The 55,536-nt window shown below is 68.3% G+C and carries 56 protein-coding genes and 1 pseudogene (1 of these 57 only partly in view); 14 read left to right on the top strand and 43 right to left on the bottom strand.

The window, feature by feature from the left end:
• Positions 1-68 carry the 3' portion of a glyoxylate/hydroxypyruvate reductase A gene (locus AUL35_RS17500; protein WP_062017078.1) on the top strand. It extends 877 nt beyond the left edge of the window, so only the last 68 of its 945 coding nucleotides appear in the window; its start codon lies off the left edge, out of view; its stop codon occupies positions 66-68.
• 45 nt (positions 69-113) lie between these two features.
• Here the strand turns inward: AUL35_RS17500 and AUL35_RS17495 are convergent, their stop codons facing one another.
• The 3 genes from AUL35_RS17495 to AUL35_RS17485 are packed head-to-tail and all read right to left on the bottom strand — an operon-like array spanning position 114 to position 2,709.
• Positions 114-971 carry a C40 family peptidase gene (locus AUL35_RS17495; RefSeq protein ID WP_062017075.1) on the bottom strand — a complete coding sequence of 286 codons (858 nt, stop codon included), beginning with the start codon at positions 969-971 and terminating at the stop codon, positions 114-116.
• The gene (locus tag AUL35_RS17490) at positions 968-1,315 is read right to left on the bottom strand and encodes a MarR family transcriptional regulator (RefSeq protein ID WP_062017072.1); all 348 of its coding nucleotides are present in this window, start codon (positions 1,313-1,315) and stop codon (positions 968-970) included. The genes AUL35_RS17495 and AUL35_RS17490 overlap by 4 nt, the downstream gene beginning before the upstream one ends.
• 8 nt (positions 1,316-1,323) lie before the next feature.
• The gene (locus AUL35_RS17485) at positions 1,324-2,709 is read right to left on the bottom strand and encodes a M17 family metallopeptidase (RefSeq protein ID WP_062017069.1); all 1,386 of its coding nucleotides are present in this window, start codon (positions 2,707-2,709) and stop codon (positions 1,324-1,326) included.
• Positions 2,710-2,817: 108 nt separating this feature from the next.
• Between AUL35_RS17485 and AUL35_RS17480 the strand changes: the two genes are divergently transcribed.
• Positions 2,818-3,699, top strand: a complete 882-nt coding sequence (locus tag AUL35_RS17480; RefSeq protein ID WP_244493812.1) for a tetratricopeptide repeat protein — start codon at positions 2,818-2,820, stop codon at positions 3,697-3,699.
• Positions 3,700-3,721: 22 nt separating this feature from the next.
• Here the strand turns inward: AUL35_RS17480 and AUL35_RS17475 are convergent, their stop codons facing one another.
• From AUL35_RS17475 to AUL35_RS17435, 9 genes are all read right to left on the bottom strand, one after another.
• Positions 3,722-4,711 (bottom strand): type II secretion system F family protein, encoded by a 990-nt coding sequence (locus tag AUL35_RS17475; RefSeq protein ID WP_062017066.1) that lies wholly within the window; start codon positions 4,709-4,711, stop codon positions 3,722-3,724.
• A gap of 21 nt (positions 4,712-4,732) precedes the next feature.
• Positions 4,733-5,731 (bottom strand): type II secretion system F family protein, encoded by a 999-nt coding sequence (locus AUL35_RS17470; protein ID WP_062017063.1) that lies wholly within the window; start codon positions 5,729-5,731, stop codon positions 4,733-4,735.
• Positions 5,728-7,188, bottom strand: coding sequence for a CpaF family protein (locus AUL35_RS17465; RefSeq protein ID WP_062017060.1), 1,461 nt, complete (start codon positions 7,186-7,188; stop codon positions 5,728-5,730). Before AUL35_RS17465 ends, AUL35_RS17470 begins: the two co-directional genes overlap by 4 nt.
• Before the next feature lie 34 nt (positions 7,189-7,222).
• Positions 7,223-8,500: a CpaE family protein gene (locus tag AUL35_RS17460; RefSeq protein ID WP_062017057.1), complete on the bottom strand. Its 1,278-nt coding sequence runs from the start codon at positions 8,498-8,500 to the stop codon at positions 7,223-7,225.
• An 11-nt stretch (positions 8,501-8,511) separates the two neighbouring features.
• The gene (locus AUL35_RS17455; protein WP_082666410.1) at positions 8,512-9,198 is read right to left on the bottom strand and encodes a CpaD family pilus assembly protein; all 687 of its coding nucleotides are present in this window, start codon (positions 9,196-9,198) and stop codon (positions 8,512-8,514) included.
• The gene (locus AUL35_RS17450) at positions 9,195-10,778 is read right to left on the bottom strand and encodes a type II and III secretion system protein family protein (protein ID WP_062017053.1); all 1,584 of its coding nucleotides are present in this window, start codon (positions 10,776-10,778) and stop codon (positions 9,195-9,197) included. Before AUL35_RS17450 ends, AUL35_RS17455 begins: the two co-directional genes overlap by 4 nt.
• 3 nt (positions 10,779-10,781) lie before the next feature.
• Positions 10,782-11,603, bottom strand: coding sequence for a Flp pilus assembly protein CpaB (gene cpaB / locus AUL35_RS17445; RefSeq protein WP_062017050.1), 822 nt, complete (start codon positions 11,601-11,603; stop codon positions 10,782-10,784).
• 112 nt (positions 11,604-11,715) lie between these two features.
• Positions 11,716-12,222: a prepilin peptidase gene (locus tag AUL35_RS17440; protein WP_062017048.1), complete on the bottom strand. Its 507-nt coding sequence runs from the start codon at positions 12,220-12,222 to the stop codon at positions 11,716-11,718.
• A 30-nt stretch (positions 12,223-12,252) separates the two neighbouring features.
• Positions 12,253-12,435, bottom strand: coding sequence for a Flp family type IVb pilin (locus AUL35_RS17435; protein ID WP_062017045.1), 183 nt, complete (start codon positions 12,433-12,435; stop codon positions 12,253-12,255).
• Between the two features lie 254 nt (positions 12,436-12,689).
• On the opposite strand from AUL35_RS17435, the gene AUL35_RS17430 reads away from it, so the two are divergent.
• From AUL35_RS17430 to AUL35_RS17410, 5 genes are all read left to right on the top strand, one after another.
• Positions 12,690-13,148, top strand: a complete 459-nt coding sequence (locus tag AUL35_RS17430) for a pilus assembly protein N-terminal domain-containing protein (protein ID WP_062017041.1) — start codon at positions 12,690-12,692, stop codon at positions 13,146-13,148.
• A gap of 77 nt (positions 13,149-13,225) precedes the next feature.
• Positions 13,226-14,419: a phosphopentomutase gene (locus AUL35_RS17425; protein ID WP_062017038.1), complete on the top strand. Its 1,194-nt coding sequence runs from the start codon at positions 13,226-13,228 to the stop codon at positions 14,417-14,419.
• Positions 14,416-15,405, top strand: coding sequence for an adenosine deaminase (add, locus tag AUL35_RS17420; RefSeq protein WP_062017035.1), 990 nt, complete (start codon positions 14,416-14,418; stop codon positions 15,403-15,405). The genes AUL35_RS17425 and add overlap by 4 nt, the downstream gene beginning before the upstream one ends.
• A 40-nt stretch (positions 15,406-15,445) precedes the next feature.
• Positions 15,446-16,075 carry a uracil phosphoribosyltransferase gene (gene upp / locus AUL35_RS17415; protein ID WP_062017032.1) on the top strand — a complete coding sequence of 210 codons (630 nt, stop codon included), beginning with the start codon at positions 15,446-15,448 and terminating at the stop codon, positions 16,073-16,075.
• A 107-nt stretch (positions 16,076-16,182) separates the two neighbouring features.
• Entirely contained in the window at positions 16,183-16,713 is a 531-nt protein-coding gene (locus AUL35_RS17410; protein ID WP_062017029.1) for a TIGR02281 family clan AA aspartic protease, read from the top strand.
• A 20-nt stretch (positions 16,714-16,733) separates the two neighbouring features.
• On the opposite strand, the gene deoA is transcribed toward AUL35_RS17410, so the two are convergent.
• The 8 genes from deoA to AUL35_RS17370 all read right to left on the bottom strand — a co-directional run bounded on the left by deoA (position 16,734) and on the right by AUL35_RS17370 (position 24,237).
• Positions 16,734-18,050 carry a thymidine phosphorylase gene (gene deoA, locus AUL35_RS17405; RefSeq protein WP_244493811.1) on the bottom strand — a complete coding sequence of 439 codons (1,317 nt, stop codon included), beginning with the start codon at positions 18,048-18,050 and terminating at the stop codon, positions 16,734-16,736.
• Between the two features lie 2 nt (positions 18,051-18,052).
• Positions 18,053-18,808 (bottom strand): deoxyribose-phosphate aldolase, encoded by a 756-nt coding sequence (gene deoC, locus AUL35_RS17400; RefSeq protein ID WP_062017026.1) that lies wholly within the window; start codon positions 18,806-18,808, stop codon positions 18,053-18,055.
• The gene (locus AUL35_RS17395; protein ID WP_062017023.1) at positions 18,805-19,593 is read right to left on the bottom strand and encodes a purine-nucleoside phosphorylase; all 789 of its coding nucleotides are present in this window, start codon (positions 19,591-19,593) and stop codon (positions 18,805-18,807) included. The genes deoC and AUL35_RS17395 overlap by 4 nt, the downstream gene beginning before the upstream one ends.
• Positions 19,590-19,985, bottom strand: a complete 396-nt coding sequence (locus AUL35_RS17390) for a cytidine deaminase (protein ID WP_062017020.1) — start codon at positions 19,983-19,985, stop codon at positions 19,590-19,592. The genes AUL35_RS17395 and AUL35_RS17390 overlap by 4 nt, the downstream gene beginning before the upstream one ends.
• Positions 19,986-20,115: 130 nt before the next feature.
• Positions 20,116-21,084, bottom strand: a complete 969-nt coding sequence (locus AUL35_RS17385; RefSeq protein WP_062017017.1) for an ABC transporter permease — start codon at positions 21,082-21,084, stop codon at positions 20,116-20,118.
• Positions 21,084-22,223, bottom strand: a complete 1,140-nt coding sequence (locus AUL35_RS17380) for an ABC transporter permease (RefSeq protein ID WP_062017014.1) — start codon at positions 22,221-22,223, stop codon at positions 21,084-21,086. The genes AUL35_RS17385 and AUL35_RS17380 overlap by 1 nt, the downstream gene beginning before the upstream one ends.
• Positions 22,220-22,660 (bottom strand): VOC family protein, encoded by a 441-nt coding sequence (locus tag AUL35_RS17375; protein WP_062017011.1) that lies wholly within the window; start codon positions 22,658-22,660, stop codon positions 22,220-22,222. Before AUL35_RS17375 ends, AUL35_RS17380 begins: the two co-directional genes overlap by 4 nt.
• Positions 22,657-24,237, bottom strand: coding sequence for an ABC transporter ATP-binding protein (locus AUL35_RS17370; protein ID WP_062017008.1), 1,581 nt, complete (start codon positions 24,235-24,237; stop codon positions 22,657-22,659). Before AUL35_RS17370 ends, AUL35_RS17375 begins: the two co-directional genes overlap by 4 nt.
• A 119-nt stretch (positions 24,238-24,356) precedes the next feature.
• Here AUL35_RS17370 and AUL35_RS17365 point away from each other — a divergent pair, with 119 nt between their 5' ends.
• Together AUL35_RS17365 and AUL35_RS17360 are read left to right on the top strand one after the other, a co-directional pair.
• Entirely contained in the window at positions 24,357-24,797 is a 441-nt protein-coding gene (locus tag AUL35_RS17365; protein WP_062017005.1) for a thioesterase family protein, read from the top strand.
• Positions 24,794-25,003: a SlyX family protein gene (locus AUL35_RS17360; protein ID WP_062017002.1), complete on the top strand. Its 210-nt coding sequence runs from the start codon at positions 24,794-24,796 to the stop codon at positions 25,001-25,003. The genes AUL35_RS17365 and AUL35_RS17360 overlap by 4 nt, the downstream gene beginning before the upstream one ends.
• A gap of 4 nt (positions 25,004-25,007) precedes the next feature.
• Here the strand turns inward: AUL35_RS17360 and AUL35_RS17355 are convergent, their stop codons facing one another.
• Entirely contained in the window at positions 25,008-25,946 is a 939-nt protein-coding gene (locus AUL35_RS17355; RefSeq protein WP_062017000.1) for a nucleoside hydrolase, read from the bottom strand.
• Between the two features lie 232 nt (positions 25,947-26,178).
• On the opposite strand from AUL35_RS17355, the gene AUL35_RS17350 reads away from it, so the two are divergent.
• Positions 26,179-26,382: a hypothetical protein gene (locus tag AUL35_RS17350; protein WP_062016998.1), complete on the top strand. Its 204-nt coding sequence runs from the start codon at positions 26,179-26,181 to the stop codon at positions 26,380-26,382.
• A gap of 231 nt (positions 26,383-26,613) precedes the next feature.
• Here AUL35_RS17350 and panB read toward each other — a convergent pair whose 3' ends face one another.
• Both panB and panC read right to left on the bottom strand, forming a co-directional pair.
• A complete protein-coding gene (gene panB, locus AUL35_RS17345; protein WP_062016996.1) occupies positions 26,614-27,435 on the bottom strand; it encodes a 3-methyl-2-oxobutanoate hydroxymethyltransferase in 822 nt (273 codons plus the stop codon).
• The gene (gene panC / locus AUL35_RS17340; protein WP_062016994.1) at positions 27,432-28,307 is read right to left on the bottom strand and encodes a pantoate--beta-alanine ligase; all 876 of its coding nucleotides are present in this window, start codon (positions 28,305-28,307) and stop codon (positions 27,432-27,434) included. The genes panB and panC overlap by 4 nt, the downstream gene beginning before the upstream one ends.
• 611 nt (positions 28,308-28,918) lie before the next feature.
• Here panC and AUL35_RS17335 point away from each other — a divergent pair.
• On the top strand, positions 28,919-29,791 hold the full coding sequence (locus AUL35_RS17335) for an MBL fold metallo-hydrolase (protein WP_062016993.1): 873 nt from the start codon (positions 28,919-28,921) through the stop codon (positions 29,789-29,791).
• A 147-nt stretch (positions 29,792-29,938) separates the two neighbouring features.
• On the opposite strand, the gene AUL35_RS17330 is transcribed toward AUL35_RS17335, so the two are convergent.
• The 20 genes and pseudogenes from AUL35_RS17330 to AUL35_RS22235 form a co-directional block, all read right to left on the bottom strand.
• Positions 29,939-31,306, bottom strand: coding sequence for a hypothetical protein (locus tag AUL35_RS17330; RefSeq protein WP_062016991.1), 1,368 nt, complete (start codon positions 31,304-31,306; stop codon positions 29,939-29,941).
• A gap of 70 nt (positions 31,307-31,376) precedes the next feature.
• Positions 31,377-32,405, bottom strand: coding sequence for a ribose ABC transporter permease (locus AUL35_RS17325; protein WP_244493810.1), 1,029 nt, complete (start codon positions 32,403-32,405; stop codon positions 31,377-31,379).
• Complete coding sequence (locus tag AUL35_RS17320; protein WP_062016989.1) at positions 32,402-33,934, bottom strand: sugar ABC transporter ATP-binding protein; 1,533 nt, start codon at positions 33,932-33,934, stop codon at positions 32,402-32,404. The genes AUL35_RS17325 and AUL35_RS17320 overlap by 4 nt, the downstream gene beginning before the upstream one ends.
• A 78-nt stretch (positions 33,935-34,012) precedes the next feature.
• Positions 34,013-34,945: an ABC transporter substrate-binding protein gene (locus AUL35_RS17315; protein WP_062016987.1), complete on the bottom strand. Its 933-nt coding sequence runs from the start codon at positions 34,943-34,945 to the stop codon at positions 34,013-34,015.
• A 159-nt stretch (positions 34,946-35,104) separates the two neighbouring features.
• Positions 35,105-36,154 (bottom strand): LacI family DNA-binding transcriptional regulator, encoded by a 1,050-nt coding sequence (locus tag AUL35_RS17310; protein WP_062016985.1) that lies wholly within the window; start codon positions 36,152-36,154, stop codon positions 35,105-35,107.
• Between the two features lie 307 nt (positions 36,155-36,461).
• Positions 36,462-37,583: a calcium-binding protein gene (locus AUL35_RS17305; protein ID WP_062016983.1), complete on the bottom strand. Its 1,122-nt coding sequence runs from the start codon at positions 37,581-37,583 to the stop codon at positions 36,462-36,464.
• A 57-nt stretch (positions 37,584-37,640) separates the two neighbouring features.
• Positions 37,641-39,536: a hypothetical protein gene (locus tag AUL35_RS17300; RefSeq protein WP_062016981.1), complete on the bottom strand. Its 1,896-nt coding sequence runs from the start codon at positions 39,534-39,536 to the stop codon at positions 37,641-37,643.
• Complete coding sequence (locus AUL35_RS17295) at positions 39,527-40,594, bottom strand: glycosyl hydrolase family 8 (RefSeq protein WP_062016979.1); 1,068 nt, start codon at positions 40,592-40,594, stop codon at positions 39,527-39,529. The genes AUL35_RS17300 and AUL35_RS17295 overlap by 10 nt, the downstream gene beginning before the upstream one ends.
• 26 nt (positions 40,595-40,620) lie before the next feature.
• Positions 40,621-42,942, bottom strand: coding sequence for a cellulose biosynthesis cyclic di-GMP-binding regulatory protein BcsB (locus AUL35_RS17290; RefSeq protein ID WP_082666408.1), 2,322 nt, complete (start codon positions 42,940-42,942; stop codon positions 40,621-40,623).
• A gap of 28 nt (positions 42,943-42,970) precedes the next feature.
• The gene (bcsA, locus tag AUL35_RS17285) at positions 42,971-45,196 is read right to left on the bottom strand and encodes a UDP-forming cellulose synthase catalytic subunit (RefSeq protein WP_082666407.1); all 2,226 of its coding nucleotides are present in this window, start codon (positions 45,194-45,196) and stop codon (positions 42,971-42,973) included.
• Between the two features lie 361 nt (positions 45,197-45,557).
• Positions 45,558-46,560, bottom strand: a pseudogene (locus AUL35_RS21710) (IS3 family transposase).
• Positions 46,561-46,757: 197 nt separating this feature from the next.
• Positions 46,758-47,111 (bottom strand): response regulator, encoded by a 354-nt coding sequence (locus AUL35_RS17265; protein WP_156418054.1) that lies wholly within the window; start codon positions 47,109-47,111, stop codon positions 46,758-46,760.
• 11 nt (positions 47,112-47,122) lie between these two features.
• Complete coding sequence (locus tag AUL35_RS17260) at positions 47,123-48,571, bottom strand: sensor histidine kinase (RefSeq protein WP_062016972.1); 1,449 nt, start codon at positions 48,569-48,571, stop codon at positions 47,123-47,125.
• A gap of 206 nt (positions 48,572-48,777) precedes the next feature.
• A complete protein-coding gene (locus tag AUL35_RS17255; RefSeq protein ID WP_062016970.1) occupies positions 48,778-49,695 on the bottom strand; it encodes an SMP-30/gluconolactonase/LRE family protein in 918 nt (305 codons plus the stop codon).
• A gap of 163 nt (positions 49,696-49,858) precedes the next feature.
• Positions 49,859-50,053 carry a hypothetical protein gene (locus AUL35_RS17250; RefSeq protein ID WP_062016968.1) on the bottom strand — a complete coding sequence of 65 codons (195 nt, stop codon included), beginning with the start codon at positions 50,051-50,053 and terminating at the stop codon, positions 49,859-49,861.
• Between the two features lie 82 nt (positions 50,054-50,135).
• Positions 50,136-50,993, bottom strand: a complete 858-nt coding sequence (locus AUL35_RS17245) for a formate/nitrite transporter family protein (RefSeq protein WP_062016966.1) — start codon at positions 50,991-50,993, stop codon at positions 50,136-50,138.
• Positions 50,994-51,002: 9 nt separating this feature from the next.
• Positions 51,003-51,671: an HAD family hydrolase gene (locus AUL35_RS17240; protein ID WP_062016964.1), complete on the bottom strand. Its 669-nt coding sequence runs from the start codon at positions 51,669-51,671 to the stop codon at positions 51,003-51,005.
• 66 nt (positions 51,672-51,737) lie between these two features.
• Positions 51,738-51,968, bottom strand: a complete 231-nt coding sequence (locus AUL35_RS17235; RefSeq protein ID WP_062016962.1) for a hypothetical protein — start codon at positions 51,966-51,968, stop codon at positions 51,738-51,740.
• Positions 51,968-52,279 (bottom strand): hypothetical protein, encoded by a 312-nt coding sequence (locus tag AUL35_RS17230; RefSeq protein WP_062016960.1) that lies wholly within the window; start codon positions 52,277-52,279, stop codon positions 51,968-51,970. Before AUL35_RS17230 ends, AUL35_RS17235 begins: the two co-directional genes overlap by 1 nt.
• 156 nt (positions 52,280-52,435) lie before the next feature.
• Entirely contained in the window at positions 52,436-52,621 is a 186-nt protein-coding gene (locus AUL35_RS22235; RefSeq protein ID WP_156418053.1) for a hypothetical protein, read from the bottom strand.
• Positions 52,622-52,653: 32 nt separating this feature from the next.
• Between AUL35_RS22235 and AUL35_RS17225 the strand changes: the two genes are divergently transcribed.
• From AUL35_RS17225 to AUL35_RS17215, 3 genes are all read left to right on the top strand, one after another.
• Complete coding sequence (locus AUL35_RS17225; protein ID WP_062016958.1) at positions 52,654-53,535, top strand: manganese catalase family protein; 882 nt, start codon at positions 52,654-52,656, stop codon at positions 53,533-53,535.
• Positions 53,536-53,605: 70 nt separating this feature from the next.
• Positions 53,606-54,100 carry a DUF4142 domain-containing protein gene (locus AUL35_RS17220; protein WP_062016956.1) on the top strand — a complete coding sequence of 165 codons (495 nt, stop codon included), beginning with the start codon at positions 53,606-53,608 and terminating at the stop codon, positions 54,098-54,100.
• A gap of 436 nt (positions 54,101-54,536) precedes the next feature.
• A complete protein-coding gene (locus AUL35_RS17215) occupies positions 54,537-55,382 on the top strand; it encodes an MBL fold metallo-hydrolase (RefSeq protein WP_062016954.1) in 846 nt (281 codons plus the stop codon).
• Positions 55,383-55,536: the final 154 nt, after the last annotated feature.

Genomic DNA, 55,536 nt, shown 5'->3' with positions numbered 1-55,536 from the left:
AGCAGATCGCGGCCCACCGGCGCGGTGAGCCGCTGCGGCACGTGGTGGACCGGCGCGCGGGATACTGACGCCGGGCGCGGCGGCGCGGCGGGAATCGCCGCGCCCCGAAGCCGTCAGAGGCGCTTGAGGCCGAGGAACGCCGTGCCCTTGGCGCTCGTGCGCGCGACCGCCTCGGCGAGCGGCTCGACCGCCGTCATCATGTGGTGGGCGTTGGCGTGGAGCAGGCGCTCGCCGTCCAGCATGATGCCGACATGGCCGGGCCAGAAGGCGAGGTCGCCGCGCTGGAGGCCCCCTCCATCGGGCAATGCCGTGCCGAGGTCGCGGAACTGGAGGTCGGTGTCGCGCGGCGCCTCGAGGCCGCCCTGCGCCAGCGCCAGCTGCACGAGCCCCGAGCAGTCGATGCCGAGCGCCGACTTGCCGCCCCAGAGATAGGGCACGCCCAGAAAGAGCTCGGCCACTGCCACGAAGTCCGGGGCGACCGCGTCCGCAGGCTCCAGATGCTGCATCACCACCGCGCCGAAGGGCTCGATCAGGGCGTATCGCGCGTTGCGGTCCTCGGCCTCCCCCCTCGCCCGTACCCTCGCCCCCAGCGGCAGGTCGTGCATGGGGGGCTGCTTGATGTCGGGGCCGGGGAAGACCAGCGTGCGGGATGTGCGGACGCGGTGCGTGGCCGCAGGCGGCGCGCCGTCGACGAGCGAAGCGCTCGGCATCCAGCCGACATAGCGATCGCGCTCGAGCTGCACCCAGCTCCAGCCCTCGCCGTCGTCCTCGAAGACGCGCACGGCCTCGCCGAAGAGCGCCTGGGTTTCGAGGGGCTGGTCCGAGCCCGCGCGCCGGCGCAGGTCGGCCACCGGCGTGCGCACGCAAGCCTCGCGCCCTTGTGCGAAGTGGCGGGCCTCGACGCGGCCGCGCAGGCGCGCGTCGGCGAGATCGGGACGAATGGCGTTGAGGCGGGGATCGAGGGCTGTCATCGGTTGAGGGCTCCCGCTTCCGCGACGAGACGATCGGCCATGTGGCTCACGTAGAGGCTTCCCTTCACGGTTCGTCGAACGAGGACGACCCTCGCGTCGGCGGGGTCGCGCCGGCGCTCCAGGAGGTCCATCCGGCCCATCGTGTCGAGCGCCCGCGTGATCACGGGCTTGCGCACGCCGAGCCGCTCGGCGAGCCCCCGCACGGTGTGGGGCGGGGGCTCGAGATAGATGGTGAGGAGGATCGCGGTCTGGCGCAAGGTGAGATCGGGCCCGGCCTCGCGCGACTGCGCGAGCGCGGTGCGATGAAGAAGGCGGAGCGCCTGGGCGGGCCTGATCTCGACCACGGCGGTTTCTACCCTCGGGCGGCGGGATAGCGCGCGGCGAGCATATGGTACAGCGCGCGGATGCCCTGCGCCTCGCCGCCGGCGGGACCGAGCGGCCCGGCCTGCGGACGCCAGCCGTAGATGTCGAAATGCACCCAGCTCTTCGCCCGGCCCGTGAAGCGCTGGAGGAAGAGCGCGGCGGTGACCGAGCCCGCGAAGCCGTCCGCCGTCACGTTGTTGGTATCGGCGATCTTGGACGACAGGGCCTTCGCGTAGGGCTTCCAGAGCGGCAGGCGCCAGAGCGGGTCGTGGACGGCCGTGGCTGCCGCCGCGATCTCGCCGGCCAGCGCCTCGTCGTCGGTGTAGAAGGGCGGCAGGTCGGGGCCGAGCGCCACGCGGGCCGCGCCCGTCAGCGTCGCCATGTCGACGAGGATCTCGGGTTCCTCCTCGCCCGCCAACGAGAGCGCGTCGGCGAGGATCAGGCGGCCTTCCGCATCGGTGTTGCCGATCTCCACGGTGTCGCCCTGGCGCGAGCGCAGGACGTCGCCGGGGCGGAAGCTATTGGCCGAGATCGCGTTCTCGACCGCCGGCACGAGGACGCGCAGCCGCACCGGCAGCTTGGCCGCCATCACCATGGAGGCGAGGCCGAGGACGTTGGCGGCGCCCCCCATGTCCTTCTTCATGAGGAGCATGCCGGACGCCGGCTTGATGTCGAGACCGCCCGTGTCGAAGGCGACGCCCTTGCCGACCAGCGTGACGCGGGGGGCTCCCGCCTCGCCCCAGCGGATATCGACGAGGCGCGGCGCGACCGCGCTCGCGCGGCCGACCGCATGGATCATCGGGAAGCCGGGCAGGAGCGCCTCGCCCACCGTCACCTCGACGCTCGCGCCGTGCCGGCCGGCCAGCTCGCGCGCGGCAGCCTCGATCGCGTCCGGCCCCATGTCGTTGGTGGGGGTGTTGACGAGGTCGCGCACGGCGCAGATCGCCTCGGCCGCCTGCAGGACCCGTTCGCGCGAGGCGAGGCCCGGCACGTGGAGGCGCGGGGCGCGCTCGGGATCGGCCGGCTTGACGTAGCGCTCGAAGCGGTAGCCGCCGAGAAGGAAGCCGAGCGCGGCGAGGTCCGCCTCGAGGCCCGCCTCCTCCAGCCGCCACGCGCCGGCGGGAAGCTGCGCCAGCGCCCCTGTCAGCATCGCGGTCTCAGGGGTAGCGGGACCGGCGCCAAGACCGAGCAGCGCGCCGCCGGGGCGCCCGTCCTCGCCTGGCAGGACGAGAAGCGCGCCCGCGGCGGCCTTGAACCCGTTCGCCTCGGCCCAGGCTCGCGCACTGACCGGCAGGGCCTCCAGCCGGCCCTCGAAGACCGGGTACACGGGCCGCGTGTCGGAAGGGTCGGAAAGCAGCCGCTCGGCAATCGTCATGTCGTCTGTCCTTCAAAGGATCAAGGGCGCGTCAAGGTTGGGTTTCTAGGGTCGCCGCGATGCCGCCCGATGGCGGACCGGCCGAGAGAAGAACGAGCGATGCGAACCTTGCCCGAGACCCGCGCGACGGCCGTCCCCGCCCAGCCCGAGAGGACCAGACGCCGCCATTCGGCCTACCCCCGCTCCCCCGTGCGCGCAAGCGGCGCGGGCGTCCTGGCGGTTCTGGCCGCGGTTCTCCTGACGGGCTGCACGCAGACCTCGCGCATGACCACCGGCTCCGTGACGCCCGCGGGCACCGCGGCGCCTGCGACCGCGCCCTCGCCCGCGACCGCCTCGCTGATCGCCACCGACCCGCAGGCGGCCGAGAAGGTCTACGGCTCCGCCTACGAGAAGAACCCCAACGACCGGGGTACGGGCCTCGCCTACGCCTCGGCGCTGCAGGCGGCGGGCCGCAACGAGCAGTCGCTCGCCGTGATGCAGCAGGTCGCGATCAAGCACCCGACCGACCGCGACGTCCTGGCCGCCTATGGCAAGGCGCTGGCGGCGGCGGGCGACCTTCCCAAGGCGCTCGAAACGGTGCGCCGCGCCCAGACGCCGGACCGGCCGGACTGGCGCCTCCTGTCGGCGGAAGGGGCGATCCTCGACCAGCTGGGCCGCAAGGACGCCGCGCGTGCCCAGTATCGCCGGGCGCTGGTGATCCAGCCCGACGAGCCCTCGGTCCTGTCGAACCTGGGCATGAGCTACCTGCTCGCGAACGAGCTGCCGGCCGCCGAGGAGGCGCTGTCGCGCGCCGTGAAGCAGCCCGGCGCGGACGTGCGCGTGCGCCAGAACCTGGCGCTGGTGGTCGGGCTGCAGGGGCGCTTCGACGAGGCCGAGCGCATCGCCTCGGCGGTGCTGTCGCCCGAGGAGGCGAAGGGCAACGTCGCGTATCTGCGTCAGATGCTGGGCCAGAAGAACACCTGGAGCGAGCTGCGAGCCGAGCGCGGCTGACGTTGGGCGGCGCCCCCTATTCTCAGGGCAGCGCCATGATGTTGATCACGGCGGGGCCGATGATCACGGCGAACAGAACAGGCAGGAAGAACACGATCATCGGGACCGTGAGCTTGGGAGGCAGGGCGGCAGCCTTCTTCTCGGCCGCCGCCATGCGTGTATCGCGGCTTTCCTGGCTCATGGTGCGCAAGGCGACACCCAGCGGCGTACCGTATCGCTCGGCTTGAATCAGCGCCGTGCATACGGAGCGAACGTTCTCGATGCCCGTGCGGCTGGCGAGGTTCTCGTAGGCCTGACGGCGCTCGGGCAGGTAGGAGAGTTCGGCGCAGACCAGGACCAGTTCCTCGGCGAGCGGTACGGACTGAATGCCGATCTCGTCTGCGACGCGCCGGAAGGCGGCCTCGATCGAGTTGCCAGATTCCACGCAGATCAGGAGAAGATCGAGCGCGTCCGGCCAGGCGCGACCGATCGACTGGGCGCGCTTGGAGGCGACGTTGCGGACGTAGATGATCGGCGCATAGAAGCCGGCATAGGCCGAGAAGATGCACACGGCCGCCCGCATCAGCAGCGGCTTCCCGGACAAGACCCCAAGGCCAAAGACGTAGAAGACGGCCAGAAGCAGGAAGACCAGCGGCAGAGCTACGCGGCAGAACAGGAAAAGCGTGAGCGAGCGCTGGCTTCGAAAGCCTGCCACCCGCAACTTGGTCAGCGTCGCCTCGTCCGCCAGGGCCTTTCGCAGGTCGAGCTTCTCTACAACGGTCGCGGCGAAACCCCGGGCGCTCTCCTGGCGCAGACTGCGGCTCTTGCCGTCGCGCTCGCTGGCCATGCGGGCCCGCTCGCGCGCCCGCACCTGATCACGCTCTAGCGCGACGGCGCGCATGCGCGTCTTGAGCTCGCGTCCCGTCAGAAGCGGCAACGCAACGGTGAGAAGCGTCGTGAAAACGGCGATCCCCACGAGAAGGCCGAGAGCCGTCTCACCGGACAGGCCGAGGAAGCGCAGCACGGCATCCATGAAAGTGTCCCCCTGCCCGGATCAGAAGTCGAAGTTGATCATCTGGCGCATCACCATGATGCCGATGCCCATCCAGAAGGCGGCGGCCGCCAGCACGAGATTGCCCTGCACGGTGGAGAACAGGACCATGATGTAGTCGGGCGACGTCAGGTACACGAGAAAAGCCACGATCGGCGGCAGGGCGCCTATGATGCCGCCCGATGCCTTGGCCTCCATCGACATGGCCTGGATCTTGGCCTTCATCTTCTTGCGCTCGCGCAGGACGCGCGAGAGGTTCGACAGCGCCTCGGCGAGGTTGCCGCCGGCCTGGCTCTGGATCGTGATGACGATCGCGAAGAAGTTCGTCTCGGGCAGCGGCATGTTCTGGTAGAGGCGCTCCACCGCCTCGGAGATGCTCAGTCCCATCTGCTGCGCTTCCACAATGTTGCGAAATTCCGAGCAGACGGGCTCGGGCGTGTCGTTGGCGACGATGCGCAGCGTGTCGTTGAGCGGCAGGCCCGAGCGGATGCCGCGCACGATCACGTCCACCGCGTTGGCGAAGTCGTCGGAGAATTTCGCCTGGCGGCGCTTGCGGCGCATGCCGAGGATCCAGCGCGGCAGGCCGAGGCCGGCCGACAGGGCCAGGCCCGCCCCGATCAGGGGGCCGGCTCCCATGACAAGGCCGACCAGAAACGCCACGAGGCCGAGGGCGGCGCTCCCGAGCCAGAAGGCGCGCACCGAGAAGCGGAAGCCGGCCTGCGCGATCTGGCGATCGAGCGTCAGCTTGCGCACGTGCTTGTCGCGCTTGCGGTTCTTGGCGTCGAGCTCGTCCAGCGAGGCCTGGAGCGTGCGGCGGCGCTTGGCGACCTCCTGCAGACGGTCGCGCGCGAGCTGGCGGTTGGCTGCCTCGCCTTCGGTGACCGCGAACTGCGAGAAGCGGCTGCGCTGGTGCTTCTCGGCCTGGAGGCGCGGCTCCAGCACCGCGAAGGCGAGCGCGCCGCAGGACAGGGCGACGAGCCCGACAAAGAGGATCGCGATCATGACGCGGCCGCCCGCGCCGGGTCGGCGGCGTCGAGGGCGCGGGCGAGGCGCTGCTCCTCGCCGAAGTAGCGGGCGCGCTCCCAGAAGGCGGGGCGGCCGATGCCGGTGGAACGGTGGCGCCCGATCAGGCGGCCGCGCGAGTCCTCGCCCAGGATGTCGTAGAGGAAGAGGTCCTGCGTCGTGATGACGTCACCCTCCATGCCGATCACCTCGGTGATGTGGGTGATGCGGCGCGAGCCGTCGCGCAGGCGCGCCGCCTGGACGATCACGTCCACCGAGCCGGTGATGATCTCCTTGACGGTGCGCGAGGGCAGCGTGAAGCCGCCCATGGCGATCATGGATTCCATGCGGTTCAGGCACTCGCGTGGGCTATTGGCGTGGATCGTGCCCATCGATCCGTCGTGGCCCGTGTTCATCGCCTGGAGAAGGTCGAAGACCTCGGGTCCGCGCACCTCGCCGACGATGATGCGCTCGGGGCGCATGCGCAGGCAGTTCTTGACGAGATCACGCATGGTGATCTCGCCCTCGCCCTCGATGTTGGGCGGGCGCGTCTCGAGGCGCACGACATGGGGCTGCTGGAGCTGGAGCTCGGCCGAGTCCTCGCAGGTGATGATGCGCTCGTCGGTGTCGATGTAGCGCGTCAGGCAGTTGAGAAGCGTGGTTTTCCCTGAGCCCGTGCCGCCGGAGATGACGACGTTGCAGCGCACGCGGCCGATGATCTGGAGGATCTCCGCGCCCTCGGGCGAGATGGCCCCGAAGGTCGTGAGCTGGTCGAGGGTGAGCTTGTCCTTCTTGAACTTGCGGATCGTGAGCGCGGCCCCGTCGATGGCGAGGGGGGGCGCGATCACGTTGACGCGCGAGCCGTCGGGCAGGCGCGCGTCGCAGATCGGCGAGGTCTCGTCGACGCGCCGGCCGACCTGGCTCACGATGCGCTGGCAGATGTTGAGGAGCTGCTGGTTGTCGCGGAAGCGGATGCCCGCCTCCTGCACCTTGCCCGCGACCTCGATGAAGGTCTGCCGCGCGCCGTTCACCATGATGTCGGCGATGTCGTCGCGCGCGAGCAGCGGCTCCAGCGGTCCGTAGCCGAGCACGTCGTTGCAGATGTCGGCGAGCAGGTCCTCCTGCTCGGCGATCGTCATCGCGAAGTTCTTGATCGCGATGATGTCGTTGACGATGTCGCGGATCTCCTCGCGCGCCGCCTCGGTCTCGAGGCGGGCGAGCTGCGAGAGATCGATCGTGTCGATCAGCGCGGCGAAGACCTTGCTCTTGGTGGCGTAATAGGTCTCGCCCCGCTCGCGCATGGGCGCGGGCGCGGCGGCCTCGGGCCGCTGGTTGGGCGGGATCGGCGTATGCGCGGCGGCGGGCGGCGGGGGGGCGCGCTCGGGCACCGCGGCGGCCACCACGGCGGCCGGCGGCGCGCTGGCTCGGGGGGTTTCGTTTCCGCGCTTTCCGAACATGGGTCAGCTTCCTTCCAGGAGGGCCGCGATCGGGTCAGCGGCGGCGCATGCGGCTGAGCAGGCCGGCGCGCGAGGGCTTGGCCTGCCGCTTGGCGCGGCTGCGGCCGGTGAGCGCGTAGGCCATCTCCCCGAAGGCGACCGAGGCGGGGTGCTTGGCGTCCGTCTCGGCCAGCATGCGGCCGGCATTGGCGGCACTGCCGAAGGCCAGGGGATCGAAGCCGATGGCGGCGAGCGTCTCGACGCCGAGCGGCTCGGCGAACTCGGCCACCGCGATCTCGGGCCGCTTGGGCATGCCGACCTGGTTCAGGACGAGGCGCGGCGGCGGATCGTTCGGCCGCATGCGCTTCAGCGTGTCGACGAGGTTCTTGGCGTTGCGAAGGTTCGCCAGGTCCGGCGAGGCGACCACCGCCACCTCGTCGGCGCGGCGCAGCACCGAATGCGTCCAGTCCGTCCAGCCATGCGGCACGTCCAGCACCACGACCGGCGTTCCGCGCTGGGCGGCCTCGATCAGGGCCGAGAAGGCGTCCGCGCCGAAATCGTAGGTGCGGTCGAGGGCGGACGGGGCGGCGAGCAGCGACAGGTGGTCGGCGCAGCGTGCCAGAAGGCGATCGAGGAAGACCTCGTCCAGGCGGTCCGCCGAGAACACGGCCTCGGCGATGCCCTGCGGCGGGTCCTTGTCGAAGTTGATGTTGGCGGTGCCGAAGGGCAGGTCGAGGTCGGCCAGCACCACCTCGTTGCCGAACTCCTTCGAGGCCGCCCAGGCCACGTTGTGGGCGATCGTCGAGGAGCCGACGCCGCCCTTGGCGCCGATGAAGGCGATGACGCGGCCGAGCGGCGCCGTGCCCTCGGCCACGAACAGATGCGAGATCACCGCCATGACGTCGGCCAGATGCACCGGCGCCAGGATGTATTCGGAAATGCCCCGGCGCGTCAGTTCACGGTAGAGCGACACGTCGTTGGCGTGGCCGATCACCACGACCTTCGAGCCGGGATCGCAGACGTCGGCCAGGCTTTCGAGTTCCACCAGAAGCTCGGCCGGCTCCAGGCGCGACTCCAGGATCACGAGGTTGGGGGTCGGCGCGCTGGCATAGTGCTCGGCCGCCGCCCGGATGCCGCCGGTCTGGACGCGCAGATGGGCCTTGGCCATGCGCCGGTCGGCGCCCGCCGCCTCGATGGCGCGGGCCACCTCCTCGGTTTCGCAGAAGGCCTGGACGGAGATGCGCGGCAGCGGTCGCAGCGTGTCGAGGCGTTCCGCCATGACGCTGTCGCTCGGCCGGTATCCGCTGTCGAGTGTCTCGGAAGCGTCGGTCATCCTTGGCGTTCCTACCAGCTGTAGTCGGTTTCGGTGTTCGGCGCCTGCGCACCGGTCCGCGCGCCCTCGCGGTACTTGCCGATCACCGTGGTGCGGCGCTCGGCGTCGATCTCCTCCTGGCCGCGCGGCTCCAGGAGATCGCGCGGATCGGCGATCTGGGCCGCGAGGTTGGCTTGGCTGGCGCAGCCGAAATTGTGGTAGTTCCGGTTTTCGTAGGTGTTGCCGAGATCCTCCGGCCACTGGCCGCAGGGCCCCGCGACGCTGGCGGTCACGGCGTTGAAGCTGAAGCGCAGCGGCAGGACGTCGCCCGAGCCGCCGCCGTCGACGCGCGTGACCACGAGGCGGGAGCGGGGGATGCCGTTGCGGTGAAGGGCCGCGACGGCGCTGCGCGCGACAAGGTCGGCCGCCGCCTCGTTGGGGCCGCCCGCGGGCACGTCGACCCGCATCACCGCCGCGCGCGCCGCTCGGAAGCGGCGGGCGAACTCGGCGACGCGCTTTTCGTCGGGCAGCGTCAGGCGCGTGTCGGAGGAGGCGACCAGGATCTCCAGATCGCGCGTATCCTCGGCGACGATGATCGGGTGGCGCGAGCGGTAGTCGTCGGGAACGGCTCCGGTCACGAGGTCGGAGGGCCGCGCGCAGGCGCCCAAGGTCAGGGCGGTGCCGACAAGGACGAGGCGAAGGAGGGTCGGGGACGTCATTTGTAGATGTATCCGACGTTGCCGTGATATTGTTCGGGGGGAGGTGCGGAGACGCCCGTGCCGTAGACGCGGTTGAGACGTCCGAGGAACGTCGTGGCACCGTCGTTGGCGACGCTGAAGTTGTCGTCGGGACGTTGGAGGTGCTGCCGGGCGACGGGGCGCACCAGATAGGGCGTCACGATCACCACGAGTTCGGTCTCGTAGCGCTGGAAGTCGCGCGAGCGGAACAAGGTGCCGAGGATCGGCAATTTGGACAGGCCGGGATAGCCGGACACGACCTGCCTGACCTCATCCCGAACAAGACCGGCGATCACGAGACTGCCGCCGGAGGGAAGTTCAACCGTCGTATCGGCGAGACGCTTGCGGATGCCGATGATGCTGGACGAGTTGGTCTTGGCGTTGCCCGACAGGTTGAAGGGCGACTCGAAGGTGGGCTCGGAGACCGCCGTTCGGATTTTGAGCGAGATGCGCCCGGGCGAGAGAACCACCGGCGTGAAGTCGAGACCAATGCCGTAGTCGATCTCGCGATGATCCAGCGTGACCTGCTCCTGCTCGATCTCGGTGTCGACGATACGGCCGCTGGCGTCGCGGATGTTGGTGCGCTTTTCCGGCGTGACGCTCCGGCCGGACGGTATGGAGAACTCGCCGCCAACCTTGAAGCTGGCGCTTTCACCGGAAATCGCGGTGAGGCTCGGCTCCGCCAGCGTGCGCATGACACCAGCCTGCTCCAGCGCGCGCAGCATGGCGTCGAAGTTGACGCTGCCGATCGCGCCGCTTGCGCTGAGCCCGCTGGTGGCGATCGCGTTGCCGAGCGCGAAGGGATTGTCGATCCCGCCCACGAAGCTGATGCCGTCGGGATCGGTGCTGGTGGCGCTTCCGTTGATGCCGAGCTGCTTGATCACCGAGCGCTGGACCTCGGCCACCGTCACCTTGAGCGTGACCTGGTCCTCGCCCTGAATCTGCAGGAGGTTGACGATCTGGCTCTTCTGGCGACGCTCGTTGTTGTCGGAGCCGATCGAAATGCCCCCCGCGGTGGCGACGGTCTGGGACTGGTCGTACTGGCCCGTGGTCGCCTCGCCGCCCGTGACGTAGATCCGTGCGAGGTCGACGGCGCGCGCGGCGTCCTGCGCGTTCTCCACCGTGCCGGTCAGGACGACGTTGTCGTTCAGCATCTCGGCGCGGATCTCGCTGGTGGGGAGATATTTGCGCAGCGTCGATTCGAGGCCGGAGATGTCACGCTCGATGCGCAGGTCCAGCACCGCGATCTCGCGGCCCGACTGGTCGAAGACGAAGACGTTGGTCTGGCCGATCTGCTTGCCGAAGATGTAGATGCGCCTTGCCGTGCGCGTCACCGCGTCGGCCACCGCCGGGTTGGCCACGATGATGTCGTGGGCATCGCGCGGCAGGTCGATGACCTTCGACTTGTTGAGGCCGAGCGCGATCGCCTGGTTGACGCGGTTCACCGCAACGATCGACGTTTCGGCCCAGACCGGCAGGGGTGCAAGGGTCGGCGCCAGCACCAGCGCCGAGAGGCCGGCGCGCAGGGCGAGCGATTGCGGCTTGAGGAAGGACGCGGCCATCGGTCAGTTCCTGGTGGTGACGTCGGAGGTCTTGCCGTAGCGCACGAGGCGGATGCGGCTGGCCTCGGGGTTCTTGGCCTGCTCCAGAAGGAAGGCGGCATAGCCGGGCGAGCCGGGAACCGAGTCCGAGAGCGAGCGCAGCGACAGGATCAGCTTGTCGGTCATGCGCGCGGCGGCCGTCAGGGCTTCGGCCTGCTTGGGATCGACCTCGAGCGTGGCGGTGGAGCCGACCACGACGCGCTCGCCGTCCTTCTCCTCGACGTTCTGGTCGATGGCGAGGACGCGCAGGTTCTTGAGAACGGTCTCGGTATCGATACCGGCGGGCTGCGATGGCGTTGCATCGCGCGAGCGCGTCATGATCACGTCGACGTGGTCGTTGGGCAGGATGAAGCCGCCGGCGGCCGTCTCGGTGGAGATCGCGACCGCGATGGCGCGCTTGCCCTCGGGCAGGATGGCCGACAGGAAGCCGCGGTCGCTCTTGATGAGCTTGGCCTCGCGGATCGGCTCGCCGGAGAAGAAGCTCTGCCGGGCGATCGAGCCCTTGAGCTCGGCAAGCGCCTCGGGGCGCTGGTCGCGGCGCAGGAGCGTCGAGGAGACGCCATCCTCGGGCCATTTCATCCAGTCGAGGGCGTCGTCGACGCGCGATCCCATCGGGATGTCGCGCGAGGCGACCAGCACGTCCACCAGCTTGATGGGCGGCTCGACCGGCTGGGCATTGATGATCACGGGCTCTTCGGGTCGGGCCGAGAGCTGAAGCGCGATGAAACCGGCCCCAACCGCTGCGACGGCCGCGACACCGAAGATCGCCACACGGGCCACGCTCATGCCATCCCCCGGACACGCACGGCTCCCCCTTGGAGCCCATGGTGCTTTATCGCAGGGGAAGTCTCACCACATGGTTAACGAAGCGCGAACCCCGTGAAGAAGACGTTCACCATCATGGCGCAAGGGCGGCCATGAGTTGGGCCGCGCCCGGCAGGGCCGGGGTCACGAGCAGTCCGGCGATCCCGAGGGCGACGCCGTAGGGCGCGCCGTTGGCGGGATCAAGCAGGCGGTCGATGGAACTGTAGCCCGTTGCGGGCGCCACGAGGCGGCGCGACAGAAGCAGAACGAGCGTCAGGACGCCGCCGAGCACGGAGGCAAGAAGAAGGTAGCGAAGAAGTTCGGGGCCTGGTCCGAGCCAGAGCGCGGCGGCTGCGATCAGCTTGGCGTCCCCCCCACCCATCCAGTTGAGGGCAAAGAAGAGGATGCCGAGAAGAAGGAGGCCGAAGCCGGCCGCCATATGCAGTCCGATGACCGCGACCGGAAAGCCCAGCCCCAGCGCATAGGGCAAGAAGGCAAGCGCGAGGAGGATCACCAAGCTATTGGGGATCGTCATACGCCAGATATCCGTTCCCGCCGCGACGACCATCGCGACGGGAAAGACGAGAAGGGCGAGCATCATATCAAGACCCTTCTGCACGATCGAAAGTTTTTAGTTCGTCTTGGTCTTCGACGTCACCGTGCTTCCGATCGTGGAGAAGGTGCCGCTGAGGCTGCTGCCGAGCGTCGTCGCGCCGGCGATGATCGCGGTACCGACCAGCGCGGCGATCAGGCCGTACTCGATCGCCGTCGCACCCTTGGAGTTCTTCTTGAAGCGGTTGATGAGCTGGAACATCGGACGTCCTTCCTGGATGACCTAAAGTCTGGTGAAGCCTTTCCCGAACATCGTTCCGATGCCTCGGATGGGATCAACATACCGGGATGCCGTTGCGCGCCCCTTAAGAGGCGAAGTTAACGGGCGATGAACACATCCCTTTCGCCGGAATGCTGAATCAGTTCGGAATCCATTCCAGTAACGAGCCATTAGGCATCCGGGCGCTAAGGAATTCGTGAACCCGACCCCGCCTTTGACGAGGATCCGCAAAGCGCATGCGTGCAGCTCTCTTCCTCCTCGCCGCCCTTTTCGCCGCGCCAGCCGCGACCCTCGCCGCGGACGGTCCGGACCTGCGGGTCGCCATCGACCAGGCCCGCATCCTGAAGATCGCGCATCCGGCCGAGACGGTCGTGATCGGCAATCCGGCCATCGCCGACGTCGCGGTGCACGACGCGCAGACGCTGGTGCTCACGGGCCGGTCCTACGGGACCACCAACGTCGTGGTTCTGGGAGCCGACGGCGCGGTCATCATGGACGGTCAGATCACCGTAGGGTCAGCCGAGGCGGGAACGCTGCGGATCTATCGCCAGGCCGCCCGCACGACCTATGCCTGCGCGCCGCAATGCGAGCCGCGCGCCACGATCGGCGACACCCAGACGAGCCTCACGAGCGCGATCGGACAGTTCACCGCCCGCGAGGGCATGGTGGCGGGAAGCGCCGGCACGTCCCCCTGAGGCCGGGCCTGCCACGCGGTTTCCACCGCCCGTCGCGTCGTGGCATGATCGGCTCCCGCCGCCGTTCCGGAGCCCCCATGCCGCGTGCCGTTCTGATCGTCCTCGACTCGCTGGGAATCGGCGGCGCGCCGGATGCGGCGACCTACGGGGACGAGGGCGCCGACACGCTCGGCCATATCGAGGCCGCCGCCGACGCCGGCCGAGCCGACCGCGCGGGCCTGCGCTCGGGCCCCCTTCTCGCCCCCCATCTCGCCCGCCTCGGGCTCTTCCATGCCGCTGGCCGGCCGCGCGGGAACATGCCCGCCGGTCTGTGGGGCCGCGCCACGGAGCGCTCGCGCGGCAAGGACACGCCGTCCGGCCACTGGGAGATCGCGGGCGTGCCGTTGCCCTTCGACTGGGGCTACTTCCCGCGAACCGTGCCCTGCTTCCCGCCCGCGCTCGTCGCGCAGCTCATACGGGACATGCAGCTTCCCGGCGTTCTGGGCGAGCGCCATGCCTCGGGCACCGAGATCATCGCCGAACTCGGCGAGGAGAGCATGGCGACCGGCAAGCCCATCCTCTACACCTCGGCCGACAGCGTGCTGCAGATCGCCGCGCACGAGGAGAGCTTCGGTCTCGAGCGCCTTCTGGACCTGTGCCGCACGGCGCGCCGCCTCGTCGACCCCTTGCGCATCGGCCGCGTCATCGCCCGTCCCTTTGCCGGAACAAGCGCGGCCGACTTCCGGCGCACCGCCAACCGGCGCGACTTTGCCGTGCCGCCGCCCGAACCGACGCTTCTCGACCGCGTCGTGGCGGCGGGCGGCGCCGTCCATGCGATCGGCAAGGTCTCCGACATCTTCGCGGGACAGGGCGTCACGCGCTCGCTCAAGGCCGGCGACAACGGGGCGGTGCTCGATCGGACGCTGGAGGCGCTGCGCGAGGCGGGGGACGGCGACCTCGTCTTCGCCAACTGCGTCGACTTCGACTCGGCGCACGGCCACCGGCGGGACGTCGCGGGCTACGCGGCCGAGATCGAGCGCTTCGACGCGCGCGTGCCCGAGCTCCTCGCCGCCCTTCGGCCGGGCGACCTCCTGTGCCTCACCGCCGATCACGGCTGCGACCCGACCTGGAAAGGCACCGACCACACGCGCGAGGCGGTGCCGGTGCTCCTCCAAGGGCCGGGACTGCCGACGGGTCCCCTGCCCCCGATGGTGACCTTCGCCGATATCGGCGAGAGCATCGCCGCCCATCTCGGCCTCGCGCCCGGACCGCATGGGCGCAGCGTCCTGTGACCGCGCCGCTCGCCGAGCTTCATTGCCACCTCGAAGGCGCGATGCCGGTTGCCATGGCGCGCGAGCTGGCAGCGCGGGAGGGGATCGCGATCGAGGATGCGATCGCGGGCGAGCGCTACCGCTGGAACGGCTTCACGGGCTTCCTCGAAACCTATGACCGGATCGCGGCGCTCTTGCGCCGGCCCGAGGACTACCGGGCCCTGGCCCATGCCGTTCTCGGCTCGATCGCGCGCCAGGGCGCGATCTACGCCGAGCTCACCGTCTCGCCCGACCATGCGCGCCGGAGCGGGCTCGACCCGCTCGCCTATCTCGGCGCGGTGGCCGCCGGGGCGCACGAGGCCGAGCGCCGGCACGGCATCACGGCCCGGCTGACGGTGGTCGGCGTGCGGCATTTCGGCGTGGAGGCCGTCGAGGCGGCGGCGCGCCTGGCCGCAACCGCGGCCGAGCCGCTCGTCACCGGCTTCGGCCTTGCCGGCGACGAGCGCGTGGGACGGGCCGCCGACTTCGCGCACGCCTTCGGCATCGCGCGCGACGCCGGCCTCGGCCTGACCGCCCATGCCGGCGAGTTCGCGGGGGCGGCGGCGGTCGACGAGACGCTGGACGCGCTCGGCGTTTCGCGCATCGGCCACGGGGTGCGCGCGGTGGAAGATCGCCGCGTCGTGGAGCGCCTCGCGCGCGAGGGCGTGACGCTCGAGGTCTGTCCGGGCTCCAACGTCGCGCTCGGCGTCTTTTCGCCCGAGGACCATCCCCTGCGGGCGCTGCGCGAGGCCGGGGTCCGCGTCACGGTCTCGACCGACGACCCGCCCTTCTTCGGCACGGACCTCGCCGCCGAGTATGCCTTTGCCCGAACCCGCGGCCTCGACCCGGTAATGCTGACGCGCCAGGCGATCGAGGCGGCCTTCGTGGACGAGCCGACGCGTCAAAGGCTTCTGGAGAAGCTGGCCCTGGCCGCGCTCCGGCTTGGCGCACCGCCCGCGACCCGCTAAGCCGATCCCGAACACACGGCTTTCATTTCGCGAGGCTCCCATGGACGGCGTCACCGTCATCGATCACCCGCTCGTCCAGCACAAGCTGACCCTGATGCGGAAGAAGGAGACCTCGACGGCGAGCTTCCGCCGCCTCCTGCGCGAGATCTCGACGCTGCTCTGCTACGAGGTGACACGCGAGCTTGACCTCACCACGATGCGCATCGAGACGCCGATGGAGGAGATGGACGCCCCGATCCTGGAGGGCAAGAAGCTCGTCTTCGCCTCGATCCTGCGCGCCGGCAACGGGCTTCTGGAGGGCATGCTCGACCTCGTGCCGGCCGCCCGCGTCGCCCATATCGGGCTCTACCGCGACCATGAGACCCTTCAGCCGGTGGAATACTACTTCAAGGCGCCGGAGGATCTGGGGAACCGCCTGATCATCGTGGTGGACCCGATGCTGGCGACCGCCAACTCCGCCTCGGCGGCCATGACCAAGCTCAAGGAGCGGGGCGCGCGCAACATCCGCTTCCTGTGCCTTCTCGCCGCCCCCGAAGGCATCGAGCGCTTCCGCGCCGCCCACCCGGACATTCCGATCTTCACCGCCTCGATCGACGCGCGGCTGAACGAGAAGGGCTATATCGTGCCCGGCCTCGGCGACGCGGGCGACCGCATGTACGGCACGAAGTAGCAAGCCTTTCTTCACCATGGCGAGCCGCCGGTCGCGGTTCGTCAGCTATTCTGCAAGGATGGCGCGCGCAGGCTCGGACCTCGATCCGATTCCCGCGCGGCCCGGCCATGTTCAAGTCTCTCCTGGTCCTGACGACCGGCGCCTCGCTGCTGGCGCTCGCCTTTCCGTCCGTCTTCGAGCGCTACCAGGTCAGCCTCGCCCGGCCGGAAGCGCTCGACCCCGCTCCCCGCGTGGTGGAGGCCGCCCTTCCAGCGCCGGCTCCCGGGCGCGCCCTGCGCCTGCGGGCCGATCCGGATGGACATTTCCGCAGCGAGGCGACCGCGAACGGCCGACGCCTGGCGGTGCTGGTGGATACCGGGGCGACCTATGTCGCGATGAGCGAGACGACGGCGCGCCGCATCGGCCTTGCGCCCGCGCAGGCCGAGTTCCGCTACGAGGCGCGGACCGCGAACGGCGAGGCCCGGGCCGCCCTCCTGCGCATCGACCGCCTCGCGCTCGGCACGCTCCCGCCCCGCCCGGCCGACGTCATGGTGCTGAAGGGCAACGCGCTCGGCGACACCGTTCTTCTCGGCATGAGCTACCTGAAGTCCCTGCGCCGCTATGGCGTCGCGGACGGCTGGCTGACGCTGGAGCCCTGACGCCCGCGCATTCCCGCGCGCTATCCGATCCGGCCGATCACCGCCGGTCCCGATGCGCCCGCCTCGCCCAGGCGGAAGGCGGCCCGCACATCGGCGATTGCCGCCTCGGCGGACGCGCGGTCTCGCGCATGAACCACGGCGAGCGCGTCGCCCGGCTCCAGCCGGCGCCCGATCGGGGCGAGGCCGGTCAGCCCGACGGCGGGATCCACTGGATCCTCGGCGCGTGTCCGGCCGCCCCCGAGCCGCACCACCGCAAGACCGAGCGCGCGCGCGTCGACCGTTTGCACGGTGCCCGCCTCGCCGGCCGGGACCTCGAGGCGGACCGGCGCCTGCGGCAGATGGTGCTCGAAGCGCTCGACGAAGTCGGCGGGGCCGCCGAGCGCCGCGACCATGCGGCCGAAGCGCTCCGTGGCGCGGCCCTCGTCCAGTGCGCGGGCGGCCATGGCCGCCCCCTCCCCGGCCGTTCCGGCGAGTTGCGCCAGACGCAGCATCTCGCCGCACAGGGCCAGCGTCACCTCGCGCAGGCGCGTGTCCTGCCGCTCTCCGGTGAGGAAGCGGACGGCGTTCGCCACCTCCACCGCGTTGCCGGCGACGGAGGCCAGCGGCTGGTCCATGTCGGTGACGAGCGCGGACGCGGCGACCCCCGCGCCTTGCGCCACCTCGACCAGCGAGCGCGCCAGGGTTTCGGCGTCCTCGCGCCGGCTCATGAAGGCGCCCGAGCCCGTCTTCACGTCGAGCACGAGCGACGGGAGCCCGGCGGCGAGCTTCTTGGACAGGATCGAGGCGGTGATGAGGGGCACCGATTCCACGGTCGCGGTGACGTCGCGCACGGCGTAGATGCGCCCGTCGGCCGGCGCGAGACGCGCGGTCTGCCCGACGATGGCGCAGCCCGCCTCGCGCACGACGTCGCGGAACCTACGTTCGTCGGGGCGCACGTCGTAGCCGGGGATCGCCTCCAGCTTGTCGAGCGTGCCGCCGGTATGGCCAAGGCCGCGCCCGGAGATCATCGGCACATAAAGGCCGCAGGCGGCGGCGATCGGCGCCAGCATGAGCGAGACGTTGTCGCCCACCCCGCCGGTGGAGTGCTTGTCGGCGACGGGCCCGGGCAGGTCGTCCCAGCGCAGCGTGTCGCCGGAATCGCGCATGGCGAGCGTCAGATCGACCGTCTCGCTCGGCGTCATGCCGCGCAGGAACGCCGCCATGGCGAAGGCGGCGATCTGCGCGTCGCTCACCTCGCCGGCGGTCACGCCCTCGATGAAGCGACGGACGGTGCTTCCCTCCAGCACCACGCCGTCGCGCTTCTGCCGGATCGCCTCCTGCGGCAGGAAGCGCGTCACGGTCAGTAGCCCGAAGCCGGGGCGTCCGCGCGGCGCTCGCCGCCGGCCACCGCCACGAGATCGGCCAGGACGCCCGAGGCGCCGATGCGGAAGCGATCGGCGGTGGCCTGCCCCTCGCCCAGGATCTCCTCCGCGAGGCGATAGTAGAGGCGGGCATCCTCGAAGCGCCTGATCCCGCCCGATGCCTTGAAGCCGGCGGTGCCGCCGCGCCGGGCGACGGCGTCGAGTAGAAGGCGCGCGGCCTCCGGCGTCGCGCCCGTGCCGTTCTTGCCGGTGGAGGTCTTGAGGAAGTCCGCCCCGCCTTCCAGCGCGGCATCCGCCGCCGCCCGGATCAGGAGAGGGTCCACGAGGTCGCCGGTCTCGAGGATCGCCTTGACGCGCGCCGGGCCGGCGGCCTCCTTCACGGCACGCACCTGGTCGCGAATGACGTCCGGCCGGTCGCCCGCGCGGCGCCAACTCACCACGAGGTCGATCTCGTCGGCGCCCGCCGCCACCGCCTGCCGCGTCTCGCGCACGGTTTCAGCGACGTCCTCGCCGCCGGCGGGAAAGTTCACGACGCAGGCCAGGCGCATGTCGGCCGGCAGCTTCGCGCGGGCCTGCGCCACGAAGCGCGGCCATATGCAGATCGCCGCCACCGCCGCGACCGGCGTCGCCGCCCGTTCGATCAGCGCGTCGACGTCGCCCGCCGTGCAGGCATCGTCGAGGTTGGTGAGGTCCAGGCGGCGGATGAGAACCTTGGCGAGCTCGGCGTCGGTCATGCGATCTCCGGAAGGGCGTGGGCGAGGATGCGCGCGAGCTTGGCTCCCCCGCGCGGGGCGACCTCCTTGGTCTCCTCGTGGCTGAGCTCGGCGCCCGTGATGCCCGCGCCCCAGTTGGTGATGACGGAGGCGGCGGCGACGCGCATCCCGAGGAAGCGGGCGAGGATGACCTCCGGCACGGTGGACATGCCGACCGCGTCGGCGCCGAGGCGCCGCGCCATGCGGATCTCGGCCGGCGTCTCGAACGAGGGGCCGGAGAACCACATGTAGACGCCCGAATGCACGGGAACGCCGATCCGCTCGGCGCTCTTCGTCAGCTGCTCGTGGAGGATCCCGTCGTAGGCTTGCGTCATGCCGACGAAGCGGCGATCGCTCGGCTCGCCGATCAGCGGGTTCATGCCGGAAAAGGCGATGTGATCCTCGATCAGCATGACCTCGCCCGGCTCGATGGCGGGGTTTACCGAGCCAGCGGCATTGGTGAGGAGAAGCGTGTCGATGCCGACCGCCTGCAGGATCTCCAGCGCGGGCCGCATGGCCGCCGCATCGCCCCGCTCGTAGTAGTGGACGCGGCCCGACAGCACGAGGACCTCCGCGCCGTTCAGACGGCCGGCGACGATCTCGCCGCCATGGCCGCTGACGGCCGAGCGTGGAAAGCCTGGGACCTCGGCATAGGGGATGCGCACTGCGTCCGCGAGGCCCTCGGTGAGCGCGCCGAGGCCCGAGCCGAGAACCAGCGCGACGCGGGGGCGGCGCTCGCCGAGCCTGGAGCGAAGAACCTCGCTCAACGGACGGCCTCCGTGGGGAAGGCCTTGGGAAGAAGGTCCTCCATCAGGATCGTCTCCACCACGCCCTCCGCCGCGTCGCACAGGAAGACGCGCGTGTCGGGCCGGGCGAACTCGGCGATGCGCTGGCGGCAGCCGCCGCAGGGTGAGCAGGCGCGCAGCTTCTCGGCCACCACCGCGACTTCGGCGATCACGCCGCCGCCGTCCATCACCATGTGGGCGATGGCCGTGGTCTCGGCGCACCAGCCTTCCGGAAAGCTCACCACCTCGACGTTGCAGCCGGCATAGATGCGCCCGTCCTCGGTGCGCAACGCCGCGCCCACGGGAAAACGCGAATAGGGCGCATGGCACTTGCGCATGGCCGAGCGGGCCTTGGCGAAGAGATCGTCGGACATGAAGTCACCTCGGGCGAGCGCTGCATCCCGTCCGGCCAACACGGCTTTGCGGGGAGGAATGCAGGTCTTTTGTTTGGGCGCGTTGTCCGACGCGAAAGCCGGATCGGCTTCCGCTGGAAACGCTCGAAGCTCAGCGCTCCTTCACGTAGGGAACGCCGCCGGCGCGCGGGGGCGAAGCCTTGCCGACGAAGCCGGCGAGCAGGATCACGGTCAGGATATAGGGCAGCGCCTGGACGAACTGGGGCGGGATCTGCCCGATCAGCGGCAGGGCCGTGGTCTGGAGGCGGATCGAGAGCGCGTCGAGGAAGCCGAACAGAAGGCAGGCAAACAGCACCGGCACCGGCCGCCAGTTGGCGAAGATCAGCGCCGCCAGCGCGATGTAGCCGCGCCCCGCCGTCATCTCGCGCGAGAAGGCGGCGGACTGGGCGATCGAGAGATAGGCGCCGGCGAGACCCGTCAGGACGCCGCAGATGATCACCGCCCGGTAGCGCAGCCAGGTGACCGAGATGCCGGCCGTGTCCACCGCGCCCGGATTCTCGCCGACCGCACGCAACCGCAGGCCGAAGCGCGTGCGGTAGAGCACCCACCAGGTGAGCGGCACGGCGAGAATGGCGAGATAGAGGAGAAGGTTCTGGCCCGACACGACTTCCGCATAGATCGGCCCGAGGACGGGGATCGAGCGTGCGGCTTCCGCGCCCGGCAGGTCGATCGGCAGGAAGCGGGCGTCGGCCGGAAGGTTGGGCGTGCCGCCGCCCAAGCCGAACCAGGCCGAGCCGAGAATGATGGTGAGGCCCGACGCCACGAAGTTCAGCGCCACGCCCGACACGATCTGGTTGCCGCGATAGGTGATCGAGGCGAGGCCATGGATCAGCGAGAACACGACCGCGACGCCGATGCCGGCGCCAAGCGCCACATAGGCCGAGCCCGAGACGGCCGCGACCGCGGCGGCCGTGAAGGCGGAGGCCAGCATCTTGCCCTCCAGCCCGATGTCGAAGACGCCGGAGCGCTCGGAATACAGGCCCGCGAGGGCTGCGAAGACGAGCGGAGCCGACAGGCGCAGCGTCGAGTCGACGAGGTTCAGGACGGCGAGCCAGTCCATCAGCGGGCCTCCCCCGTCTCGACCACCCCTTGCGCCGGGCGCAGCCGCACGAACTGGAAGGCCGCGCCGATACCGGGCCGCAGCATGTTCTCGAGCGCGCCCGCGAACAGGATCACGAGCCCCTGGATGATGACGATCATGTCGCGCGAGATGGCGGGCATGTCGAAGGCGAGCTCCGCGCCGCCCTGGTAGAGGACGCCGAACAGAAGGGCGGCCGGGAGGATCCCGGCGGGATGGCCGCGCCCCATCAGCGCCACCGCGATGCCGACGAAGCCGGCGCCGGCGGGGAAGTTGAGCTGGAGGCGGTACTGGTCGCCCATCACCGAGTTCAGCGCCATCATGCCGGCGAGCCCGCCCGAGATCAGCATGATCGTGACGGTGAGCCGCGTCTGGCTCATGCCGGCATAGCGCGCCGCGCGCGGCGAATGGCCGAGCGTGCGGATCTCGTAGCCGAGGCGCGTGCGCCAGATCAGGAGCCAGACCCCGAAGGCCGCCGCGAGCGCCACGAAGAAGGAGACGTTGAGGGGCGCGCCGCCGAGATCCATGCCGAGCAAGGAGAAGAGCGCGTCGAGGCGCGGCAGGCGGCCGCCATCGGCAAAGGCCACGGTCTCGGGCTGCATGGAGCCCACGGGCCGCAGGACGTTGACGAGCAGGTACACCATCAGCGCCGAGGCGATGAAGTTGAACATGATCGTGGTGATGACGATGTGCGAGTCGCGCTTGGCCTGGAGGACGCCCGGCAGGAACGCCCAGGCCGCGCCGAAGGCGGCGGACGCGACGATGGCCAGCGGCAGGTTCAGGTACCAGGGCAGGACGGCGCCGAGCGTGAGCCCGACCAGCGCGGCGCCGAGCCCCCCGACATAGGCCTGGCCCTCGCCGCCGATGTTGAACAGCCCGCCATGGAAGGCGACCGCGACGGCGAGCCCCGTGAACAGGAAGTTCGTCGCATAGTAGAGCGTGAAGCCGAAGCCCTCGCCGTAGCCGAAGGCGCCGCGCAGCATGAGGCGCGCGGCTTCCACCGGGCTCTCGCCGACGAGAAGCACCACCAGCCCCGCCACCAGGAAGGCCACCACGACGTTGACGAGCGGGATCACCCCGTGGTCGATCCAGCCGGGAAGCTTGGCATAGGGTCGGCTCATGCGCCAAGCTCCGTAAGGTCGATGCGCCCGCTCGCATCGAGCGGAAAGAAGGGATTGTGGGCCACTTCCCACAGATGTCCGTCCGGGTCGGCAAAATAGCCGGAATAGCCGCCCCAGAAGACCTTTTGCGGCGCTTTCACGGAAGCGGCGCCCGCCTCCAGCGCAGCGGCGAAGAGGCGGTCGACGTCGCCCTCCGAAGGCAGGTTCAGGGCGAGCGACAGGCCTCGGAAGCGCGGCAGCGGCTCGGCCTCCAGCCCCGCGTCCCTCGCCAGGTCAATGAGACCGAAGAGCGACAGGACGATGCCCTCGCCCTGCAGGAAGACGACGCTCTCGTTGCCGGCCTTCGTGCGATGCCAGCCGAGCGCCTCGTAGAAGCGGCCGGAGCGATCGAGGCTCGAAACGCCCAGGGTGACGAGCGTGACCCGCGCGTCCCTCATGCGGCGGCCACGTCCCGTCCCGTCTCGCCCGCCATCAGAAGGCCGAGTTCGCCCTCGCCCGCCTCGCCGCCGCGCTCGCCGACGACCCGGCCCGCGAACATCACGAGGATGCGGTCCGCGAGCGAGCGGATCTCGTCGAGCTCCACCGAGACGAGGAGGATCGCCTTGCCGCTGTCGCGCATCTCCACGATGCGGCGGTGAATGAACTCGATCGCGCCGACGTCGACGCCGCGCGTCGGCTGGCCGATCAGAAGCACGGCGGGGTCGCGCTCCATCTCGCGCGCCAGGACGATCTTCTGCTGGTTGCCGCCCGAGAAGTTCGCGGTCTTGAGGTCCGGCGACGGCGGTCGGATGTCGTAGGCCGCGATCTTGGCCACCGCCTCCTGCCGCATGGCGCCGCGGTCGAGGAAGGGGCCGCGCTGGAAGCGCGGGTCGCGGTGGTAGCCGAGAACGGCATTCTCGGCCTCGGTGAAGGGCAGGACGAGCCCGACATGGTGCCGGTCCTCCGGCACGTGGGCAAGGCCGAGGTCCCGCAAGGCGGCGGGGTCGGGATAGGCCGCGCCGCCCGCGCCCAGCGCCTCGCCGCGCAACCTCACCTCGCCGCGCTCGACGGGACGAAGCCCCGCCAGCGCTTCCAGAAGCTCCGACTGCCCGTTGCCGGCGACCCCGGCGATGCCGACGATCTCGCCCGCCCGCACGTCGAAGGAGACGCCGTCCACCATGGCGACGCCGCGCTCGTCGCGCACGGTGAGATCGCGCACCGAGAGAAGCGGCGCGCCGGGCGCCCCCTCCCCCTTCTCGACGCGCAGCAGGACGCGCCGGCCCACCATGAGCTCGGCCAGCTCGGCGGCGCTCGTTCCCGCGGTCGGGCGCGTCGCCACGATCTCGCCGCGCCGCATCACCGAGACGTTGTCGGTGACGCTCAGGATCTCGCGCAGCTTGTGGGTGATCAGGATCACCGTCACGCCCTCGCCGCGCAGCTGGCGCAGCACCGCGAAGAGCTGGTCCGCCTCGGCCGGGGTAAGGACGCCCGTCGGCTCGTCGAGGATCAGGATGCGCGCGCCGCGATAGAGCGCCTTCAGGATCTCGACGCGCTGCTGGAGGCCGACCGGCAGGTCTTCCACGACGGCGTCGGGGTCGATGGCTAGGCCGTGATCGTCGGCGAGGCGCTTCAGCTCGGCGCGCGCGCGCCGGATACCGGGCCCGAGCAGGCCCGCCCCTTCGGCGCCCAGCATGACGTTCTCGATCACCGTGAAGTTCGGCACCAGCATGAAGTGCTGGTGGACCATGCCGATGCCCAGGCCGATCGCCGCGTTCGAATCGGGAATGCGCACGGGCTTGTTCGCGATGCGGATCTCGCCCTCGTCGGCCTGATAGAAGCCGTAGAGGATCGACATCAGCGTCGACTTGCCCGCACCGTTCTCGCCGACGATCCCGTGGATCGTGCCCTGCGGCACGGCGAGGCGGATGTCGCGGTTGGCCTGGACGGCGCCGAAGCGCTTGGAGATGCCGACGAGCTCGATCGCGAGCGGCCGGGCGTCTGGCGTTGGGGCAGGCGAAGGGTCGGCGAGCGTCATGGCGCGCGACACTATCGGGCGGCGCGGGGAAGCGCCAGAGCCGCCGGGTGGCGCTTGATCGCAGCCCCCGTCGCGGTCATGGGATGGGTCCGCTTCTTCTGTCGCGAAAGCCGAGAGCCATGCCCGACACATCCCGCCCCGCGCCCGGCCGGCGCGAAGACTACCGCGCCTTCGTCGCCGTCCCCACGCGCTGGGCCGACAACGACATGTACGGCCACCTCAACAACGCGGCGACCTACTCCTTCTTCGACACGGCGGTCACGAGCTGGCTGATCGGCGAGGGCCTGACGGCCCATCCCGGAGATTCGATGTTCTTCGTGGCCGAGACGGGCTGCCGCTACCATGCCGAGATCGGCTATCCCGACCGCATCGAGGTCGGCCTTCGCGTCGACCGGCTCGGCACGTCGTCTGTGTCCTACGGCATCGCGCTCTTCCGCGAGGGCGAGGGCACGGCGGCGGCGGAAGGGATCTTCGTCCACGTCCATGTGGACCGCCTGACGCGCCGTCCCGCGCCCCTGCCCGGCCCCGCGCGGCAAGCAATGGAAGGAATCCTCGCATGAGCGCGCCCGAGGAGCGGCTGACGGAGCTCGAGATCCGCCTCGCCCATCAGGAACGGGCGATCGAGGAGTTGTCGGGCGAGCTCGCGCGGCAGGGCCAGGCGCTGGACCGGACCGAGCGGACGCTGCGCCAGCTCGCCGAGCGGTTCCTGGCCTTGGAGGAGGCGGCCGCGCCCGCCCCGGAGGCGACGCGGCCGCCGCATTACTGAGGCGTCAGGGCAGGCGGGCGACGCGCTCGGCGAGAAGGGCGTAGAAGCGGTCGCTGTCGCCCGAGCGCACGAAGAAGCAGTTGCGCGGCCGGTCCGTGACGCCCCAGTAGTCGACGACGGTCATGCCGCGCGTGAGAGCGCTCGCGCATTCAATCTCGCAGTTCGCCTCGCGCCCCTCGAAGATCGAGGGGTCGAGAAGGAAGGCGGTGACGCAGGGGTCGTGCAGCGGCGCGCCGTCCCAGCCGTATTTCTGGAGATCGTAGCCTTCCGAGAAGCGCAGCATGGCCGCGACCGCCGCGCCCGCCCTGTTGCCGATCCGTTCGAAGGCTTGGATCCGCGCCCCGGTGGAGCGCATGCCGTGGGTGACGTCGAGCGGCAGGACCGTGATCGGCGCGCCCGAGCGGAAGACGACGGCGGCCGCTTCCGGATCGACATAGATGTTGAACTCGGCGGCCGGGGTGATGTTGCCAACCTCGAAATAGGCCCCGCCCATGAGGACGATGGCCTCCAGGCGCTCGGCGATGTCGGGCGCCTTGAGAAGGGCCAGCGCGACGTTGGTGAGGGGCCCGAGCGCGGCGATCGTGACGCTCCGCTCGGGGCGCGAGCGCACGGTCTCGATGATGAAGTCTGCCGCATGCCCCTCGCGAAGCGGCATCGTGGGTTCGGGCAGGTCGGGGCCGTTCAGCCCGGTCGAGCCGTGAACGTGCTCGGCGGTGACGAGGCCGCGCGTGAAGGGCCGGTCGGCGCCGGCATGGACCGGCAGGTCGGCGCGGCCGGCCAGCTCCGCGATGCGCCGCGCGTTGCGCTCGGCATGGTGGAGCGGGACGTTGCCGGCGACCGCCGAGATGCCCAATACCTCGATCTCCGCGGGCGAGCCGAGGGCGGTGAGGATCGCGACCGCATCGTCCTGCCCGGGATCGGTGTCGAAGATGACGTGGCGCATCGTGGGGGGTCTCCGGTTCGTGGGACCGGCTCCCTACCACCTCCCGCCCCCGAACGCGAAACGGCGTCGGGGGATGGGGCAACGTTGCCGGTCATGTGCGAGGTCCGGCAAGACCTTCCACCGATCGGGGGCAGCCGGGCGATCGTGTCGCCCCTTCCGGTGACGGGCCGATCGGAACGGAACCATCGGCGCCCCTCGTTCGTCCTCCTGCGACGCACACGGGAGAACGCGCATGCCGACCCCTCTCAACCAACCCGGCCAGGATCTACCCGAGCCCCGTCTTCCCGGCCAAGGCGACGATGCGGTCGGTCGTCCCGGCGTGGGACCCGGCATCGGCAACGACACGCCGACCAAGCCGGTGGAGACCAATCCGGCGGGTGAACCCGACCCGACACGTCCGGGCCCCGCCGTGCCCGGAATGCCCAGCAGCATCTGAAGGCCGGCGAGCGAACCCGGGAACGGAAAGCTCCGTGCGACCCGGGATCGCCGCACGGGAGACGGCGTGGCGCTCGCCGCGCCCGGCTTCCCTCGCGCTTCCGTCCGGTCCCCGGCCCGTTTTTGCAGGCCCCGGGGCGGCCCCGTCTTCCCGGAGTTCTTCTTCCGGGAGGCGGCCTTGCTTTGCGGGAGAATGCCGGTTCGCGAGCGCGGCCCGCCGCGACCCGTTTTGTTAGTCTTCCCTGGGCTGGTAGACATTCGCCTCGCCGGGAAAGCGTCGTTCCCTGACCGCTTCGGCATAGGCCGACACGGCCGCATCCATACCGGTCGCGAGATCGCCGAACGTGCGCACGAAGCGTGGAACGCGATCGTTGAGCCCGAGCATGTCCTCCAGGACGAGAATCTGTCCATCGCATCGGGCCGAAGCGCCGATGCCGATCGTCGGCACCGCGATCTGCTGGGTGATCTCGTCGGCCAGCGGCTCGACCAAGCCTTCCAAGACCACGCTGAAGGCGCCCGCCTCCGCAACGCTTCGGGCGTCCTCGCGCAGGCGGTCCCAGTCGCCGCGCTCGCGCCCCTGCGTTCGAAAGCCGCCGAGCGCCATCACGGCCTGCGGCGTCAGCCCGACATGCGCCATCACTGGCACTCCGCGCGTCGCGAGGAACGCGATCGTGTCCGCCATGTGCCGCCCGCCCTCGAGCTTCACGGCCGAGCAGCCGGTTTCGGCCAGGATCCGCGACGCGTTGCGAAAGGCATTCCCGGGGCTCTCCTCGTAGGAGCCGAAGGGCATGTCCACCACGACGAGGGCCCGCCTTGCTGACCTGACGACGGCCTGCCCGTGCAGGATCATCATCTCCATCGTCGCCCCGAGGGTGGAGGGAAGTCCATGCTCGACCATGGCCACGCTGTCCCCGACAAGGATGATGTCGGCATGGCGGTCGACGAACCGAGCGGTCAAGGCGTTGTAGGCCGTGAGGGCCACGATGGGGCGGCCGCCCTTCCGGGCGCGGATGCCGGGAACCGTGATGCGCTTCTGCCCGACCTCCACGCTCATGCGGCCTCTCCCTCTTCGGTGGCGCCGGGGCGCAGTTCGAGCTGGTCGATCAGGACCACGGACCCGAGTCGGGCGGTCACGAGCAGCACGGCCGGCTTGTCCGTGACGCGCTCGAGGATGCCGAGCGTCGCGCTGTCGCGCAGATCGCAGGACAGGAGCGAGATCGAGGGTTCGCGCTCCGTCGCCGAGCGGATCGCCGACACAAGGGTCGCGGCATCGCGCTCGCCCGTGCTGAAGAGGCTCCGCGCCGCCAGCATTCCCTGGTGAATCACCGGTGCCACCCGTCGCTCCGCGGGCGTGAGGCGTTTGTTGCGGGACGAGGCGGCCAGTCCGTCCGCTTCCCGAACGGTGGGCACGCCGACGATGGAAGCCCGCATCGACAGATCGAACGCCATGCGCCGGACGACCGCCAGCTGCTGGAAGTCCTTCTCCCCGAAATAGGCTCGATCGGGCTCCGCGATGTTGAGCAGCTTGGCCACCACGGTCGCCACGCCCCGAAAGTGCCCCGGGCGTTGTTCCCCGATCAGGATCGTCGAGAGGGCCGGAACCTCGATACCGGTCTGAAGCGGCTCTGGATACATCTCCGCCACGGCGGGATGGAACACGGCGTCGACTCCATGCTCCCGGCATAGCTCAAGATCGCGGTCGAGGTCGCGTGGGTACGCGTCGAAGTCCTCGCCGGGACCGAACTGCGTCGGGTTCACGAAGATGCTGACAACCGTCACGTCGTTGTCGGCGCGGCATCGCTCGACCAGGGCCATGTGGCCATGATGCAAGGCTCCCATGGTCGGCACGAAACCGATCGTCCTGCCGGCCTGCCGGTGGAGCCAGACGAACCTTCGCAGGTCCCGCACCGTCGTGATGGTCTGCATGTTCGAAGCGGCCTTCCAGTGGGTCGAGCGCTTGTGTCAGCATCTCGACGTATTGTCAGCCCACCCATTCGACGGTGTCCGGCCCCGGCGCGACGGGCTCAAGCGGGCAGGACCATCGCGTCCCGGACGGCCGCCTTGTTCGAGATCGGGCCGGCGGCGGGCATCGTCTCGCCCGGCGCGACGACGACGAACAACCGGCAACCTCCGGTCAGGGGGCGGACAGGCCCCTTGGGCGGGCAGCCGATGCCGCCGGCCTGTCGCGCGCCTTTGTTTCAGCAGCCATGCCGGAGCTGACAGCCTTGTCTTTCCAGCTGCAGGACTCATTCCCGACCTGTCGAGCGGCCCGCGCCGCTGTCGTGCTTCGAGATCGCCGGCATCCGGGCCGTTGCCGGCTGGGAAGGTCGGTCTGCCGACGACGATCCGCCGATCCTCCCCTTCCGGCAGTCCACGTCACCTGGCCTCGACAGGCTTTGCCGGTCCGCGCGGCCAGTTCCGATGCGGTCCGGCATTGCGCAGGAGATGTTGCCGGGAAGAAGCGCACCGTTGCCTCCGCCTCTCGTTCCTGCGCATCGTGGCGCTTCCTGATCTTCGGGCTATCGGTCGGACACAGCATGAGCAGCGTCGAACTTGCGACCTATCCGGGCTTGGACGAGCGGGTCTCGGTGCTGCGGCTCGGGGAGACCGTCGATGCGGTCTTCGTCCGGACGGCACGCTTCGATGTCCTCGTCGACACGCTCGACACGCCCGAAACCTGCCGCGCGGCCCTGGATCTTGTCGCGGTCGAAGCCGACCGGCCGCTGATCGTGGTGAACTCCCACATGGACTGGGACCATTTCTGGGGAAACGCGGCCGTGGCCGGAAGGTCGGCCATCATAGCCCATGCCAATGCCGCCGTTCGCTTCAAGGACGCCGGTGTGCGGGAGGTCCTGAGGCGAAAGAGCTCGGAGGATTCCCGGTTCGCAGACGTGGAGCTCTGCGCCCCGACCATGACGTTCACGGACCGCGTGCGCCTCGAAGGCGGCGACCTGACCCTCGAACTCCTCCATACGCCAGGCCACACGCCCGACCACGTGGCGGTGTGGATTCCCGAACTGCGAACCTGTCTTGCCGTGGACGCCGTCGAAAGGCCGATCCCGAAGGTCTGGAGCGACGATCCCGAGGATCTTCGCTCCCTGGTGTCATCCCTGCGTCTGATCGAGAGCCTCGAAGCCAGGCATGTCGTTCTCGCGCACGGCCACACCGATTCGCCCTCGGTCGCGGGCCGGAACCTGCGCTACTTCGAGACGCTGGCGCGACGCGTCGGAGAACTCGGCCGGGCGGTACCGGTCGCTGAGGGGAGCGACCTGCCGAATGGTCTCGAGCTATCCGACATCGTGGACGGAATTTCCGAGCTGTCCGAACCGATGCGGCGCTTCTACGACCGGTTCCACCGGGCGAACCTGCGGGCCACGATCCGAAGCGTCCACGGGGCCGGCAGCCGCTGACGGGAATCGGCCGGCGCGGGCGAAGGCGCCGACGCGAGCCTCGCGGCCGGATCGTTCCCGGACGTTCCCGAGCCCCGGTGACGGCCTGACCGCAACGGGGCGGCGGACGATCCATGCCGCCGCACCCCAGAACGGGTCAGCCGCCGGTCACGAGCCCGGCGCCTGATTCACGATCCGGGGCGGCGTTTCCAGCTGGTCGGCGACCTCCTGCCATAGATCGGCAAAGTGGCCATAGGCCGTCTTGATATCGACGCCCACGGGGAGTTCGGGGCATTCGTTCTCGCCGTTCGATCCCCAGTTCACCCAGCCCGACTGGCGCCGCTGGACGATCTGGAAGGCGCCGGAAGGCGCCGAGGTCCACCAGACCATCGCTCGGCCCGAAGCCGCGTGGAACTCGACCGTCTTCGAGGCCGGTCCAGGAAAGATGGTCTCGTGCGGCACCGCCGAAACGTCGACGGGCGCGTCCGTCAGGAGCCAGGGACGCCGGTCCGGCCGGTCGGCCTCTACATGGGATGCGGCGCGCACACGGGCGAGGCGCTCGCGGATTTCCTCTTCGCCCAGAACGTTCTCCCAGGCGCAGAAGAGCCGCCAGTAGAGATCCCAGTGCGCGGACTCGATGTCGGCGAGCTGGGCGCGGAACTCCTCGAACTTCGGATTCTGGTTCTGCGAGTGGGCCACCGTGTCGGCGACCATCGCCACGAGTTCGCCGGCATAAGGGTCGCCGGAGCGGTAGCGCGTGCCGCCATAGGCCGCGAAGCGGTCGAAGACGAGCTCGCCGACGCCGCCCTCGAACTCGTCTCCCACGGTGATCTTGTTCGTGACCGACCGGCCGTTGATGACGGTCTGGAAGTCGTCGACCACGTAGCGCCGCTGGAAGAAGGGGGTGCCGTGAGTGAAGCGCCAGTCGATGGCGAAGGTCTTGCCCTTCAACTCGTCGAGGAGCCCGTCGGGGATCGTTCCGTGCATGCGGTAGTGGTGCAGCACCGGGCCGCGCTCGATCGTCTCGATGCTGACGATCGTATGCTCCGGCGGGTTGATCAGGCCGTTCTCCGGCGTGAAGAAGGGCCCGTAGAAACCGCCGATCGCATTGTTGCCCGAGGGCAGGAGCTCGAACCCGTCTTCCAGCGACCGGAAGTGCCGCAGGCCCCATTTGGAGGAGCCGAGCCCCCCGGCCGTGCCCGAGCACATCTCGAGGTCGAAGGCGCCCGTGTCGAGACGCACGAAGCAGTCCGCCTCCCTTCCCTCCAGCTCGCGAATGCCGGCCGGTTGTCCGCCCTCTCCTTCCACGGGCCCTTCGAGCGTCAGGACCGCCTCGCCCTCGAAGCTCAAGCAGGCGACGAAGCGCGTACGCCCCGGCTCGGGATCGGCCTGCAGCCGCTGGCAAAGGACCCGCGCGCCCGCGTCCGTCCGGGCCCACCAGAGGGCTTCGCCGAGATCGCCGTCGACCGAAAAGACGATGGGCTCATGGCGGCGCGTCCCCGCAAGGGGATCGAGGATGCGGATGGTCTGGCTCATGGTGGCTCGCGAGAGGAAGGCTGTTGGGAGGGCTCGGGCCTGCCGGGCGGCGTCCGGCGGCCGCTTTTGGTCAGGGCCTGCGAGGTCCGAGACGTCGGCCGAAGCGGAAGGAGCGCTGCTTCAGGCTGTCGATCGCGACTGCCAGGATGATCACCACGCCCTTGATCAGGAGCTGGGTGAAGAAGGGCACGTTCATCAGGATGAGCCCCGTCGAGAGGACGCCCAGGATGACAGCCCCGATCAGCGTGCCGACGATGCGGCCGCGCCCGCCGGCAAGGCTCGTTCCCCCGAGGACCACGGCGGCGATCGCGTCGAGTTCGTAGCCGGTGCCGGCGGTCGGTTGCGCGGAGATGAGGCGGGCCGCGAGGATCACGCCGGCCAGTCCCGCGCAGATGCCGGCCAGAACGTAGACCGACGTCACGACGCGGTTCACCCGCACGCCCGCCAGACGCGCCGCCTCCCGGTTGCCCCCGACCGCGTAGACATGGCGCCCGTAGAGCGTGCGCTCCAAGAGGAACCAGGCCGCGACGAAGACGAGAACCATGACGATCACCGGGATCGGCAGGCCGACGAGATAACCGTTGCCGAGGTCCCGGAAGTTGAGGTCGCTCGCCACGATCGGCTGGCCGGCCGTCATCGTGTAGGACAGCCCCCGCAGGAAGGTCATGGTGCCGAGCGTGACGATGAAGGGCGCGAGGCCGAGATAGGCGGTCAGCGCGCCGTTGATCAGCCCGCAGGTGCCCCCGGCCGCCATGCCGAGCGCGATCGCGGCGGGCGCGGGAAGGCCCGCCATCGCGCACAGCACCGCCACGACACCCGACACCGCGACGATCGAGCCGACCGACAGGTCGATGCCGCCCGTCAGGATGACGAAGGTGAGTCCGGCCGCCAGGATCGCGTTGACCGAGATGGAGCGGGCGATGTTGAGGAGGTTGTCGACCCGCGCGAAGTTCGGCGCGATGAAGGCCATCAGGACGATCAGCCCGACGAGCACGACCAGGATGCCGACCCGGTCCCACCACTTGGCGAAGTCGAATGGTTCGGGGACAAGCGTTTCGGCGGACGGGCCAGCCGCCTTCGGGGTATCGGGGGCGATCACGGCGTTGCTCCTTGGATGTCCGGATGGGTCCGCGCCGCCGCGCCCGTGGCGTGCAGCATGACCTCTTCCTCGCTTGTGTCGGACGAGCGCAGTTCCTTCACGATCCGCCCGCCGCGCATGACAAGGAGGCGGTCGCTGATCCCGATGGCCTCGGGCAGGTCGGACGAGACGACAAGAACGGCCTTCCCCGCACGGGCGAGGCCATCGACGACCTCGTAGATCTCGCGCTTGGCACCGATGTCGACGCCGCGCGTCGGCTCGTCGAGGATGAGGACGGCCGAGTCGCGCAGGAGCCAGCGGGCCAGCGCGGCCTTCTGCTGGTTTCCGCCCGACAGCGCCCGCACGGGCAGGGCCAAGGCGTTGAGGCGCAGGCGCAGGCGCCGCATCTGCTCGAGCACGGCCTCGCGCGCCTTGCCGGCCCGCACGACGCCGCCCGGCGCGAAACGCCTGAGCGTCGAGATGGCGACGTTCGCCTCGACGGAGTGGTCGAGAAAGAGGCCCTGGCTCTTTCGGTCCTCCGGCACGAAGCCGAGACCGTCCCGGATCGCCTCGTGGGGATCGGCCGGACGGCTCAAGCGCCCGCCGAGACGGACCTCGCCACCGCTGCGGCGGTCGGCTCCGAACAGGAGGCGGGCGACCTCCGTGCGCCCCGAGCCGATCAGGCCCGCCATGCAGACGACCTCCCCCGCATGGACGCGGAAGCTCACCGGACCGATGCCGTTCCCCTCCAGCTGCGCCACGTCGAGGACGGGCTCGCCGGGGCGGCGGGGCTCGTGATGGTAGAGGTCGGCGACGGGCCTGCCGACCATCATGCGCACGACGTCGGCCGGCGCCAGTTCGCTCATCGTCCCCGTACCGACGTGGGTCCCGTCGCGGAACACGGTGACGCGGTCGGCGAGCTGCCAGACCTCCTCCATGCGATGCGAGATGTAGACCATTCCCACTCCGGCCGCGCGCATCTGCCCGATCAGGGCGTAGAGCGCCTGCGCTTCGGCACGCGAGAGCGCGGCGGTCGGCTCGTCGAGGACGAGGATGCGGGCGTCTTCGCTGACGGCGCGCGCGATCTCCACCATCTGCTGCATGCCGATGCTCAGCGATCCGAGCGGTCGGCGCGGATCGATCGCCGCGCCGATGCGGGCGAGCTTCTCGCGGGCCTCGCGAAGGGCCCGGCGACGGTCGAGGGTGCCGAAGCGCGTGCGCGGCTCGGCGCCGAGCGACAGGTTCTCGGCGACCGTCATGCCCGGAACGGTGTTGAGTTCCTGATGGATGATCGCGATCCCGTGTGCCCGGGCATCGCGTGGCGAGCGAATCTCGACCTCGCGACCGTCCACCAGGATCTTGCCGCTGTCCCGCTCGACATTGCCGGCGAGAATCTTCATCAGCGTCGACTTGCCGGCGCCGTTCTCGCCCATCAGCGCATGGACCTCGCCGGCGCGGAGTTCGAGATGGACGTCGTTCAGCGCGAGCGTCGCGCCATAGCGCTTGCTCACGCCCTCGAGGCGCAAAAGGGGTGCCGTCGGGCGGCTCATGGCTCGGCTGCCTCCTCTGAGCGAGGGAGGCGGACCGGCCGCCTTCCCTCTTGAAGGAACGTCAGAATGTCGGCTCGACTACCAGCCGGCGTACTGGCCGACCGTGTCGTGCGTGACGAGGACGCTCTCGATCAGCACGGTGCGCTCGGTCGGCGCCTTGCCGGCCGCCATCGCCTGCGCGATGCGGATCGCCTCCTGAACCATGCCGCCGGGATTCTGCGTGGCCGTGCCGATGAATGGCGAGCCCTCGCGCTTCAGTTCCGCCACGGCCTCGGGGCTGCCGTCGACGCCCGTCACCTTGACCTGCCCGCTCTTGCCGGCCTGTTCGACCGCCAGAACCGCGCCCAGCGCCGATGGGTCGTTCATGCCGAAAATGCCCGTCACGTCCGGGTTGGCCGTCAGCATGTCGGTGGTGACCGCAAGGCCGGACGCGCGGTCGTTCTTGGAGGCCTGCTGGCCGACGATCTTGATGTCCGGGAACTTCGCGGCGACGTTCCGGCAGCCCTGGATGCGGTCGATGATGGTCTGGATCGGCGTGCCGTCGACCAGAAGCACCTCGCCCTTGCCGCCCATCTGCGTGAACAGGTACTCGCACGAGCGCTCGCCCGCCTGGACCGCATTGGTCATCACCACCGCATCGGCGCCCTTGGCCGGCGTATCGACGGCGATCACGATGATGCCCGCCTCCTTGGCGCGCCCGATCGCGGGCTCAAGGCCCACCTCGTTGACCGCCGAGACGACGATCAGGTTGACGCCCTGCTGGATGAACGTGTCGATCTGGTTGTTCTGGGTGGCCAGATCGAGCTGGGCGTCCTGCGTGTTGACGCTTGCGCCGATCTCGGCCGCGGCCTTCTGGGCGCCCTTGTCCATCGCCGAGAAGAACGGGTTGGACATGTCCTGCACCATCAGACCGATGCGCTCGATCTTGGTCGGCGTGGCGGTCTGGGCCGCAGCCGGCAGGGACAGCGCCGCAAACGCGATCGTGGATGCGAGAATGGCACGAACCGTCATTGAATTCCTCCTCCTTTTCAACCGCCTCCGCAGGTGGCGACGGGTCTCTCGAACGCGCCGCGGGCTCATCCCGCGGTTTCCTCTCGAACGCCGGCATCCGGCACCCAAATCGTTTATGTCGACGGATGCGCGGAACCGGGGTTCCCGTCGCCCGCGGCATCAGCAGCCGCAGGACCGTCGGATCACAAGCTCTGGCTCGACCTGCTGCACGTCTTCGTCCCGGTAAACCGGATGCGCCGACTGGCCGCGACGCTCCGCCTCGCCCTGCGCCTCGATGATGCGGGCGAGCATCAAAGCCGCACGGTGTCCGATCTCCTCGCTTCGTTCGTTGAGAACCGTCAGCGGCGGATCCGTCAGGCCGGCCCAGGCGAACTCGTCGAAGCCGACCACCGCGACATCGTCGGGAACGTGCAGACCCCGCTCGCGCAGAAGGCGCAACGCGCCCAGCAGAAGGGGATTGTTGCCGGCGATCAAGGCGCGCGGCAGGGGACCGCCGGCGGCAAGGCGCGCCGCCATGACTTTGTGGGCGGACTCGGGGTCATTGCCGCTCTCGAGGACCTCGAGGCGGATACCGTGAGCCTCGGCTGCCTCCCGGATGCCGCGCTCGCGCTCGAAGCGCGTCGACCAGCGCGCGGGATAGGCAAGGAACAGCCAGTCGGCGTAACCATGCCCCGCGAGATGGCGCCCCACCTCACGACTGGCCGCGTAGTTGTCGGTGGTGACGCTTGGGCAGGCGACCCTCCCCTTGGGCGGCGCGGAGTCGACGAAGACGATCGGAATGTCCCAGCGCGACAGCAACGACACGCTTGCCGGCTTCAGGGTCAGCGTCGAGATGACACCGGCCGTGCGGGTCTCGATAAGGCGACGGACCGTCCGCTCCTCCGTGATGGCGTCGTAGACGCCGTCCACCGCGACGTCCGCCATGACAACGGTCCAGTCGGCCGGCCGCAGTGCCTTCTGAACGCCGGACATCAGATCGAGATAGTAGCTGTTGGACGTGCTGGCCGTGATCACGGCGACGGAGTCGCGGCTGGTCTTGCGCAGGTCCTGCGCGGCTCTGTTCGGAATATATCCGAGCTCGTCCGCAGCGCGCCGGACCTGCAGGCGGCTTTCGTCCGAGACGCCGTCCGCGCCGCTCAAGGCACGCGAGACGGTGAACATGGAAAGTCCGGTGACGCGGCTGACGTCGCGCATCGTCGACTTCTTCAAGCGCAGACCTCCCTTCCGCACCAGGGCCGCAGCAAACATGCGACATAAACGATTAGGAGGATGCATAATCGATTAGGAGTGGAATGGCAAGTCGCGATAACCGGCTCCTTCCTCAAACCTCAGGCGGCGGCCGACAGGAAACCGGACGGCGTTGCCCCTCCGGTTCGCTCGCTTCCGACGACACCGCAACTCACTCTCGCACCGCGCAAACCGGCATGCGACCTCGCCGCCTTGAGCGGGTTGGCGGTCATGGCGGACACGGGCGCCCGGCGCAGTCCACGCGATCTCGATCGTGGCCGCAGGCTCGTCATACCCAGAACGGGTTTGCCTCCAGTCCGGGTTGGGCGTGCTGAATGGCGACGAAGCTGGCGTCGCCGAACTGCAGGAAGAGCGTGCCATCGGCCGTGCGGGCCATCGTGAACCGCTCCCCGCCCGTATCGATGCGGTCGCCCTTGTAGACGTCGAAGTCCGTGATGACATCGAGGCCGCCCGGAGTGTGCACGAACGTATCGGCCCCTGCCCGGCCCGTCAGGACATTCAATCCCGTCCCCCCGGTGATGCGATCGAGACCGTCGCTGCCCTCGATCGTATCGTTGCCCGCTCCCCCGTCGATGAGGGTGCCGACGCTCCCGACGATGCGAACGAGATCGTCGCCCCCTCCGGCGAGAACAACATTGTGCCCGTCGCCCACGACGGTGATGCGGTCGTTGCCGTCGGCCGGATCCATGGCGTCGACACCGCCGAAAATCGTGTTGTTGCCGCTCCCCTCGATCAGGATCTCGTCGCCGCCCGGTCCGCCCACCACGACGTTCGAGCCCACGCCCTGCACGCGGATCACATCGTCGCCCAGCCCGGCAAAGATGCGGTTGTTTCCGTCACCGCCGATGAAGATGCTGTCGTTGCCGCCGTTGGCGTAGACGAGGTTCTGCCCGTTTCCACGGATGGATATCGTATCGGCACCGTCGTTCGGGTCGGCGGCGGCATTGCCGCCATAGACCGTGTTGTCGGCGAAGCTGTCGATCGTGATGCGGTCCAGTCCCGCACCGCCGGTCACGAAGTTGTTGGCCTTGTTGAGGATCAGGATGTCGTCGTCGCCCAGCCCCGCCTGGATCGTCGCATTGCCGAGCGCGCGATAGAGGATCGCGTCGTTTCCGGCGTTGGCGTAGATCGCGGCGGACCCTTCGCCGCTGACCGAGATCGCGTCAGCGGCGTCCTCGCCATCGGCCGCTCCACGCCCGCCGTAGATCTCGGCACGCTCCCCCCATAGCGGCATGGCGAAGATCGTGTCGCTTCCCAGAAGACCGTAGACGGTGTCGCTGCCCGAGCCCGCAGCGATCTGATCGCCGCCGGCCGTGCCCCAGAGGGTCTGGGTTTGAGGTGAGCCCGACGGCGGCACCATGTCGAGAAGCATCTGGATGGTGAAGGTCATCGCGATCTCGAAGAAAAAAGGGAACGAATATCGACAGCTTCCCGCCAACCCGGCGGGTCAGTTCGACGACCAGGCATTGAACTGGGAGTTGAAGGTCGCCCCGATGCCGAAGCGCGTGTCCTTGGTCGAGCCGCGCTTGTCCTCGGCCTTGAAGATCGCGCGCGCCTCCTGGTAGCGGCGCATCTTGAGATTGGTCCACCCCTTCAGGAGTTCGGCCCCTCGGTTGCGTCCGTACTTGCGCTCGTGCTCGTCGAGCGAGGCAAGTGCCGCCTGATAGTTGCCGGAATCGAACTGCTTCTGCGCCTCGCGCAGCACCTTGTCCTGACCGCCTCCGCCGCCGCGGCGCTGCCCGCCCCCGGTCCCGGCGGCGATGCGGCGCGTCGCCTTGGCGACGGCGGCCGGCGTATCCTGGATCTCGGCGACTTCGGGATAGCGCGCGCCGTACTGGCTCTTGATCGCCTCCAGTCCCGCCCGGTCCTTGAGGCGCGAGGCGACGACCGCCAGTCCCAGCACGCCCTCGCTGGTCTCCTCCCAGTCCACCGACTTGGCGAACCAGCCACGCGCGGCTTCCGGCTTGTTCTGCGCCACCAGCGACCAGCCGAGCGCCTGCGCTCCCAGGCTCGATCGCGCCTGATCGACCACATCGGCGAAACGGCGCTGTTCGGCATCGCTGGGCGGCGTCGCGCCATCGGCCGTCAGACGCTCGGCGCCCATCTCGACATAGATCTTGGCGATCTCGGGCGAGCGTGCGCGGGCCTCGAAGGCGAGATCCGAGGCGGCGGCCTTGTCGCCGTCGTTGCGCAGGGACAGGATCAGTCCCTCGAGGGGCTTTGGATCGTCCGTCAACTGGCCGGCCGCGCGGAACCAGCCGGCCGCGTCCTTCCAGCGCTTCTGGCCATAAAGGTACCAGCCGAAGAGCGAGGCGTCCTGTGCCGAGCGCGTGCGTCCGACGAAGTCCGCAAAGGCGGCCAGCTCGGCTGCCGGCGGGAGGGCCGTGCCGTCGCCCGACGCGACGCGGCCCATCGCGCCGCGCAGCGCATCGTAGCGCACGGCCTCGAACTCACCGCCCATGGGTCCCGTCCGCCCGAGCGCCAGGAGCGCCTCGGAGCCCTGCGGCGGCAGAAGCTGGGCGGCCTTCTGGACGGTGGCGAGGCGCACGGCGCCATCCTCGCAGGTCTTCAGGATGTAGGCATAGGCATCGAAGGAACGGGCGAGATGACCGGTCCGCGCAAAGGCCTCGCCGAGCGTCCAGAGAATATCCACCTGCTCGCAGGTCAGGAGCGAGGGCGAGAGCTGCGCCGCTGCGATGACATCGGTCCAGGCGGCACTGGCGGCAGCCGCCATGATCTTCTGGCGCGCGACGGCGTCGCCGAGCTTGCCGGACAGGTCGTCGCTCGGCTGCCAACCCTGGTTCTGCGTCCTGAGGCTTGCGACCATCGCCTGCGCCCCTGCGAGGTCGCCCTTCGCGAACAGGTCCCAGATGGGCTGCTCGTCGACCTTGGGTCCGGTCGCGAACAGGTCAGACGGGGGCTGCCAGTCGGCGTAGAGACCCTTCAGGCGCCGGATCTCGGCACCCACGCGCGCCATGTCCCTCTGGGAAGCGTAATAGCGCAAGGCGCTCTCATCCGGCTTGGCGGGCTCGGTGACGGCCGCAGGTGGTGCCGGCGCGGGGGCGAGCGCGAAGGGCGCGGAGGCCGGAGCCGGGACCGGCGCAGGCGTCGCGGCGGCCGGCGGCGCGGCGAACGGATTGGCGCCCGCCGGGGCGGGCATCGCCGCCGGGAGCTGCGCGGGAACGGACCAGTTGGGTGCCTGCGGCGTCGGAGTGCCTGCGGCCGTGGCCGGTGCGGCAGCGGGCGCGGATCGCGTGAAATCGGGCGCCGCGATCTGGGCACGGGCGGGCGCTAGGATCAGCAGGACGCTTGCGGAGGCCAGGAGCAGGGACTTTACAGGCATCGCGGGTACCTTTCGGCAAAGGCCATCAGGCTCAGGAGATGAAGGGTGCTGGGGTAGTAGGTGGTCGGCACGAAGTTGCGCGTGCGGTCGCTGGCGGGGCGCTGCGTCAGGGCGCAGGCCACGAGATCCGAGATCGCCTCGTAGCCGGGCGCGTCCAGACGATCGGCGCGCAGGTCGTTCTCGACGTCCACGACATGGGGACCGGCGCCGTTCTCGCCCGCCCAGGCGTCGAGGTAGGGCTCCAGAAGCGCGCGGCCCGCCTCGCCTTCCCAGGCGAGGTACAGAGGGACGCGCACCGCGTTGTAGCCGAAGACCGGCGCGAACGATTTGGCCGGGGCGGGCTTGCGCGCGGCGAGCGAGATCCAGTCGGTCGGCAGGGCGTCGCGGCCGAAGCGGGCGAGGCGGGCAAGCTCCAGGCCGCTTTCGCGCAGCTTCGCCTCGGCCAGCGAAGGCGAGATGGTTTCCAGTTGCTCGATCGCGGGAAAGACCCAGTACGAGAGGTTCACGACCGGGCCGTCGGGCTGCTCGCCCGCCGAAAAGCCGGTGACGCCCGGCATGAGAATCGTGAGCTTTCCCGCCGCCTGCGTGGCGCGTTCGGCGACAGCGTCCGCGATGCTGCGGGCACGATGACGCCACTCGGCCTCGCCCCAGCGTTCGGCGGCGCGCAGCAGTGCCCAGGCGATCAGGATGTCGCCGTCGGTCGCATCGTTGCGATCGGTGACGCGGGGTGTCGCGTTGGGATCCCAGCGCCAGGCCGCCAGGTCGTCGTCCCGCACGAACAGTTCCTGCTCGGTCCAGGTCCAGATCCGCTGGAAGCGGTCGCGATCGCCCGCCGCCACGGCGAGCAGCATGCCGTAGCCCTGCCCCTCGCTATGGCTGATCGAGCCGTTGTCGTCGTCGACGACGCGGCCTTCGGGCGTCACGAAGCGGCTGCTGTAGAGTTCCCAGCCACCCAGGAGGTAGTCGCCGGCCTCGACCGACAGGGCGGGACGATCGGGCGCGGCCCTTGCCGGCATGACGGCGCAGGCGGTCAGGGCTGCGGTTCCGGCCAGAAACATGAGGGCAGTCCGGTGCCTGCGCCCGCTCACTTGTCCTTCTCCCCGAGGCGCCGCAGCAGGAGCCACGTCGACAGGGCGAGGAGGAGCGAGGCGGAGAGGACGAACGACGCGTAGTTGTCGCTGTGGCGAGAGAACCAGCCGGCCAGAACGAGACGCGCGTTGGACAGGCTGCGCGGCTGGGTTTCGAACAGGCGCTCGGAACCGCCGGACGCGGAGACGATGGCGCGGTCGGAGGCGTCGGGAATCTCGACGCGGGCTCCGTTCACCCCCGTCCAGGTCTGATTCTCCACGAGGCGATCGAGACCGTGCGCGAGAGACTCGCCGGTCGGGGCGGCGAGCAACGTCCAGGCCGCGCCGGTTGCAACGGGCGCCGGTGCCTGCGCCAGGATCGTCGCGCCTTCCGGGAGCGGCGCGCGCTCCTCGGAACGGTCCTTGTTCACGATGCGATGCAGGCTGTCGAGCACGGGGCCGGCCACCTGACGTCCGATCTCCGCGAGCCGCTCCCGATAGGCAACGGGCTGAATGAAGGCCGACAGGGCCTGCCCGTCTCCCGAAAGGGCCGGAGCGGCCGGCGACGGGGCCGCGGCCTCGGCGCTCGCAACCGGCAACCAACGGCTGCTCGACACGAGCGCCTCCGGCTCGCCCGGCGCGCGCAGGCGGACCGCCCGCACGAGTTCGCCCGGTAGCGAGGCGTAGGTTCCCACCGCCAGCAGGTCGCCGCTCTCCTCGTGCGGCATGGCCGACACGAGGCGTGTCCGGCGCACGCTGCCCGATCCGGTGGCCATGCGGGCGACGAGCGTCGAAGCCGCATCGAGCGAGCGCGCATCGCCGCCCGGCAGGTAGAGCGCGAGATCGCGCGACGTGTGCCCCTCGGACTTCACGCCGGCAAGCGTTCCGGCGAGATCGGGATAATGCCCGGCCCGCGCGAGGGCCGGGAATTCGAGGCGCGTCGAGCCCGACAGGACGAAGCGGGCGGGACGCTCGGCGGCCGGCTCGCAGGCCGTGTCCTCGGGGCGGGGCAGGAAGGCTTCCAGCGAAAGGCGGTTGGTGCCGGACTTCAGCGTGTCGAGCGGAACGCGCAGGCGGTGGTCGCGCAGCTGACCGGCGCGCGGCGAGGACAAGGGTAGCGTCGCGACGATACGGTCGTTGGCGCGCACCAGAAGCACGGCCTCGGACGACAGACCGGCCGCATAGGCGGCGTTCATGCGAAGGCTGGCGGAGTCGTAGTCGGCCGAATAGAAGTCGGCCGGCAGCGAGAAGGTGATGTCTTCGCGGAACAAGCGCCCCGAAAACGGGCGCGCGTCGATTCCCAGATCGCCGAAAGCCAGCGACTGTCGGCCCTCGACCTCCTGTCCGCGAAGCCCGGACAGGGCACTCAGACCGCTGGGCGAGCCGACGGGCTTGCGATTTTCGGCGGCGGCAACGAGCTGGGCGAGGTTCGCCTCGAGTTCGGTGACGGTCGCACCCGAGACGACGAGCTGCGCGGAGCGCCCCGGCCCCGGTGCGACGAAGCCGACGCCGGACCAGGGCGTCGCCGCCGGCTTGGCAGCCACCAGTCCCTGGACCTCCTCGTCAGTGCCCACGACGACGTCGAGGCCCGCTCCGGTGCCGGATGCTTGTCCGATCGAGACGACGGGGTCCGTGAAGCCGCCCAGAAGCGCCGCGGCCTGAAGCGCCGTCATGGTGCGATCCGTACCGGCGCCGGGCGTTCCGGCGCGCAGCACGCCCTGAAGCGAGACGCGACCCGTATCGCCGGGTTGAAGGGCGGGAAGGTCGGAGACGTCATGCACCTCCCCCGCGCCCGGACCGAAGCTCAGGCCGCTGCGGCGGGGATCGAACTGCGTCCACAGCTCGTAGGTGCCCGGAACCGAGCAGTCGACGCGGTGGAACTGGCGCACGAGGATCTGCACGGCGTTGTAGCCGGGCGTCAGCAAGCCGACGGTCAGCGGGACGTCGACCTCCTGGATCTCGCCGACCTTGAGCGGGCGGTCGAGAACGGTTTCGCCGTTGACCAGAACGACGAGGCTGGAGGTCTCGGGCGCGACCGAGACCGCACTCGTGTAGGACAGGGTCAGCTTCGCGCTCTTCGTGCTCTGCTCGGTGGTCACGAAGACGGGGAAGGAACGGTGCGGGTTCTCGCCGCCCAGGAAGAGGTCCCGCGCGCTGGCCTGGAGACGGGCGAGCGAAAGGTCGGCGGAAGAGGCGGAAGAGGTGACGGCCGTGTTCGGCCGGGGGCTGGCGCCCATGTCGAAGGCGGGAGCTCCTTCCGCCAGCGCCGGAGCGCTGGCGGCGACGGAGGCGAGGATGGCCAGGGCGGAGGTTGCCCGGCGACAGGAAGCAACAGGCATGGCGAGTGTCACGATCCGGCTCCGAAGCTCAGGACTGGGCGGGTTGCGCGCTGGGGCGAAGGATCGCCGCGGGTTGCAGCGTCTGGATCTCCTGCGGGGGCGCAGGCACCGCGGCGGCCCGATCGAAGACGAGGTGTCGGAAGGCGCGCATGGGATAGCGCAAGGCCCATCCGACGATGTTGACGCTGGCAAGCCACAGGGCACGGCGATGCTGGCGCCGGGCGCGCTGCTCGCGCAGCGGGGTCATGTCGGCGAGCATCAGTTCGGCGATCAACGGATAGTCGCCATAGTCCGCCCGGTATCCCAGGCCGAGCACCGGCGTGCCCTTCTCTTCGCCCTGCGTGCGGATCGTCACGGGCAGGAGACCGAGCGGCGTTCCGTCGGTGCGCGAGACGCGCAGCTCCGCGTTCGTATCGGGCGCCACGACCCGCAGGCTGCCCAGCGGCTCGACCTTGGCGCCGCCCGTCGAGATGTCGGTGACGACGACCGGAACGGACATGCCGTCAAGGACGAGCTCGGCGGCCCGCTTCGTGAGGATGCGCGGTGTGGCGCGGCGCTCGCGCTTTTCGGTGACGACACCAAGGGCCGCGGCCGCGATGACGAGGTTCAGGAGGTTCCAGCCGGCGACCACCAGAAGGATGCCGCCGATTTCGGGCTCGGTCTGGTAGCGGTAGACGCTGTAGCCGGCCGCGCCGAGCAGGACCGCAAAGATCGCGAAGTAAGGCCAGGCGATCTCCGACAGGCGATCTTCGGCCAGCGTGTCGCCCTTGGCCGTCACGTTGAAGGTCGGGCGACGCGGGTTGACGAGAACGCTGATGATGGCACGGAAGAGATAGACGGACTGGACGTATTCGTAGAGTTCCGACATCCACGGCCAGCGCACGGAGCCGTAGAGATAGTTGCGGATGAGGCTCGATACCGCGAGGTAGGTCAGCGTGTAGGCGACGAATTCCTGCGTCGAGACATCGTAGATCTTGAGGTCGCAGAAGATGAAGAGCAGCGGAGCGGCCAGGAACACCATGCGCATGATCGGAAAGAACCAGATCAGGCCGGACGACAGGTAGCAGATGCGCTGCGGCCAGCTGAGGCCGGGCATAAGGCCCGCGTTCTTCATCAGAAGGATCTGGAGCATGCCGCGGCACCAGCGCGAGCGCTGCCCGATGAAGCTCGCGAGCGTCTCCGGCTGAAGGCCGGTGACCATGGGGCGGTCGACGTAGACGCTCTTCCAGCCCTTGGAGTGCAGGTCGAGCGCGGTCTCGCAGTCTTCGGTGATCGTGATGCCGGAGAAGCCGCCGACCTGCATCAGTGCAGCGCGGCGAAGCACCGCCGCCGAGCCGCAGAAGAAGGCCGCGTTCCACTTGTCGAGGCCCTTCTGGATCGTGCCGTAGAACATCTCGTTCTCGGAGGGCATGCGCTCGAAGGTGGAGAGGTTCTTCTCGATCGGGTCCGGGTTGGAGAAGAAGTGAGGGGTCTGAACCAGGAAGACCTTCGGATCGCGCACCATGTAGCCGACCGTCTGGCGCAGGAATTCGCGCGCGGGAGCATGGTCGGCGTCGAAGACGACGATCAGGTCTCCGTCCGAGGCGGCGAGGCCCGCATTGAGGTTGCCGGCCTTGGCGTGGACGTTGCGGGCGCGGGTGACGTAGGTGACGCCGAGCTGACCGCAAAGGAGCTGAAGCTCCTCGTGGCGCCGCCAGGCCTCGGCGGCCTTGGCGGGGTCGCGCGCATTGCGCTTCTCATCGGTGCCGCCGTCGTCGAGCAGGAAGACGCGCAGCTTGTCGGCAGGATAATCCAGCGCCTTCGCGCTCGACAGCGTCAGGGCGAGGATATTTGCGCTTTCATTATAGGTGGGCACGAAGACATCGACGCGCGGAAGCCGGTCATCCTCGACCTGCGGAGCGGCACCCCGCTCCAGCGGATCCGAGACCACGAACAGGTTCATCGCCAGAAGGACGATGTAGTACATCTCAGCGAGATACAGGACGAAGGCGGGTACGAAGTTCGCAAGGTCATCGGGCGAAGGAAGCGTCGAGGTGGTGCGCCAGTAGGCGTAGCGCAGGACCACCAAGGTCGAGATGGCCAGGAATACGGCGCGCCAGGGCCCCCGCAGACGCAGGAGGTAGATAGCAGCCGCCCCCAGGATGGCGGCGACCGCGACCGTCAGTTGCGCGTCGACGCCGACGGGCTGACTGATCAGAAAAAGCCCTGCCATGGCTGCGCACAGCCATAGGACAGCGAGCACGATGGTGCGCATACCAACCTCGTGAGAGAACTGACGTCGTGAAAGGTCGACGGCCGGACCGACGCATCGAGCCATCAGCCATCTAACTGATGTCCTCTATATCACGACCTGAGCGAGTAAATACCGCTACGTCATTTTTTGGTTTACGCTCAGTTTTTCGAAAAAGTCCGATAGATTCCCTGTAAAAAAATATAACGTTCCTTGATAAAATCCTAATGACCCAGAGGAAGGCAGCGGCAGGCACGCCGACGGCATAAGCCTTTGATCGAAGATGCAACGGACCCGTACCGGTGCGACGATCATCCTTGCCCATGGACAGCATTCATGGAGAACAGGGCTCCTGAACTGGCCTGCCCCCGTCATGTGGTCCGGATCAGATCCAATGCATGGTGGGCTTGTCGGCGACGGTTGAGGTGGGCCGGCGGAGCGGGCTGGGTTGGCGCAGCCGGCCACGGCGCGGCGGCAGATGCCGGTGGACGGTAGCCCTGGCTCGAGTGGGGTCACTTGGCGTTGTAGTGCTGGCGCCAGTTCTCGATCACGATCCTTGCCTTGGCGAGACTGTAGAAGATCTCGCCGTTCAGAAGCTCGTCCCGAAGCTTCGAGTCGAAGCTTTCGCAGGTGCCGTTCTCCCATGGGCTGCCAGGCTCGATGAACGCGGTCCTGGCGCCGACCGCCGCAATCCACTCGCGCACCGCCTTGGCGATGAACGCGGGACCGTTCTTCGGGCCATCGACTCACTGGATCGATGGCTGCCCCTCAGAACTCGGAGCGGATGTTGCCCGGCACGCCGCGCAGGATGAATACGTCCGACAGAACATCGATGACGTCCGTGGACTCCAGCTTCCGGTCGATCCGGATGGCCAGGCATTCTCGGGTGAACCCGTCGATCACGTCGGCGCAAACGCGCAAGCGTTTGTCGCCAGGCATGCGGAACTTGCGGCCGTCATGGGTGCGGTCCTCGACAAAGTCGTAGGACCAGACGTGGTTGGGTCGCTCGGGCCGAAGCCGTACGCACGAGCCGTCGTTCAGCCAGAGCCGGCCGCGCTTGGGCTGCCTGGCTGGCACCTCCAGGCCTTCCCGGAGACAGATGCGCTCGACTTGGCTACGTTCACGCGCCAGCCGGCATCCCCAAGCAGGGCCGTGATCCGGCGCCCAACGGCCTTGCGCAGGCGCTCGTTCTCCTTCTCAAGGTCCTTCAGACGCTTCACCTGATCTCTCCTCAGCCCGCCGAACCCCTTGCGCCATCGAAGTCACGTGAACGGCGTCACGCCGATCGTGCGGATCGCCTCCGCCACCGAACGACCCGGAAAGAGCAACACATCGACCTGCCGCAGCTTGGCGACGATCTCTTCCGGCCTGTGCTTCTTCTGTCCCATCTGAGCATCCTCCAGCGGCTCGAAAGCCGACTTCAAGGGGGACCACATTTCAGAGGGCAGACCACCGGCGGCAAGCGAGGCGGAAGGAATCCAACTGATTTGATTGATACATCGGCTTCGAATGCGCTCAACCCGACAGAGGTCTGCCATCACTTCCAACAGAATCATAAAGATGGCAGCGCTAAGCTTTTGCTCGTTCAGGCAACAACCGTTGCAATAGCGGCCAAGACCTCTCGTTCAGAATAAGGCTTGCCAACGAAGCCAACAGGCTCCCATTCGAGAGCGAGCGCCCGTGTCTTCTCATCGAGGTTGCCGCTTACAAACAGCGAGGGGATGTTCCAAAGTCGGCGAAGGGCAGCTGCCGTCTCAACCCCGTTCGACCCTCGCGCGAGGTTCACGTCCATGATGGCGATGTCAATTTGCTCTCCGACACGCTCGGCAAGAGCCAACGCTTCCTTCATGTCAGAGGCTTGCCCCGCTACCTTGTGTCCTGCATCGACGAGGATGTCTTCCAGATCCATTGCAAGCAGCAATTCGTCCTCGACAATCATAATGCAAAGGCTCACCGAGAAGCCTCGCGCGGGAAGATGACCGCCGCGCGGTAGCCGCGCTCGGCCGCTTGCGTCTCGACGTAGCCTTCGATCTGAGATGCCATTGTCTTGACCAATCGACTGCCCAAACCTTGCGAGGTCGTCTCACCTGAGAACCCGACCCCTTCGTCGGCAACGCTCAGTTCGAGCATCCCGTCCATTTTCGTCTTCATCGAGAGAACGATTGGACCTGACCTTCCTTCCGGATAGGCATACTTCAATGCGTTGGTGACAAGTTCATTGACGATGAGAGCAATTGGTATTGCCCTTTCTGTTCTGATGTGGATGGGCTCTACGTCAACCTTGAGAAGGTCACGCAGTTCCGAGTTGACAGCAAGATCGGTACACAGGCCTTCAAGGTAGTCAGCCATTTCCACGACGAGTGGGTTATCGGTTCGATAGAGGCGTTCGTGGACCGAGGTGATGGCGCGCACTCGCGAGATGGCCTGTTCGAATGCGGCCTTCAAAGCCGGATCCAACAGTCGTCTCGCCTGAAGACTGAGAGCGCTCACGACAAGCTGCAAGCTGTTCTTGACGCGGTGGTTCACCTCCGCGAGTAGCACATCCTTTTGTGCGAGAAGGTTTTCCTGTGCCTTCAGAGCGTCGGCCAATGCAGCTTCTCTTAGACGATCGGTCGTGACGTCCATCATGACGCCGATCAGGCGCGGCTTGCCCTTCGAAGTGCGAAGCACCTCCCCCCGGGACGCGATATGCCTCGTCTCTCCCGTGAGCCGGTCGACGACGCGATAATTGAAATGCAGAGTTGTCTGATCGGGGCTGCCAACAGCATTCTGCACCGCAGCGATGACAGAGGGCCGGTCGTCGGGGTGCATCATCGCGAAGAAAGGCGCTGCGACAGATCCCCCTTCCCCCGGCCTGACGCCAAAGAACGCGTCGACTGTCGGGCTACGGCGCCAGATGTCGGTGTCGGGCTCATACTCCCATGATCCGAGATCGGCGGCGTGCAAGGCAATACGCAATCGGGCGTCCGCCTCCCGGGTTCTCAGAACGCTTTCTGTCACGTCCATAGGGTTCTGGACGATATAGCGAACGGAGCCGTTCGCGTCTTTCACCGGAGTATGTACCGGGGTCCAGTACCGTTGGTAAAAGCCACCCCCCTCGCTGGGCGACCGAGGAATGTCGTACTGAATCACCGCCATCTCGTGTGGCTCGCCCGTCCTCAAGACATGACGCAGCGAGACCTCCAGCGGTCCCTGCTCAACCGTGCCGGCAGCGTCGGGGTTCTCGGGAAACGCTTCGAGAATGTGCTGACCAACGATGTCCTTCCGTGTGCGGTCCGTTGTCCTGAGATACGCATCCGTCGCGGCGACGATCGTTAGATCAGCGTCAAGCACAAGATAGGGCTGAGGGATGCCTGCCAGAATTGCCGCGTAATCAGTATCCGTCTCAGCGCTCGTCATTCGGCTTCAGACCTCGGCTCCCAGGATCTTGGCCGTTTGGCGAGAAGGAACTTCTGGCTGGTTCAGGCCAGACGCCGCAGCCTCGATTGGCAGCCATTTTATTCGTCAAATTAGAGCGAAACGTCCTTGCTGTCAGATCCGCAAAAAGTACTGATCTTTGGGCCGGCTAAACAGTTTTCTCATACATCGACGCTCTTGCATCGCGGCTAGGTCAATGCAGCTGGATCTAGAATTATGGGATGGGGCGCGACCCCGCGTGCAGGCGCATCCAGCGCAAACAGGCACCCTTCCATCGGGCGAGCGGCTCGGTCCTTTTCAGGCACCGGAAAGCTTGCGGAGGTAACGAAGAGCGAGGAGAGATCTGGCCCGCCAAACGCGGGCATGGTGACGAAGCGTGCGGGCATCGTGATGCGCCGCTCCAACTTGCCATCGGGATCGAAGCGAAGAAGGCAGCCTCCTCCGAACGCGGCGCAAGTGTAGAAGCCTTCCGCGTCCACCGCTGCGCCGTCCGGCCCCAGTCCCTCCTCTACCCGTGCAAAGACGCGTCGGTTGTCCGCAACGCCGGTCGCGGTATCGTAGTCGCAGCTCCAGACAGTCTTCTGGGCGGTGTCGCTATGGTACATCGTACGTCCGTCCGGACTCCAGGCCAGCCCATTGGAGGTTTGGACGGGTGGTGACGCGCTGCTCCACCTTGCCTGCTCACCGAAGCGCCAGAGTGGCGTGCCGTTTTGGTCTTCATTGGCGTTTTCAGGTTCAAGCGGATCGATCGGATCGAGCATCGTCCCGGCAAAGAACCGACCGCGATGGTCGCATCCTCCATCGTTGAACGTGAAGCGGCGGGGATTGAAGGGGGCAGGCGCAAGGAACGTCAGCGCCCCGCTGCTTGTGTCGAAGCGGAAAAGACCCGTTCGCAGCGCCAGCACGACGACGTTGGTCTCGACCAAGGCCAAGCAACCAATCCAAGCCGGCATACCCCAAGTCTCATTCTGACCTGTCGCGGGATCGAAGCGGTGCAGCGCCGGAGCGCGGATGTCGATCCAGTAGAGCCGTTTCTCAACCGCGCTCCAAACGGGTCCCTCACCGTTGAGGGCTCCAGCTCGGCACACCACCTCGACATCGATCATCGCAACTACCCTTCCGATTGGAGAAGCAGCGGTTCGGTGACGTGGTTCCTGCAAGCAAACGCAGTATAATCGTAGCTAGCGAAGACTGCTCGAAACGCAGTACCGTTGATCGGATCCTTCAGCGGAAGAAACTTCCGTTCCCTGTTCGTCCTTCTGGAACGCATCAAGGTGTCTCGCCCTCGACAAGGCGCTGCCGCCGGTCTTCGTGCTTTGCGCGCCGCGCCATGAAGCGTGCGCTCCCGCTCATATCCTCGCCGCCCTCGTTGCGGCGCGAGAGCGGCAGGTACCCCTCGCTCTCATCAGCCGTCAGGCCAACGAAGGTCTCTAGCCCGTCCTGGTCGAGGGTCACGGCCCTCATTGTGCAGGAACTTGCTCTCTTCGTCGGTCAGATCCAGTATGGCGTTCTCCTTCGGGTTCTGCCCACGGTTCCGTTTAGGGCGCTATCCCGTTTTGATTTCGTCGCGGACCTGTCCGTGGGCTACGACGGCAAACAGGCCGGTGCCGCCGATGATGTTGCCGACGAGCGCGGGGAGAACCAGGCCGAAGACGGCGTGCCCGATGCCTGTCTCCCCTGTCAGCATCAGGAGCCAGGCCTCCGTCGACCCCGCCACCACGTGGCTGAAACCGCCGATCGCGACGACATAGGTAACGAGGACGACGACCCAGAACTCGCTGCCCCGGGCGTTGGGCAGGATCCAGGCGATCGAGGCAATCAGGAAGCCGGCCGGCATCGCCCGAAGCAGCGTCTCGCCGGGTCCATGGGTCAGGATCGCGCGTGAGACGGCCTTTGCGGCGTCCAGTTGTTCGGGATCGACGACGACGTGACGCGCCATCAGGAAGGCCACGAGAAATGTGCCCGCCATGTTGGCGGCAAAGACGGTCCCCCAAAGCCGCAGCAGGCGAGCCAGGTTGCACCGTGTCGGATGGGTGGCCAAGGGCAGGACGGCGGTGACGGTGCTTTCGGTGAAGAGCTGCATATTACCGAGGATCACGATCACGAAACCGACCGTGTAGCCGAGCGAGACGACCAGCTCCGTCCACGGCTCATCCGGTAGCCGCATGTGGAGGAACGCCTCCGCCAGGATCGAGGTGCTGACCGCGACGCCCGCGGCAAAGCCGGAGAACAGGAGCGAGCGGAACGGGCGGTCGAGTTCCTCTTCGCCGCGCAGGCGCACGACCTCATGCACGACCTTGGCCGACCCCGAACCTCGCTCGTCCACGGCCCGCTTGTCATCCGCCGTCATGTCCGGGGACGGTTCGGCCTTGCGGTTGGTGGGCGGTGCATCGTCGCCAGCCATTCAAGCTCCCTATCGATCCGCAAGCGGGGATGTGTCGTAGTCGGCGAGAAGCGTCGCAACGTCCTGGTAGATCCCGATCGCGCCCGCCTCCCGCAAGGTCGCATCGGAGAACCCGCCCGACCGCACCGCGATCGTGGCGAGGCGGGACCGGAGCGCGGCCTCGATATCGTAGGGCGTATCGCCGACGACGATCGCCTCGTCCGGGTCGATCCCCTCCAGCCTGGCGAGCGCGGTCGCGAAGATGTCGGGCGCGGGCTTGGTGCGCTCGACGTCCTTGCTGCTGGTCGTGGCCGTCACGAGATCGCGGGCGTCGAGCAGATCGAGATAGTGATCGAGTTCCTCGGCGGAAGCGGACGAGGCCAGGACCACCCGCTGCCCTGCCCCATGCACCCTGAGCAGAAGCGCGCGCGCGCCGGGGAAGGGTTTGGCGTCGGAAAGATACCTCGCCTTGAAGATCGACCCGTGGGCCTTGTCGAGCTTGTCCCGCATCGCCTCGTCGGCGTCGGGCAGGAGCGAGGGAACCAGCATGTCGGCGCCCTTGCCGATCTGGTCGTGAATCGTCTGGCGCTCCAGCGTAATGCCGATGCCCGCGAAGGCCTCTTCCCAGGCCAGCACGTGAAGGTCGTTGCTGTCGACCAGCGTCCCGTCGATGTCGAAGAGAATGGCCTTGATGGGCATGGCGGACAGTCTTTCCGAACGAGCGTTGGGTTCGAGCGGCAAACTCGCCTGCCCATGGAACGGCGATCAGTCCCGTCGCTTCAGCGGAACGATGCCGCCCTCATCGCTGTCGGGAATGGCGCCCGCCTCGCTGTCGGTCACGGCGTTCGCCAGCGCTTCCGGATGGTAGTCGGGATCCGGAGACGCGTCGGTGCCGACGAGGGTGTCGGACACGCGCGGCGTGCCAGCGTTCTCGGGAACGCGATCCTTCTCGGCCGCGGAGTTGCGGGAGAAAAGTCGCGTGGAGGACCCGGCCACTATCGCGCCTCCTCGACATCGCGGGCATGGAACTCGCCCAACGCTTGGCGGACGACGCTCGTCCGCCCCCCGTCCCCGATGTCGGCGGAAACCTCGATCGATCCGTTCAACGCCGCATCGTTCCGCCTCGGCGCTCCGGGCTCTGCGGCTCTCGCATCCGAGCCGGCGCCCTCCCGGCCCGCCGTGTTGGCCCTGCCCGCCGCCGCAACGAAGATGTCGCTGCGCTCGAGGCCGTGCTCCTGAACCAGACGCTCGACCGTCATCTCGGCCTCGCGGCGCGGCTCGAACTGCGCGCTGAGTATCGTGCCCATGGCTCCGCCCTTCGATGATCCCACCTTGCAACAACGCATGAACGGGAAAATCGGCCCGCGAGCTTGCATAGGCAGACATGCAGTGCGGTCGGAGTTAGCATCGCATCATAGAAATCGACGGACGGCGGCAGGCCCCGTCTCGACCGCGGTTCGCCCTCAGCGCGCTTTGCGGAACTGTTGGGTGGTCAGCGGGAAATCGGCGAGCAGCACGTCCGTGGCCCCTCGATCGGATGACGCGCGACGAAGTAAGATACGGGTATTCTGCGAATCGACCGCACCCCTTGAACCGTAGCGTCCTACAAAACTAGTTGGTCCGAGTTGCGGAACGTGCGGGTCGATCATGACTTCCCTCTCCACACAGGAAGGGAAACTTAATGTTCTACACCGACGGCAAACTACAGTACCCGGTCCGCGTCGAGCGGCCAAACCCAGTCTTCGCCAAGGCGCTTCAGCAGGCCATTGGCGGTGTCGAGGGCGAGATCCGTGTCGCCATGCAGTACATGTTCCAAGCCTTTGGTGCGCGCGGTCCCGCGAAGTACCGCGACATGCTGATGAACACGGCCACGGAGGAACTGGGCCATATCGAGATGCTCGCGACCGCAGTCGCGCTCAACCTCGAGAAGGCGCCCCTGTCGCTGCAGGAGGACATCTCAGCCGACGTCGCAGGTGGTGCCGTCCTCAACGGCATGGACATGCGTCACATCCTGTCGGCGGGGCTTGCGGCCATGCCCGTGGACGCCAACGGCGTGCCGTTCGACATGAGCCATATCTACGCGTCCGGTAACATCGCGGCTGATATGCATTCCAACGTCTGCGCGGAATCGACGGGCCGTGCGCTCGCCGTACGCCTCTACAACATGACCGACGACCCCGGGATGAAGGACATGCTCTCCTTCATGATCGCGCGCGACACCATGCATCAGCAGCAATGGCTGGCAGCTCTGGAGGACATGGGCGGCGAAAGCGCGAACCTGCCGATCCCGAACTCCTTCCCGCAGTCCGAGGAGAATGGAAAGTACGCTTACGCCTACTTCGGTCACATGACCGACGGGTCGATCCCGCAGGGTCGCTGGACGTCGGGTCCCTCGATCGATGGCAAGGATGAGTTCACGGCGATGCAGTCCGAACCTATGGGCGGCAAGCCCTCGCTCGCCCCTGCACGGCCAGACGGCGGGGCTCAAACGGGACAGACGTCCAAGTCGGGCGCGGAGGGGTTGCTCGGGCGGGTCGAGGGCGCCATCGAGCGCAATCTCTAAACATCCACTGCGGAGACGCCTTTCCCAGGCTTGTCTCTTTTAGCCATCATCAGAAATCAAGGAACGATTGATGCTTCGACGTCATCTCATTACCTCCATTGCAAGCGCCGCCGTCATCACGCTTCTGCCGCTGGGGGCAACCGCCTTCGCTCAATCGGCCACGATCGAGGCCGCAAAGCTGCCGGCCTTGCAGGGCGGGGATTTCTCGACCGCAACTAGCCAGTTGGCCGAACGCAAGGGTAGTAACGCTGCCGTAAAGGCGTTTGCCAAGCTCGAGATCACCGAGCAGGCGGCAGTTGCCAAAGCGTTCGGTTCCCGCCCCGGAGCTGCCGGCATTCCTGCCGACAAGGTTGCCATGCTGGAGAAGCTCAAGGCTGCAGACGGAGCAGCCTTTGACATGATGTATGTCGATGGGCAGATCGCGGAGCACCGAGAACTCAAGGCGATCCACGAGCGATATGCGCGTAGTGGACAGGATCCGATGGCAAAAGGCGCTTCGATCGTCGGCATAACTGGGATCGAGTCCCACCTGTTTCTTCTTCAGAACATCAAGCGACAACTGTAAGAGACACGCTATCGATGCAATGGAGGCTTGCCCTGCAACAGGGGGGGGCCTTCTTCCACCTGGGGCCTGTCCGCTTCTTTGTTTCAGCGGCCCCAACCAGACGGTCGGCTTTCCCTCCGTCGCGTCGATCGCCGCCGAAGAAGCGGACATCCAGAAGCGGTCAATCCGCTGGCGGTCCAAGAAAGACATTGGGCGTCCCACTATCCGCCCGCACGAATTGCCGTTCGAGCAGACGGGTAGAACCGAAGCGCCAACGACGTCTGTCGGGTCGTCAGGCCAGGCCATGCGTACGGCAACGGTCACATCACACCCAGGCGATTAGACTGAGACCTAACACGTGCCGCGGGATCGTTCTGGGTTTGGATCAACTTGCTAAGCCAAGTGCCATTTCAGCTGGCGCTTCAGGAGTGAGCCCAGCCAGAGGAGACAGGCCGACATGACCGTACAAATCCCGCTGGGAGCCTCTGCGAGAGCGACAGAGAGTGTCGGTCCCGCCCATGTCCGAGAGATCCGTCCAGACATCGCTTACCTACGCACAGCGCTTGTCAATGTCGTCCTTCTCGGCTCGGCTGGCGCGGGCGACCGGGGTTGGGTGCTCGTGGATACCGGGATCACGAGCACGAAGGGTGAGATCGTGGCTGCAGCCCAGGAGCGTTTTGGCCCCGGTGCGCGACCGGCCGCAATCTTTCAGACGCACGGTCACTTCGACCATATCGGCGCGTTGGAGGACCTCAGCCGGGAATGGGACGTGCCGGTCCTCGCGCACGAGCTGGAGCATCCCTTCCTCGACGGTCGGGAAGCCTATGAGCGGCCGGACACGAAAGCCGACGGGGGGCTCATGCCCAAGCTCGCACCTCTCTTTCCTCGATCTCCCGTCAATGTCTCCGAGCGGCTTCGTGCGCTCCCCGCCGATGGGAGTTTGCCCTTCCTGACTGGCTGGCGATGGTTGCACACACCCGGCCATACACCCGGGCATGTGTCGCTCTGGCGCGAAGCGGATCGGTCGCTCGTGGCAGGCGACGCCGTCATTACGACGGGGCAGGAATCGGCCTACGAAGTTTTCGTGCAGGAGCCCGAGATGCATGGCCCGCCGCGCTACTTCACGCCGGACTGGGCGAGCGCTGCCTGCTCCGCGCGCCTCCTTGCCGCCTTGGAGCCCGATTTGCTTGTGACCGGGCATGGGCGCGCCATGGCTGGCCCCAAGATGCGAGCGGCCCTTCATCAATTGGCAGACGGGTTCGAGCGGATCGCTCCGCCCGAACACCTGCGGGACCTCTCATAGGCCATCGCTCGTCGCCTTGATGACGGTGGTTGACTCAACTGAGATCCAGCGTTCCGTGTTGAGGCAGAAGCCGAAGCTTTTCGATGAGGTCGTTGCTGAAGCGAGATGGGCCGGATCCCCATGGACCGCCAAGGCAAGCGGAACGTTCTGATGC

This window comes from Aureimonas sp. AU4 (assembly GCF_001463765.1).
Taxonomy (GTDB): Bacteria; Pseudomonadota; Alphaproteobacteria; order Rhizobiales; family Rhizobiaceae; genus Aureimonas.
The sequence above is the reverse complement of the archived record's forward strand: the minus strand, read 5'-3'. Positions and strand labels throughout refer to the sequence as shown.

Coding starts and splice junctions, on each gene's coding strand:
- deoC (WP_062017026.1), bottom strand. CDS start 18,808: ATGACCGACGCCGAGCTCGCCAAGGTTCTCATCCGCCGCCTGGACCTC.
- AUL35_RS17375 (WP_062017011.1), bottom strand. CDS start 22,660: ATGAGGGACGCGCGGGTCACGCTCGTCACCCTGGGCGTTTCGAGCCTC.
- AUL35_RS17365 (WP_062017005.1), top strand. CDS start 24,357: ATGCCCGACACATCCCGCCCCGCGCCCGGCCGGCGCGAAGACTACCGC.
- AUL35_RS17450 (WP_062017053.1), bottom strand. CDS start 10,778: ATGGCCGCGTCCTTCCTCAAGCCGCAATCGCTCGCCCTGCGCGCCGGC.
- upp (WP_062017032.1), top strand. CDS start 15,446: ATGGACGGCGTCACCGTCATCGATCACCCGCTCGTCCAGCACAAGCTG.
- AUL35_RS17215 (WP_062016954.1), top strand. CDS start 54,537: ATGACCGTACAAATCCCGCTGGGAGCCTCTGCGAGAGCGACAGAGAGT.
- AUL35_RS17350 (WP_062016998.1), top strand. CDS start 26,179: ATGCCGACCCCTCTCAACCAACCCGGCCAGGATCTACCCGAGCCCCGT.
- AUL35_RS17250 (WP_062016968.1), bottom strand. CDS start 50,053: ATGAGGGCCGTGACCCTCGACCAGGACGGGCTAGAGACCTTCGTTGGC.
- AUL35_RS17470 (WP_062017063.1), bottom strand. CDS start 5,731: ATGATCGCGATCCTCTTTGTCGGGCTCGTCGCCCTGTCCTGCGGCGCG.
- AUL35_RS17265 (WP_156418054.1), bottom strand. CDS start 47,111: ATGATTGTCGAGGACGAATTGCTGCTTGCAATGGATCTGGAAGACATC.
- bcsA (WP_082666407.1), bottom strand. CDS start 45,196: ATGCGCACCATCGTGCTCGCTGTCCTATGGCTGTGCGCAGCCATGGCA.
- AUL35_RS17260 (WP_062016972.1), bottom strand. CDS start 48,571: ATGACGAGCGCTGAGACGGATACTGATTACGCGGCAATTCTGGCAGGC.
- AUL35_RS17435 (WP_062017045.1), bottom strand. CDS start 12,435: ATGTTCCAGCTCATCAACCGCTTCAAGAAGAACTCCAAGGGTGCGACG.
- cpaB (WP_062017050.1), bottom strand. CDS start 11,603: ATGAGCGTGGCCCGTGTGGCGATCTTCGGTGTCGCGGCCGTCGCAGCG.
- AUL35_RS17245 (WP_062016966.1), bottom strand. CDS start 50,993: ATGGCTGGCGACGATGCACCGCCCACCAACCGCAAGGCCGAACCGTCC.
- AUL35_RS17465 (WP_062017060.1), bottom strand. CDS start 7,188: ATGTTCGGAAAGCGCGGAAACGAAACCCCCCGAGCCAGCGCGCCGCCG.
- AUL35_RS17440 (WP_062017048.1), bottom strand. CDS start 12,222: ATGATGCTCGCCCTTCTCGTCTTTCCCGTCGCGATGGTCGTCGCGGCG.
- AUL35_RS17385 (WP_062017017.1), bottom strand. CDS start 21,084: ATGGACTGGCTCGCCGTCCTGAACCTCGTCGACTCGACGCTGCGCCTG.
- AUL35_RS17315 (WP_062016987.1), bottom strand. CDS start 34,945: ATGACGGTTCGTGCCATTCTCGCATCCACGATCGCGTTTGCGGCGCTG.
- AUL35_RS17390 (WP_062017020.1), bottom strand. CDS start 19,985: ATGTCCGACGATCTCTTCGCCAAGGCCCGCTCGGCCATGCGCAAGTGC.
- AUL35_RS17425 (WP_062017038.1), top strand. CDS start 13,226: ATGCCGCGTGCCGTTCTGATCGTCCTCGACTCGCTGGGAATCGGCGGC.
- AUL35_RS17225 (WP_062016958.1), top strand. CDS start 52,654: ATGTTCTACACCGACGGCAAACTACAGTACCCGGTCCGCGTCGAGCGG.
- AUL35_RS17460 (WP_062017057.1), bottom strand. CDS start 8,500: ATGACCGACGCTTCCGAGACACTCGACAGCGGATACCGGCCGAGCGAC.
- AUL35_RS17360 (WP_062017002.1), top strand. CDS start 24,794: ATGAGCGCGCCCGAGGAGCGGCTGACGGAGCTCGAGATCCGCCTCGCC.
- AUL35_RS17240 (WP_062016964.1), bottom strand. CDS start 51,671: ATGCCCATCAAGGCCATTCTCTTCGACATCGACGGGACGCTGGTCGAC.
- AUL35_RS17320 (WP_062016989.1), bottom strand. CDS start 33,934: ATGAGCCGCCCGACGGCACCCCTTTTGCGCCTCGAGGGCGTGAGCAAG.
- AUL35_RS17370 (WP_062017008.1), bottom strand. CDS start 24,237: ATGACGCTCGCCGACCCTTCGCCTGCCCCAACGCCAGACGCCCGGCCG.
- AUL35_RS17430 (WP_062017041.1), top strand. CDS start 12,690: ATGCGTGCAGCTCTCTTCCTCCTCGCCGCCCTTTTCGCCGCGCCAGCC.
- panC (WP_062016994.1), bottom strand. CDS start 28,307: ATGCAGACCATCACGACGGTGCGGGACCTGCGAAGGTTCGTCTGGCTC.
- AUL35_RS17455 (WP_082666410.1), bottom strand. CDS start 9,198: ATGACGTCCCCGACCCTCCTTCGCCTCGTCCTTGTCGGCACCGCCCTG.
- AUL35_RS17335 (WP_062016993.1), top strand. CDS start 28,919: ATGAGCAGCGTCGAACTTGCGACCTATCCGGGCTTGGACGAGCGGGTC.
- panB (WP_062016996.1), bottom strand. CDS start 27,435: ATGAGCGTGGAGGTCGGGCAGAAGCGCATCACGGTTCCCGGCATCCGC.
- AUL35_RS17290 (WP_082666408.1), bottom strand. CDS start 42,942: ATGCCTGTTGCTTCCTGTCGCCGGGCAACCTCCGCCCTGGCCATCCTC.
- AUL35_RS17475 (WP_062017066.1), bottom strand. CDS start 4,711: ATGGATGCCGTGCTGCGCTTCCTCGGCCTGTCCGGTGAGACGGCTCTC.
- AUL35_RS17305 (WP_062016983.1), bottom strand. CDS start 37,583: ATGACCTTCACCATCCAGATGCTTCTCGACATGGTGCCGCCGTCGGGC.
- AUL35_RS17255 (WP_062016970.1), bottom strand. CDS start 49,695: ATGATCGATGTCGAGGTGGTGTGCCGAGCTGGAGCCCTCAACGGTGAG.
- AUL35_RS22235 (WP_156418053.1), bottom strand. CDS start 52,621: ATGATCGACCCGCACGTTCCGCAACTCGGACCAACTAGTTTTGTAGGA.
- AUL35_RS17485 (WP_062017069.1), bottom strand. CDS start 2,709: ATGACGATTGCCGAGCGGCTGCTTTCCGACCCTTCCGACACGCGGCCC.
- AUL35_RS17355 (WP_062017000.1), bottom strand. CDS start 25,946: ATGCGCCACGTCATCTTCGACACCGATCCCGGGCAGGACGATGCGGTC.
- AUL35_RS17300 (WP_062016981.1), bottom strand. CDS start 39,536: ATGCCTGTAAAGTCCCTGCTCCTGGCCTCCGCAAGCGTCCTGCTGATC.
- AUL35_RS17380 (WP_062017014.1), bottom strand. CDS start 22,223: ATGAGCCGACCCTATGCCAAGCTTCCCGGCTGGATCGACCACGGGGTG.
- AUL35_RS17220 (WP_062016956.1), top strand. CDS start 53,606: ATGCTTCGACGTCATCTCATTACCTCCATTGCAAGCGCCGCCGTCATC.
- AUL35_RS17410 (WP_062017029.1), top strand. CDS start 16,183: ATGTTCAAGTCTCTCCTGGTCCTGACGACCGGCGCCTCGCTGCTGGCG.
- AUL35_RS17330 (WP_062016991.1), bottom strand. CDS start 31,306: ATGAGCCAGACCATCCGCATCCTCGATCCCCTTGCGGGGACGCGCCGC.
- AUL35_RS17295 (WP_062016979.1), bottom strand. CDS start 40,594: ATGTTTCTGGCCGGAACCGCAGCCCTGACCGCCTGCGCCGTCATGCCG.
- AUL35_RS17230 (WP_062016960.1), bottom strand. CDS start 52,279: ATGGGCACGATACTCAGCGCGCAGTTCGAGCCGCGCCGCGAGGCCGAG.
- AUL35_RS17495 (WP_062017075.1), bottom strand. CDS start 971: ATGACAGCCCTCGATCCCCGCCTCAACGCCATTCGTCCCGATCTCGCC.